Annotated in this window: 62 protein-coding genes (2 of these 62 cut by a window edge); 11 read left to right on the plus strand and 51 right to left on the minus strand. The window is 45.2% G+C overall.

Annotation, left to right across the window (positions count from 1 at the left end):
• The 10 genes from MHI12_RS22820 to MHI12_RS22865 all read right to left on the minus strand — a co-directional run.
• Window positions 1–738 carry the 5' portion of an endo-1,4-beta-xylanase gene (locus MHI12_RS22820; protein WP_405170425.1) on the minus strand. The gene continues 264 nt to the left of window position 1, outside the view, so the window shows 738 of its 1,002 coding nt (coding positions 1–738); the start codon lies at window positions 736–738; the stop codon falls past the left edge of the window.
• Window positions 739–977: 239 nt separating this feature from the next.
• A complete protein-coding gene (locus MHI12_RS22825; protein ID WP_405170426.1) occupies window positions 978–1,325 on the minus strand; it encodes a hypothetical protein in 348 nt (115 codons plus the stop codon).
• Between the two features lie 131 nt (window positions 1,326–1,456).
• Window positions 1,457–2,329, minus strand: a complete 873-nt coding sequence (locus MHI12_RS22830; RefSeq protein WP_405170427.1) for an aminoglycoside phosphotransferase family protein — start codon at window positions 2,327–2,329, stop codon at window positions 1,457–1,459.
• Between the two features lie 39 nt (window positions 2,330–2,368).
• Entirely contained in the window at window positions 2,369–2,848 is a 480-nt protein-coding gene (locus tag MHI12_RS22835) for a DinB family protein (protein ID WP_405170428.1), read from the minus strand.
• Window positions 2,849–2,878: 30 nt separating this feature from the next.
• Window positions 2,879–3,415, minus strand: coding sequence for a GNAT family N-acetyltransferase (locus MHI12_RS22840; RefSeq protein ID WP_405170429.1), 537 nt, complete (start codon window positions 3,413–3,415; stop codon window positions 2,879–2,881).
• Window positions 3,416–3,913: 498 nt separating this feature from the next.
• On the minus strand, window positions 3,914–4,348 hold the full coding sequence (locus tag MHI12_RS22845) for a hypothetical protein (protein WP_405170430.1): 435 nt from the start codon (window positions 4,346–4,348) through the stop codon (window positions 3,914–3,916).
• A gap of 47 nt (window positions 4,349–4,395) precedes the next feature.
• Window positions 4,396–4,917: a cysteine hydrolase family protein gene (locus MHI12_RS22850; RefSeq protein ID WP_405170431.1), complete on the minus strand. Its 522-nt coding sequence runs from the start codon at window positions 4,915–4,917 to the stop codon at window positions 4,396–4,398.
• 30 nt (window positions 4,918–4,947) lie between these two features.
• Entirely contained in the window at window positions 4,948–5,349 is a 402-nt protein-coding gene (locus MHI12_RS22855) for a hypothetical protein (RefSeq protein WP_405170432.1), read from the minus strand.
• A 62-nt stretch (window positions 5,350–5,411) separates the two neighbouring features.
• Entirely contained in the window at window positions 5,412–5,957 is a 546-nt protein-coding gene (locus MHI12_RS22860) for a GrpB family protein (RefSeq protein WP_341008507.1), read from the minus strand.
• A 206-nt stretch (window positions 5,958–6,163) separates the two neighbouring features.
• A complete protein-coding gene (locus MHI12_RS22865) occupies window positions 6,164–7,654 on the minus strand; it encodes a glycoside hydrolase family 43 protein (protein ID WP_405170433.1) in 1,491 nt (496 codons plus the stop codon).
• A 179-nt stretch (window positions 7,655–7,833) separates the two neighbouring features.
• Here MHI12_RS22865 and MHI12_RS22870 point away from each other — a divergent pair, with 179 nt between their 5' ends.
• The gene (locus MHI12_RS22870; RefSeq protein WP_405170434.1) at window positions 7,834–8,739 is read left to right on the plus strand and encodes an ArsR/SmtB family transcription factor; all 906 of its coding nucleotides are present in this window, start codon (window positions 7,834–7,836) and stop codon (window positions 8,737–8,739) included.
• Between the two features lie 66 nt (window positions 8,740–8,805).
• Here MHI12_RS22870 and MHI12_RS22875 read toward each other — a convergent pair whose 3' ends face one another.
• The 14 genes from MHI12_RS22875 to MHI12_RS22940 all read right to left on the minus strand — a co-directional run bounded on the left by MHI12_RS22875 (window position 8,806) and on the right by MHI12_RS22940 (window position 17,752).
• Window positions 8,806–9,333: a DinB family protein gene (locus MHI12_RS22875; protein ID WP_405170435.1), complete on the minus strand. Its 528-nt coding sequence runs from the start codon at window positions 9,331–9,333 to the stop codon at window positions 8,806–8,808.
• A 36-nt stretch (window positions 9,334–9,369) separates the two neighbouring features.
• Window positions 9,370–9,819 (minus strand): NUDIX pyrophosphatase, encoded by a 450-nt coding sequence (locus MHI12_RS22880; protein WP_405170436.1) that lies wholly within the window; start codon window positions 9,817–9,819, stop codon window positions 9,370–9,372.
• Between the two features lie 17 nt (window positions 9,820–9,836).
• Window positions 9,837–9,986 (minus strand): hypothetical protein, encoded by a 150-nt coding sequence (locus MHI12_RS22885; protein ID WP_164783341.1) that lies wholly within the window; start codon window positions 9,984–9,986, stop codon window positions 9,837–9,839.
• A gap of 30 nt (window positions 9,987–10,016) precedes the next feature.
• Entirely contained in the window at window positions 10,017–10,766 is a 750-nt protein-coding gene (locus MHI12_RS22890) for a metallophosphoesterase family protein (protein ID WP_405170437.1), read from the minus strand.
• The gene (locus MHI12_RS22895) at window positions 10,763–11,707 is read right to left on the minus strand and encodes a GNAT family N-acetyltransferase (RefSeq protein WP_405170438.1); all 945 of its coding nucleotides are present in this window, start codon (window positions 11,705–11,707) and stop codon (window positions 10,763–10,765) included. The genes MHI12_RS22890 and MHI12_RS22895 overlap by 4 nt, the downstream gene beginning before the upstream one ends.
• Window positions 11,708–11,819: 112 nt before the next feature.
• A complete protein-coding gene (locus MHI12_RS22900) occupies window positions 11,820–12,131 on the minus strand; it encodes a hypothetical protein (protein ID WP_340018197.1) in 312 nt (103 codons plus the stop codon).
• The gene (locus tag MHI12_RS22905; protein ID WP_405170439.1) at window positions 12,128–12,757 is read right to left on the minus strand and encodes a hypothetical protein; all 630 of its coding nucleotides are present in this window, start codon (window positions 12,755–12,757) and stop codon (window positions 12,128–12,130) included. The genes MHI12_RS22900 and MHI12_RS22905 overlap by 4 nt, the downstream gene beginning before the upstream one ends.
• Before the next feature lie 39 nt (window positions 12,758–12,796).
• On the minus strand, window positions 12,797–13,498 hold the full coding sequence (locus MHI12_RS22910) for a DUF1361 domain-containing protein (protein WP_340018199.1): 702 nt from the start codon (window positions 13,496–13,498) through the stop codon (window positions 12,797–12,799).
• Between the two features lie 41 nt (window positions 13,499–13,539).
• Window positions 13,540–13,968: a GNAT family N-acetyltransferase gene (locus MHI12_RS22915; protein ID WP_076319905.1), complete on the minus strand. Its 429-nt coding sequence runs from the start codon at window positions 13,966–13,968 to the stop codon at window positions 13,540–13,542.
• A gap of 16 nt (window positions 13,969–13,984) precedes the next feature.
• Complete coding sequence (locus MHI12_RS22920; RefSeq protein WP_340020537.1) at window positions 13,985–14,434, minus strand: GNAT family N-acetyltransferase; 450 nt, start codon at window positions 14,432–14,434, stop codon at window positions 13,985–13,987.
• A gap of 32 nt (window positions 14,435–14,466) precedes the next feature.
• On the minus strand, window positions 14,467–14,877 hold the full coding sequence (locus tag MHI12_RS22925; RefSeq protein ID WP_340018201.1) for a GNAT family N-acetyltransferase: 411 nt from the start codon (window positions 14,875–14,877) through the stop codon (window positions 14,467–14,469).
• A 128-nt stretch (window positions 14,878–15,005) separates the two neighbouring features.
• Window positions 15,006–16,232, minus strand: a complete 1,227-nt coding sequence (locus MHI12_RS22930; RefSeq protein ID WP_340020538.1) for an amidohydrolase — start codon at window positions 16,230–16,232, stop codon at window positions 15,006–15,008.
• A 218-nt stretch (window positions 16,233–16,450) separates the two neighbouring features.
• On the minus strand, window positions 16,451–17,005 hold the full coding sequence (locus MHI12_RS22935) for a methylated-DNA--[protein]-cysteine S-methyltransferase (RefSeq protein WP_340018202.1): 555 nt from the start codon (window positions 17,003–17,005) through the stop codon (window positions 16,451–16,453).
• 42 nt (window positions 17,006–17,047) lie between these two features.
• Window positions 17,048–17,752 (minus strand): DNA alkylation repair protein, encoded by a 705-nt coding sequence (locus MHI12_RS22940; RefSeq protein ID WP_340018203.1) that lies wholly within the window; start codon window positions 17,750–17,752, stop codon window positions 17,048–17,050.
• A gap of 190 nt (window positions 17,753–17,942) precedes the next feature.
• Here MHI12_RS22940 and mgtE point away from each other — a divergent pair, with 190 nt between their 5' ends.
• On the plus strand, window positions 17,943–19,313 hold the full coding sequence (gene mgtE, locus MHI12_RS22945) for a magnesium transporter (RefSeq protein WP_405170440.1): 1,371 nt from the start codon (window positions 17,943–17,945) through the stop codon (window positions 19,311–19,313).
• Window positions 19,314–19,382: 69 nt separating this feature from the next.
• On the opposite strand, the gene mmsB is transcribed toward mgtE, so the two are convergent.
• From mmsB to MHI12_RS22975, 6 genes are all read right to left on the minus strand, one after another.
• Complete coding sequence (gene mmsB / locus MHI12_RS22950) at window positions 19,383–20,546, minus strand: multiple monosaccharide ABC transporter permease (RefSeq protein ID WP_340018204.1); 1,164 nt, start codon at window positions 20,544–20,546, stop codon at window positions 19,383–19,385.
• Entirely contained in the window at window positions 20,515–22,080 is a 1,566-nt protein-coding gene (mmsA, locus tag MHI12_RS22955) for a multiple monosaccharide ABC transporter ATP-binding protein (RefSeq protein WP_340018205.1), read from the minus strand. The genes mmsB and mmsA overlap by 32 nt, the downstream gene beginning before the upstream one ends.
• A 21-nt stretch (window positions 22,081–22,101) precedes the next feature.
• Entirely contained in the window at window positions 22,102–23,187 is a 1,086-nt protein-coding gene (gene chvE, locus MHI12_RS22960; protein ID WP_340018206.1) for a multiple monosaccharide ABC transporter substrate-binding protein, read from the minus strand.
• A gap of 320 nt (window positions 23,188–23,507) precedes the next feature.
• Window positions 23,508–24,806, minus strand: a complete 1,299-nt coding sequence (locus MHI12_RS22965) for a response regulator (protein ID WP_405173039.1) — start codon at window positions 24,804–24,806, stop codon at window positions 23,508–23,510.
• A gap of 8 nt (window positions 24,807–24,814) precedes the next feature.
• Window positions 24,815–26,683, minus strand: a complete 1,869-nt coding sequence (locus MHI12_RS22970) for a sensor histidine kinase (protein WP_405173040.1) — start codon at window positions 26,681–26,683, stop codon at window positions 24,815–24,817.
• Window positions 26,684–26,774: 91 nt separating this feature from the next.
• Entirely contained in the window at window positions 26,775–27,782 is a 1,008-nt protein-coding gene (locus MHI12_RS22975; protein WP_340018207.1) for a substrate-binding domain-containing protein, read from the minus strand.
• A gap of 185 nt (window positions 27,783–27,967) precedes the next feature.
• On the opposite strand from MHI12_RS22975, the gene MHI12_RS22980 reads away from it, so the two are divergent.
• The gene (locus MHI12_RS22980) at window positions 27,968–28,549 is read left to right on the plus strand and encodes a LysE family translocator (RefSeq protein WP_036617102.1); all 582 of its coding nucleotides are present in this window, start codon (window positions 27,968–27,970) and stop codon (window positions 28,547–28,549) included.
• A 19-nt stretch (window positions 28,550–28,568) separates the two neighbouring features.
• A complete protein-coding gene (locus MHI12_RS22985) occupies window positions 28,569–29,354 on the plus strand; it encodes an AraC family transcriptional regulator (RefSeq protein WP_405170441.1) in 786 nt (261 codons plus the stop codon).
• A gap of 324 nt (window positions 29,355–29,678) precedes the next feature.
• On the opposite strand, the gene MHI12_RS22990 is transcribed toward MHI12_RS22985, so the two are convergent.
• Complete coding sequence (locus MHI12_RS22990) at window positions 29,679–30,257, minus strand: hypothetical protein (protein WP_405170442.1); 579 nt, start codon at window positions 30,255–30,257, stop codon at window positions 29,679–29,681.
• Between the two features lie 172 nt (window positions 30,258–30,429).
• Between MHI12_RS22990 and MHI12_RS22995 the strand changes: the two genes are divergently transcribed.
• A complete protein-coding gene (locus MHI12_RS22995) occupies window positions 30,430–31,095 on the plus strand; it encodes a phosphatase PAP2 family protein (protein ID WP_405173041.1) in 666 nt (221 codons plus the stop codon).
• A 166-nt stretch (window positions 31,096–31,261) separates the two neighbouring features.
• Here MHI12_RS22995 and MHI12_RS23000 read toward each other — a convergent pair whose 3' ends face one another.
• On the minus strand, window positions 31,262–32,695 hold the full coding sequence (locus tag MHI12_RS23000) for a glycoside hydrolase family 1 protein (protein ID WP_076252895.1): 1,434 nt from the start codon (window positions 32,693–32,695) through the stop codon (window positions 31,262–31,264).
• Window positions 32,696–32,783: 88 nt separating this feature from the next.
• On the opposite strand from MHI12_RS23000, the gene MHI12_RS23005 reads away from it, so the two are divergent.
• Window positions 32,784–33,722, plus strand: coding sequence for a helix-turn-helix transcriptional regulator (locus MHI12_RS23005; protein WP_405170443.1), 939 nt, complete (start codon window positions 32,784–32,786; stop codon window positions 33,720–33,722).
• 73 nt (window positions 33,723–33,795) lie between these two features.
• Entirely contained in the window at window positions 33,796–34,611 is an 816-nt protein-coding gene (locus tag MHI12_RS23010) for a class I SAM-dependent methyltransferase (RefSeq protein ID WP_405170444.1), read from the plus strand.
• A 99-nt stretch (window positions 34,612–34,710) separates the two neighbouring features.
• On the opposite strand, the gene MHI12_RS23015 is transcribed toward MHI12_RS23010, so the two are convergent.
• From MHI12_RS23015 to MHI12_RS23025, 3 genes are all read right to left on the minus strand, one after another.
• On the minus strand, window positions 34,711–35,505 hold the full coding sequence (locus MHI12_RS23015; protein WP_405173042.1) for a hypothetical protein: 795 nt from the start codon (window positions 35,503–35,505) through the stop codon (window positions 34,711–34,713).
• Window positions 35,506–35,604: 99 nt separating this feature from the next.
• Complete coding sequence (locus tag MHI12_RS23020; protein WP_405170445.1) at window positions 35,605–36,021, minus strand: hypothetical protein; 417 nt, start codon at window positions 36,019–36,021, stop codon at window positions 35,605–35,607.
• A gap of 283 nt (window positions 36,022–36,304) precedes the next feature.
• Window positions 36,305–37,585 (minus strand): XRE family transcriptional regulator, encoded by a 1,281-nt coding sequence (locus MHI12_RS23025; protein ID WP_405170446.1) that lies wholly within the window; start codon window positions 37,583–37,585, stop codon window positions 36,305–36,307.
• Window positions 37,586–37,788: 203 nt separating this feature from the next.
• Here MHI12_RS23025 and fabV point away from each other — a divergent pair, with 203 nt between their 5' ends.
• A complete protein-coding gene (gene fabV, locus MHI12_RS23030) occupies window positions 37,789–38,982 on the plus strand; it encodes an enoyl-ACP reductase FabV (RefSeq protein ID WP_341008551.1) in 1,194 nt (397 codons plus the stop codon).
• A gap of 196 nt (window positions 38,983–39,178) precedes the next feature.
• Here fabV and MHI12_RS23035 read toward each other — a convergent pair whose 3' ends face one another.
• From MHI12_RS23035 to MHI12_RS23045, 3 genes are all read right to left on the minus strand, one after another.
• Window positions 39,179–40,426: a DNA glycosylase AlkZ-like family protein gene (locus MHI12_RS23035; protein WP_405170447.1), complete on the minus strand. Its 1,248-nt coding sequence runs from the start codon at window positions 40,424–40,426 to the stop codon at window positions 39,179–39,181.
• Between the two features lie 49 nt (window positions 40,427–40,475).
• Window positions 40,476–40,703 carry a hypothetical protein gene (locus tag MHI12_RS23040; protein WP_340018217.1) on the minus strand — a complete coding sequence of 76 codons (228 nt, stop codon included), beginning with the start codon at window positions 40,701–40,703 and terminating at the stop codon, window positions 40,476–40,478.
• A gap of 163 nt (window positions 40,704–40,866) precedes the next feature.
• On the minus strand, window positions 40,867–41,985 hold the full coding sequence (locus tag MHI12_RS23045) for an NADH-dependent flavin oxidoreductase (RefSeq protein WP_340018219.1): 1,119 nt from the start codon (window positions 41,983–41,985) through the stop codon (window positions 40,867–40,869).
• 225 nt (window positions 41,986–42,210) lie between these two features.
• On the opposite strand from MHI12_RS23045, the gene MHI12_RS23050 reads away from it, so the two are divergent.
• Entirely contained in the window at window positions 42,211–42,678 is a 468-nt protein-coding gene (locus tag MHI12_RS23050) for a MerR family transcriptional regulator (protein ID WP_405170448.1), read from the plus strand.
• A 209-nt stretch (window positions 42,679–42,887) separates the two neighbouring features.
• On the opposite strand, the gene MHI12_RS23055 is transcribed toward MHI12_RS23050, so the two are convergent.
• Window positions 42,888–43,484, minus strand: a complete 597-nt coding sequence (locus tag MHI12_RS23055) for a restriction endonuclease (RefSeq protein ID WP_405170449.1) — start codon at window positions 43,482–43,484, stop codon at window positions 42,888–42,890.
• A gap of 262 nt (window positions 43,485–43,746) precedes the next feature.
• Here MHI12_RS23055 and MHI12_RS23060 point away from each other — a divergent pair, with 262 nt between their 5' ends.
• On the plus strand, window positions 43,747–45,018 hold the full coding sequence (locus MHI12_RS23060) for a hypothetical protein (RefSeq protein WP_405170450.1): 1,272 nt from the start codon (window positions 43,747–43,749) through the stop codon (window positions 45,016–45,018).
• Between the two features lie 77 nt (window positions 45,019–45,095).
• On the opposite strand, the gene msrA is transcribed toward MHI12_RS23060, so the two are convergent.
• From msrA to MHI12_RS23095, 7 genes are all read right to left on the minus strand, one after another.
• Window positions 45,096–45,611, minus strand: a complete 516-nt coding sequence (msrA, locus tag MHI12_RS23065; protein WP_405170451.1) for a peptide-methionine (S)-S-oxide reductase MsrA — start codon at window positions 45,609–45,611, stop codon at window positions 45,096–45,098.
• Between the two features lie 374 nt (window positions 45,612–45,985).
• Complete coding sequence (locus tag MHI12_RS23070) at window positions 45,986–46,243, minus strand: GlsB/YeaQ/YmgE family stress response membrane protein (protein ID WP_017686880.1); 258 nt, start codon at window positions 46,241–46,243, stop codon at window positions 45,986–45,988.
• Window positions 46,244–46,552: 309 nt separating this feature from the next.
• Entirely contained in the window at window positions 46,553–47,857 is a 1,305-nt protein-coding gene (locus MHI12_RS23075) for an AAA family ATPase (RefSeq protein WP_340018226.1), read from the minus strand.
• Window positions 47,857–49,320: an RtcB family protein gene (locus MHI12_RS23080; protein ID WP_341008559.1), complete on the minus strand. Its 1,464-nt coding sequence runs from the start codon at window positions 49,318–49,320 to the stop codon at window positions 47,857–47,859. Before MHI12_RS23080 ends, MHI12_RS23075 begins: the two co-directional genes overlap by 1 nt.
• Before the next feature lie 207 nt (window positions 49,321–49,527).
• A complete protein-coding gene (gene tnpA / locus MHI12_RS23085; protein WP_307536646.1) occupies window positions 49,528–50,001 on the minus strand; it encodes an IS200/IS605 family transposase in 474 nt (157 codons plus the stop codon).
• A gap of 578 nt (window positions 50,002–50,579) precedes the next feature.
• Window positions 50,580–51,398, minus strand: a complete 819-nt coding sequence (locus tag MHI12_RS23090) for a TerC family protein (RefSeq protein ID WP_036617064.1) — start codon at window positions 51,396–51,398, stop codon at window positions 50,580–50,582.
• A gap of 277 nt (window positions 51,399–51,675) precedes the next feature.
• Window positions 51,676–51,987, minus strand: coding sequence for a DUF3817 domain-containing protein (locus MHI12_RS23095; protein WP_036617062.1), 312 nt, complete (start codon window positions 51,985–51,987; stop codon window positions 51,676–51,678).
• 215 nt (window positions 51,988–52,202) lie between these two features.
• On the opposite strand from MHI12_RS23095, the gene MHI12_RS23100 reads away from it, so the two are divergent.
• On the plus strand, window positions 52,203–53,306 hold the full coding sequence (locus MHI12_RS23100) for a glycosyltransferase family 4 protein (RefSeq protein WP_405170452.1): 1,104 nt from the start codon (window positions 52,203–52,205) through the stop codon (window positions 53,304–53,306).
• A 20-nt stretch (window positions 53,307–53,326) separates the two neighbouring features.
• Here MHI12_RS23100 and MHI12_RS23105 read toward each other — a convergent pair whose 3' ends face one another.
• The 5 genes from MHI12_RS23105 to MHI12_RS23125 form a co-directional block, all read right to left on the minus strand.
• On the minus strand, window positions 53,327–53,689 hold the full coding sequence (locus MHI12_RS23105; RefSeq protein WP_341008561.1) for an HIRAN domain-containing protein: 363 nt from the start codon (window positions 53,687–53,689) through the stop codon (window positions 53,327–53,329).
• A 42-nt stretch (window positions 53,690–53,731) separates the two neighbouring features.
• Window positions 53,732–54,703, minus strand: a complete 972-nt coding sequence (locus MHI12_RS23110; protein ID WP_405170453.1) for a helix-turn-helix transcriptional regulator — start codon at window positions 54,701–54,703, stop codon at window positions 53,732–53,734.
• Window positions 54,704–54,978: 275 nt separating this feature from the next.
• Entirely contained in the window at window positions 54,979–55,548 is a 570-nt protein-coding gene (locus MHI12_RS23115) for a hypothetical protein (protein ID WP_341008563.1), read from the minus strand.
• Window positions 55,549–55,815: 267 nt separating this feature from the next.
• Window positions 55,816–57,294, minus strand: coding sequence for a M20 family metallopeptidase (locus tag MHI12_RS23120; protein WP_405170454.1), 1,479 nt, complete (start codon window positions 57,292–57,294; stop codon window positions 55,816–55,818).
• A 95-nt stretch (window positions 57,295–57,389) separates the two neighbouring features.
• Window positions 57,390–57,671, minus strand: the 3' end of a protein-coding gene (locus tag MHI12_RS23125; RefSeq protein WP_405170455.1) for an ABC transporter ATP-binding protein. Its footprint extends 702 nt past the window's final position; only the last 282 of its 984 coding nucleotides appear in the window; its start codon lies off the right edge, out of view; it ends in the stop codon at window positions 57,390–57,392.

The raw sequence follows: 57,671 nt of genomic DNA on the forward strand, positions 1-57,671 counted from the left end.
CACGGACATATCCAGCTCCGTAACATGCAACTGCACATCCAGTGAAGCATAACGCTCAATAGCCATTCGGATCTCCTCAATCGAAGGACCATGAATATTCCAATGCCCCTGCAAACCAATCCCGTGTACAGGCGCCCCCTTGTCCAGCAAAGACCGAACCAGATTGTAGATCTTCTCCCGTTTGACCGGATCCGTCTCATTGTAGTCATTATAGAAAAGAAGGGCATTTGGATCAGCTTCATGAGCCATACTGAACGCTTGCAGCAAATAATCTTCCCCCACCAGCTCTAACCACTTCGTGTCCCGCATGAACAGGTCGGTCTTATCTTCAACAGCTTCATTGACGACATCCCACGCATATATTTGCCCCTTATACCGACCTACTACCGTATCAATATGTTGCTTCAAGCGAGATAATAGCAGCTCTCTGGAAGCGGGAGCACCTGAGGTATCCTCGAAGACCCATTTCGATGTTTGATTATGCCAGACCAAGGTATGTCCGCGAACCCCAATCCCTTGGGCAACAGCAAAATCAACAATTTTATCCGCCGCCTCAAATGTATAACGATCCTCTTCCGGGTGAATTTCTTCAAATTTCATCTGGTTTTCAGCCGTGATACTATTGAAGTGTTTGGCGATGAAATCCGCTTCGGACTGCAACATTCTGGTATGTACAGCAGCACCTATTTTGAACGTATTAGCGTACGCAGCATGTAGTGATGGAATTTCGGTTGGCATTTACAATTCCTCCCTGCCCATTTTTACTCATCATATCGTTTGTTGAATACGCTTACAATGAACAAATTATACTTCTTCCCCCTCATATTTAACTATTTATGATCCTCGGCCCTGTTTGCACAACAAAAACACCTCCATGTTTGTTCCACTGCTCATCTAAACAGAACATTTCTCGGAAGGTGTTTTGTGATCGGGCTGTTCAGTTAAATTCAACTCATGTACAAAGAGGGTATGAAGCGTTACAGCTTGTCTACCTGTAACAAAGTCACCTGTTTCACAGTGCATGCCGGGTTAATTTGCTCCTCGGACAGAATGTTCAGCTTAATCAGGCTTTTCAGCTTATGGCTGTCTACCTTGGATAACAATCGCCAGATGTCCGGGTCTGGAAGAGAAGCATACAGTTTCTGATCATCGTATTCCTTCCGGTTCTGAAGCACTGTTTTCACGTTGTAACCACCAACCTGCGTCTGATACACCCCTTGTTCCGCACAATACGCAACAATCTCATCTCGTAGTACATACAACTGCTGCTCAATATCTTTTTGCTGCTGCTTCAGGTCAAAGTAGATTTGCACTTTCTGCTCCATATCGATCACGCTCCTCTACTATCATAGGTATGCGAGGATCGCTAGTTTAGGACTGGCTGTTTATTTTATTTGGAAAAAGTGGTCTTTCTATTACTTAATCGTATACTGTCGTCATTGTCCCCGTATTACGATTACAGCAGATTTTCATTCAAATATGGATTATGGACAGCCATGCTGTGAACCCGTTCCATTACATTTGGCCCCATGGGTACATTCCCAACGCGCTTTAACAGAATCCAGCGAAGACAAGCTACAGCTTCAAAAACCTGCTCCTCTTCCAGCGTGTACGTATAACTTGCAGAGCGTGCAAATTGAGCGTGATACATCTCGCCATAACTTTCCCCATTATAGATTGTGATCAGAAAAACAGACCATGCCATATCGTACCTTGGATCACCATACTGCCCATTAGTCCAATCGATGATGGTGTAATGGTCGTCCATCTCAAGAATGTTTCCCAGATTATAATCGCCATGAATCAAGCGGTCCTGTCTGATCTGGACCTGCTGGATCAAGTTTGCCAGAAGATCATTTATATCGTCATGTAACTCAATTTGAGGAAAAAAGTATTGAACAAAATCGTACCTGAATATGTATTCTTCATCTTCTCCAGTACCCACTTCATTCACCGGATAACGATGGACCTCCTTTAATCGCTCAGCCAAATGTGCCAGTTTGGTTTGTGTTAATTGGGTAATCCGCTCTCCATCATAACTCGTTAACAGCACTTGATTCTCTTGCTCGTCTAATCCCCAACCGTAGGGTTTGGAAACACAAATTCCACTTTGATAAAGCTTGGACAATAGTCGATATTGTTTGGCGATATCCGGTTTAGAATCCTTGTCCCAAACTTTCAATACGTACCGCTGATCTTCCATTTCGATTCTCATCACAGTTGCTTCCAGTCCGGGTGGCAAGGGAATGATCTGATACTCCTGTTCCATCACCTGCTGAATACGTTCATCCAGTTCTACCCAATTCACCTGGCTAAGTTGAATCGTCATCGTTCTCCTCCTTCTTTCATGATATGACCGCCTCTCCGATTATTCAGGTATAATCAGGCCTTTGCCAATGACATTGGCGGATACTGGCTGTTTGTCCAATTCTCTGGCCCATACCGACAGCTGTCCCATATGGTGAATCTCATGGGCGATCACATGTCGCATAACTTCTCCCCATGAATATGTACTGGCCTTGCCAGCTGAGCGATGATCAATAAAAGCTCTTTTTTCCATACTCGAATCCCATGCTGTAACCAATGCCTCCACATCAGGACGTAACTTGCGATCGAGTCGCCTTACTGCCTCAAGATTCTGGTAGTTTGCAAAATCTTCTGCATCATCCGGTTTGCCCTGAAGCAACTGAAGCCAGCTCCACTCTACATCAATGATATGAAATAACGTTTGTAATATGTTGCCTACTCCGCCCGTGCGAGGCCAAAGCAATTCTTCAAGCGGCACATCTTCACACCATACATACCATTGCTCACGCACCATCCAGTTATAACGAAAGAATGTTTCCATTGGTATATTCCCCTTTATCGACTATGTTTTTTAGAGAGATTTGATCAATTCTGTATTGGCAAAGGTATCATCCGAATGTTCAAGATCACCATAAATACTACTAATTTGATTAAATTCGGATTTGATCCAGAAGCGTAATGCAGGCCAATTTTTGAGTGACACGTTGATTCGAATTTCCTTGTAACCAAGTTCGGAACAATGCAGAGTTAGCGCCTGAATTAATTCTTGTCCATATCCCTGCTTCTGGATCTCGCTCTGGATATATAGAAATTCCAGATAGATCGAATCCTCGGAGGGATACCCATGGTATACACTTAACAAACCAATATAGCGGTCATCCTCATTCGTGCGAATGGATTGAATTCGATAATTCTCCAGCCTGCCTCCCGGCGGAAGGTGGCCTTCTTCAAAACATTCTTTCACATAATTCCGATCATGCTCTTGTCCATCCCATTGATGCAAGTACCGACTGGTCTCATATATGGACTCAAGTTCAGGAATATCGGATTCTTTCACATTCGAGACAATAAGTCGGTCTGACTTCCATTCTACTGGAAGTTGTTTCATCGTAATCACTCCACCTTTATATCTATATAAATTAAACTATTGAATATTTACACTTACCACTCCGATGACAGAACAACCTTCCGATCGCTGTTATCCCCAGATTTTTTTGATTCATTTTATAATGAAAAACTCCGGGGATAAAGACGGACACTTCGCTTCTTCAGGTCCTTTGTGTCCTCTCCGTTTCGTGTAAATATTCAGTTCAATTTATTTAGTTAATTTCTTTTTTATATATAAGATCACATGAATTCCTGCATAAATAAACAGGACATTGAACAAATATAGAAGTACATTTAAATAGATGCCAGATATAAACCAGATTGTTCCCTCAGAATTAGCATAATGATAATCCGTAAAGAATCGGAGCGGGAAACCATACTCTGTTCGGAGCGGTCCATCTTCAGTATGTAAAGTTCCAGGTATACATAGGATGGCTAATACAGCAAGCCAGGCTGATAGATTCATTATTCTTTTGTTAATCGTCAATACATCTCCCCCTTATTCAACACTAACGGTATCTTCACCAAAATATGTCCCTTCCAACTTTTGATCCATAAAGTCTCTTAAGTCCTTTTGATCAAGTATATATTTCGAATCTCTATTAAATCTGCTTTTTGTGGATACAATAATCTGTTTCCGATTGTATTGAATTGTAATTTCAGCGTTATGCTTTAATCTTAGGACAATTCCCGCACTAATGCTTCCTGTGACATCATCTACTGGTATTTTGGCTGATTTCGGGGCTGCATTCAGCCAGCCGACTATACGGCTAATGTCTTCTTTACTTAACGTAACATTGTCAATGCTAACGTGTGCTCCACCGTCGCCTGTCCTGGTGTACACAACTATGTTCATCTCTGTGCTTATCACTTGATTTCTTGAAATCGGCTTATTTGGATCAGGGTTACTCGTGATTAGAAAATACAGAAACATGATTGCCGCACCTATGAAAAACCAGAATCGCCTACGTTTTCCTAGCATTACAGCGCATTCTCCGTATCCACCACGTTGGCAAACAGTCTCAGTACCGTATTGTGATGTGCAATAATCTGCTCTGCTTGAAGCGTCTTTGAATTCCATGTGCTGTGCGCATCTTGAACCAGATTGACCGTGTAACCCAGACTGTACGCTCTGCGGCAAGTCGTGTCTACACATACCTCAGTCTGCATACCCGCGAGAATCAACTCCGTCACGCCATCTTCTTGCAATTTCAGATGCAGATCGGTTTTGTGAAACGAATCCGGTGTCTCTTTTTCGATAACGAAGTCACCAGCTATAGGTGCAATGGACGGATGGATGTCCCCCCCCGGTGTTCCTCGTTCCAGTGGACTGCCTGCCCCTTCGCAGTGTTGGATATATATGATGGAATGCCCTGCTTCACGGGCCCTGGCAATTAACACCTGGATCTTCTGAAGCAATCGTTCCCCCTGATATACGGGATCTGCTTCATCAAACATCGCTACCTGTACGTCAATGATTAGAAGTGCACAATGCGTTGTCATTTTGCTTTCCTCCTGACAAATCAATTTAATTCAACTCTTTCTTCTTCGTACCTTTAACAAAACTTCCAACCCCATATCAATCAGTACAAATAGGATAGCGGCAAGAACGCCAAATAAGGTCAGAACTAATGTCTCTTTGAAATCCAAGATTGCTTCTCCTGCGCCCATGACCATATAATAAATATACATGCCTAAAACTCCAGCACATGCATAGCCTAATATCCTCGTACTTAGATACAACACTTGATTAGGGAATTGTATTCGGCTGAGCAGATAGTCTAGCAATATCGATAAAGGTAGCCCGATCAACAGGATTAAGGGAGTCGCGTATACCAGATAAATAAGAATGTAAAAATCAAAACTGTACGATTCATTCATCGATATGAGACTTGCAGCCAAAGTAAAACAAATGATGGTTAGAAGCGTTGTCATTAGCTTTCTTCCCATGTTCATCTCATCACTCCAAGTAAGTTATCTCTATTCATTGGATGTGCTCATACATCAGATTTTGCCGGTTGCCATCCGATTTCTTGAGACCAACTATGTGCTCTCTGTAATATCCTCCACACCGTTGGCCCTTTTCCTTCAACATATTTGGGACGCTCATCTTTATACAGTGACATGAGTCTGTGCTTTTCTTCTGCATATCTCAAACAATCTTCTGGGTGCTCCCTTAAATAGTCTCTGAACAGCAAGGTCATCTGCTCGGAGAAACTGCCTGCCTGTCTAACGTGTATATGTATCCTTCTGTTTCCGGGTTCTTCACGAAAGTAACGTTTAGTCTTATCTGGATTTTCTGCTCTGAATACAAATCCGACTGTTTCGATCTCATGTTTGTAGTCCAACAGATTCTCATACTGGGAAACAGATATTTGTATATCTATGATGGGTTTGGCATCTATTCCAACAATTGAAGTGGACCCAACATGGTCAATCCGCACGGCCTTTTTTCCTAACGCTTCTCTTAATTTCGAACCGGTTTCGAGAAACAAATCACGCCATGCCGGGTCATACTTTGCGATTCTCCATTGATCCTCCATACAACTCCTCCTTGGTTATCCAATCAAGCTTTATAATTAAATAACACGTTCTTTTACCCTTTTGTTACATGTAGATTATTTAGTGATGCCATATAGATAACAGGAGCTTTTTCCAAGTTAAATCTCTATTGGCATTTATTAATATATCTATATTTTGACACAAATTAAAAAAAAGAGAAGGACCCTTAGGCCCTCCCCTTAACTTCTCAATGATAGTCACACTTGAAATTTGTAAACTCAGCCGAAGCATTTTGCCCACTCGCGTATAACCCAATAAGTACGCCTGTAAAACCTCCTGCCACCTCCGATGATAGGTATCTCGTCTGTGCCGTGCCCAGCAGAATCTCTTCACCATCTGCTTGGAACAGGAAACTGTAACGTTCCTGACTTGAGCGGATCACCAGCGTTGCATGCTGTTTATTTCCCAGATCTACCTCTTGTTCTATCGATTTGATAACACCGATATTCAGGCGCTCGATTACCTTATAACCGCCCTGCTGCCCACAAATAGCCACTTCATAATGATGATTCTCATCCATGTAGATCGTGATCCCGGCTTCTCCACTCGTCAGACTGACATCGACTGAAATTGTTGCATTAAAGTCTTTTTGACGTAGCCCGATGAACGTCGGGGATGCCGGAACGTCCAGTGTTACATCGGTTCCTGTTAGCGTAAGCTTATCTGATTCAAGCTGATAATGCTCTGTATTTGGATGACGAAGGTAACACCAGTCGAGGTTCCAGTCTGTATTTGCAAACGTATAATTCTTCTTATCCTGCTGGATCACCGTATCGGGAATACGATTAGTCTCAAAACTCGTCAGCGTTGTTCCTTCATGCCCGGCTGTAAACCATCCGCTTTCACCAAACGTAATTGGAGTCAGAAATACTTCACGGCCCAGATGATGGTACGTAGCCCATCTGCCGATCTGTCGGAATCCCAGGTGAAAGAGCCACCAGTTTCCCAAATCATCCTGAACCAGGTCACCATGACCCACACCTTGCAACTCATAACCTCCCAGATTGCGGTTGGTTAGAACCGGATTGTGCGCATAAGCTTCAAATGGACCTGAAGAAGAAGTTCCCCGAGCATACGTAACCATGTGACCATACTCCGTACCGCCCTCAGCTGCAAGCAGGTAATAATAACCGTTCATTTTATAGAGATGCGGACTTTCCAGATATCGTCCACCTGTTCCGTTCCATATCGACCGACTTGGGGTCAGTTTGCGCCCAGTTTCAATCTCAATTTCACACTGGACAATTCCGCCAACGCCTTCATCATCCACGCCATTACTCATAAACAAGGTTTTTCCATCTTCAAAATACAAATCCGGATCAATCCCGCCTTGATCCACCTCGATAGGCTCAGACCATTCTCCGTAGATATCGTCCGTCCAGACATAGAAATTCTGATGCGTTGTATCGTTGGTTGTGACCATATAAAAACGCCCGTCATTATGCCTGATCGTTGGTGCAAATACACCCCCGGAGCTGTTCACCGTCTCGAGCTGAATCTGGCTTTTACGAGTCAGGCAGTGACCAATCTGCTTCCAATTCAGCAAATCCTTGCTTTCAAAGAGCGGGACGCCCGGAAAATATTGAAAAGAACTACACACCATATAGTAGGTATCGTGCACCTTAATCACACTAGGGTCTGGATAAAAACCTTTTACAACAGGGTTATTGTATTTCATTACTCCACTCCATCTCTTATCATAAAATTCACAAATATAAGAATTCAACTTTGTAACAACTACAAAAATTAAACACCATTGGGTATAAACTTGCAATGAATCTGGATTGCATCTTGGAGTTAATTTTATTAAATTAATATATATGTGATTTTAGAAGATGAGGGTAGGGAGTTGTACAGATGATCAAAGCAAATGGGGAGCCCCAGTTCCTTCCTTTATATGAGGCGCTGGCAAGCGAAGTCAGATGGAGAATCATGGATATGATTGCAGATCACGAAATGAATGTGAAGGATATTGCCGCAGTATTAGAGCTTAGCCCCTCCATTGTCACGATGCATATTCGCAAACTGGAGGATGCGGGTCTAATTGGCAGCAGACGAGTTCGGATCAACGGAGGGACGCACAAATTATGTTACCTCAAGCAAAATCATATTGAGATCGAGCTGCCATCCCCAAGCCAAACTTCACGAACCAGAGAACAGACGATAGCCGTTGGACACTACACTGCTTTTGATATTCACCCTACCTGTGGGCTAGGAACACTTGAAAAAGAAATCGGCGTATGGGATGATCCACGTTACTTCCTTGATCCTGAGCGTGTACACGCTGCTATCTTGTGGTTTGGGAAGGGCTATGTTGAATATAAAACACCTAACTTTGTACTACCGGATCAGACAACTGATGCTATTGAAATTTCGATGGAACTGGCGTCTGAAGCTCCGGGATTGCGAGATCATTGGCCTTCCGATATTCGTTTCACCTTCAACGGCGTTTCTCTTGGAACGTGGACAAGCCCTGCCGACTTTGGCAGAGCAGCACGCGGCAAATATACGCCAGAATGGTGGCATCGCAATGTGAATCAGTATGGATTATTGAAGACCATCCGTATTGATGGTTCCGGTACGTATATGGATGGTGAGCGGATGTCGGATATTACTCTTGCGGATATTAAGCTTAGCGAACCGTTCTGGACGCTTCGTTTTACGGTTGACGAAGAAAGCCCCAACGTAGGTGGATTAACAATCTATGGTGCCGGTTTTGGTAACCATGATCAGGATATTGTTATTCGTGTACTTCAGATCTGAAGTAACCGCTGAGGGGAGGTGGTGATATCATCAGATCTGGCATTAGAAAAATTACCTGTCTATGTGTTAGCAATCATTCTTTGTTCGGAACCACTTTCTTAGCTGATTAATATGAGCTTGATGATAACGGTTATGGTCAGCCATATGCCATAATCCCCAACGTACCGTAGCTTGCTTTTCGTTCTGATGTCCAAAAGTAACTAATCGATCTAGGTCAGCATCTGCTACTTGTGTGCATGTTTCATTCAGAAGGGTTAATACACCCTCATATTGAGAGATAAGTGTGTCACGTGACACATCTTGAACCAGCGGAAGTCTATTATTTTCATTAATCATGGGACCATATTGCTCTATTAATGACTGCGGAAGGACAGATCCCTTTATTCTATAAACCCAATTCATATCAACAAACGTAATATGTCGTATTAATTGAGCTGTACTATTAAACTGGTTCTGTTCCCCTTTGTAATCTACCTCTTCTTGCGACATCCCCTCAGTAATCGATTTAAGTCGCTGACTATTCTCTGTTACTGCGGAAAATAACATTCCAACAATAGGCTCCATATTGGCTTCACCTTGTAAATCGTAAATCAAAGTCATCCACCTCGCTTGAGTACATGTCTATTTCAATTACTCTCTGATCAGTCTTTGATTCAATTCCCAGATTGCTACTCTATTACTATCCCATTTAAGTATTTCACGAGCTTCTTCATAAGCCACCCATTTATATTCTGAGTGCTCATTGGATAAAGACAGATCCATTTCATCTAGTTCTACTCCAAAGCAATACTCAGGAATAACAAATGTATCAGATCCCCACATAAAATAACCAACCACATCTACCACGGAGTGAGTCGATCTTGAATTAAGACTCCTGTATTTACTATTTAAGGGGATTCCCGCCTCTTCAAATGCTTCTCTCATAGCTGCTTCTAATGGTTTTTCTTCATCTTCCCCTCCCCCAGCTATGCCCTGCCAGTAACCTTCTCTTGATCTTCGAAAGATAGCGTATGCATAATCATTTGGATCTTTCAACCTGATATAAGGAAAAACTAATATTTGAAATGGTGCTCGAGACACAAGTACATCCCTCCTCTTTAGCCTCGTTCTTTTAACAGTTCCTTAATCTCCCTTAACTCTGATAATATTTCTTTGGTGTGCTGGCTATTTTTTGAGTTATCTATTCCAACTTTCACAACATAAATACCGAGGAACAGATACACCACCAACATAATGATCATTCCCATGTACATCTCTCCTTTCCAAAGTAGCAATTGCTACGAACGTTTACTATCGTCTATATCCTCTCTCTCCAACTGATTGCCATGGAATGCCTTCAAAAGAAAAGCCCGATCCGGAACGTTCAACCGTTCATACGATTTCAGATACTGCCTGTTGTCATATGGTACTCCAATGAATTTCACGTCCACTTTGCCCTCTAGGAGATCCACGATGCCGTATCTGGCAATGGCAAGATCGTTACAGCCTAAAGCTCCCGGATTCATATATACTCTTTGATCTGTCCTATAATAATGAAGAATATGATGATGACCAAAACAAACCAAATCATGGGCCGTCCCCTGATACTTCGCGTCTAATTTGGTTCCGGATGTTTCTTTGTCGATGACATCCAACTTGTCGTTGCTCATATGATAGTGAGTCAAAAGAAACCGATGTCCTTCTACCTCTTTTTCAACGAATTTCGGCAGAGCTTGTATTTTCTTGATCGATTCTGCACTTAGATGTTGACCAATCCATTCGTGGTGCTCGGCTATGCCTTTATGCCCTTCTAATGGCCCCTTATTTTGGAGCAAACTCAATACGGCCTCTTCGTGATTCCCTGAAATCGCTATCATATTTTCACGATTGTACAGCATCTCAATCACTTCATTGGAGTAAGGGCCAATGCCAATCATATCCCCCAAACAAAATGTATGCTCAACTCCCCCTCTGGAATCGATATCAGCCAATACCGCTTGCAGCGCAGGAAAATTCCCATGAATATCGGTTAAGATGGCAACCTTCATTGTGATTCCTCCTCAGGAATATACATTGTCTGAATCTCCTGCACACCCGGAATAAAGCCCAGATTCAGATACACGGACTCCGCATCATTTCCTTGCATCACATACAATCGTAGAACGGGATACTTACCTTTAAGTTCATTTAATGCTCTCTGTAACATCAGTGTAGCAAGCCCTCTTCCTCTATATGCCGGACGAACACCTATGCTATACACAGCAGCCTGATTATCTTGCAAGCACAAGCGACAATTTGCAATAAGCTGTCCCGTTTCCTTGTCGTATACTAGGGTGGAAGCTTGAGTTAGAATCTCATTGGTATAATTAGGATCATCACTTGGTATAAAATCTGCAAGCGTGGTATGTTTTCTTCGTGTAGCTTCAAGACTTCCTGCAAAACTCTCCAGGTCACATTGAGCAATTTCATCTTCATTCACATATTTTTTGGTGCCGGTTTCACTTTCAATAATCTCTGGACTCTTCACGGTTACCCTGCTGTCCCATTCGATCTCAAAATGATCTGTAGGTCGTTGCATCCAGCGACACCTGAACTCCACTGGCCAGAATCCAGCTCTTGCATATAGATCGACTTGGTCTGGAAGAATCTCAAAGGTCAGAATACGTTTGGTGCGATCCGACCACTGTAATAATTTATGCTTCAGGAGCTTCAATACCTCAAAGCACTGCTGGAATGGCGGGATAAAAAACAAATGATACATCTGGTTAGGCTCCATTCTCACGCCACCTATTTTGCTTTCCCCTTTGTAAATCCAGTACGCACTGATCTTGGAAGAACTGAACTCTTCTTCCCTGAAAAATCCGACATAACGCATATCATAATAAACCGTGCAATATAATCCCCAATCGGCAAAGTCAGCTTTGCGAATCGAATATTCATCCGACAGATCATATTGAAGAATATCTGTAGACCATTCCGTTAAACTCATACGTCATTCCTCCTCAATTCTAATTACATGTACAGCAATTAAAGAACCTTTCTATACGCCACCCCGTGAACATGAATTAACACATGTTGTGCCTCCATACGTTCGAAGAAATCTAACATGTCCTTAAACGGATTCTCGAAATACGAAGACTACCAAGGAAAACCTCTAATGTCTGCCCTGTTTCTGTATTCTTGAACATACAATGCTCGCCGTGAACATCAAAATACCAGTTTCCCGTTAATTCTTCTTCTCCATGGATTACATCCGCATTGGACAGCAAATGGTACGCCCCTTCGAGAATTGCCGTCCGATCAGGCTGATCGGTTTCCAATATCAATTGGTCGATTAATTGCCCCGCGATTCTCTGGTACATATCCATCACAGCCAACAATTCTTCCGTAATTTCCTGTGTTATTGATTTCATACCTTCATATCCTTATCCGGGTATCCAATTTCTGCAATTTCACCTTCGATATCACTTAATTTCAGTTCATCATTTAATTGCTGTAGTAAGACCTCATCGATCGGCTTCATATCAAATACCTGTTCAACCAGTTTGATATCCAACGCTATCTCGTAGTAATCCTGTGCCCAAGCATGATAATATTTCGCGCCGCCTACCAAAATCTCTAACAGTTCGTATTCATGATCCCCAAGCTCCGTGCCCGCAGACCACCCTTCCTGATCCGCCACACTACAGATACAGAACGTCGTCTGATCCATTACAAATGCCGGCTCTACCACAAAAGTATTAAATGCTTCTGGAACGCTTTTTACCACCTCACTCCTATCAACCTTATGCTGAAGTGTATACTCTTTATCAAAGCCTTTAATAATCAGCCCATTCGGACTGAATATTGCAAAATAATGATCTCCTTGCCCATCTCTCATCGATGCCATTTGCTCATTCGTGTCCCACTGGGAATTATACGAGTAATACCTGTACTCCCATTCCGGCATCAAAATGGCATCCAGCATAGCTGCTGCCTTTAGAATCTGTTTGCATTCACTAATGTGAGGAAGTTTATCGATAAAATTAAGATTACCCATCGTGTGATATTGCCTCCTTCACCCTTTCAAATGGAATAATTAGTTACCCGACCTTGCGGTTAGCAAAGATACGATAACGTAGCCAAAAAGTTGAACCGTAAATACAATGGCAACAAACTCAACCATTATGCTGTTCGCTGCATTAAAATCATTCACAAGATCCACGAAGATCTTCCCAGGTCGGGATAATACATCCCACGAATTCCACCGATTAAATCTCCCAATGTAAACCCCTATACTGCTCAATAGCAAAATAACACCGACAACCATCATGCTAATGTACTTATTTATTAATTTGCTTAACATGCCATGGATTTGAATGATTGAACAAGTCGAGAGCAGCAATCCGATGATCGCTACGGCAAACGTCAGGGTGAGTCCATACCAAAAATCAATATTAACCCAAAATCTAACTTCCCCTTGAGCATCAAAATATCTGAATGAATGCAGAATCTCCGTAAAAAGGTAGGCCGCATTGGGCAGAAAAAAGAGCCAGACTCCACACATCAGCCCCATACATATCATGCTCGTTGTGGTTAATTTCTTATTGAATATGTATCTAATGCAGGATGAGATGATAAATGGTACCCATGCCAGGAACATATCCCAACTTAAAAATCGATACATATTTGTATCTGATTGGGCACGTAAATACATCACAATACCTAGACAACATAAAGTAGCCACGAGCAAGGTAACGATGAGTCGGAGATCTTGAACTGGATGTTTGTTATCTTTCATTTCTTTGCTTCTACTTCCTTTTCCTTGATGAATGTTATAAGTTATAAATACTTTTTAAATGCCTTGCTGGATTCTCCGTTGTACCCCAATTTCGTATAAAAGTGATGTGCTTCGTTTCTGGAGGATCCGCTGGTTAGAAACACCTTCATACAATTTTTCTGCACACATACATGCTCTATATGTTTCATCAATTCAGACCCATATCCCTTGCTCTGCACATGTTCCGTAATGATAACCCGTTCAACTACGCCAAATGGTCTATTTTCCACCAAAGCATCCAGACAAATATGTAAATGAGCCGTGCCAATTACCTGATCACCCATTTCATACACAAACAAGAAACTGTTTGGATTATTCCGAACCTCTTCAATCCGTTCTGCCAGTACCTTCGTGTTTAAGTTGTTTGGCAATAATTCTGTATACAGCCTTTCAATAACCGCTGCATCTCTAGCTTCTGCCTCTCTTATCATCAAGCTTCCCCCCCTGTTACCTCACTTGATAACTTAAAATGATATCACCGTTGTCCTCGAATTCACCCGTGTCCTGAAATCCGCAACGTTTGTACAGCGCATTTGCCGCAATGTTATGTGGAACATGGGATACCCTGATCTGCTGGCAGTCACTTCTCTCTTGCAACATACAAACCACTTCTTGAATGGCAAGTTTGCCGTAACCCTTCCCCTGGTACTTCTCGTCAATCATGAAGCGCAGAATCCAGTAATACCCGTCATTGTATATCTCGTTATCAAATAAAATAAAACCAACCATCTGATCCTCTGCCAAAATGCCGTATGGTTTGGACGTAATCTCCTTCGTCGCATGAATCAATGAATCCGCATTGCTAGCTACCAAATCCAGCTGATCTTCCCGTGGTTTAAGGTGGATGCACTCAAGTTCATTTTCTTTGGTTATAGGTTGTAACGTCACTTGCTCCATACCCACAATCCTCTCTCCTTGCAGCTTACTTACTAAATTTTCTTGATTAATATAATCTCCAAAGGTTGTGTATCCAGCAACAGAGCCCCTGCATCAACATACCCCAGCTTTCGATAGAAATGTTGGGCATGTTCGTCTGATTGCGTTGAAGTCATCACCATATCGAAGCCTTGTTGCTTCATTAAATTTTCCCAGTGATGCACCACTTTTTTGCCATATCCGCCGTTTCGATAGGGTTCATCAATCCAGATCATATTCATGAAGGGAAGATTGTCCCAAAAGTAACCGTACCTCATCCATCCAACTCTTGATCCCTCGTCCTCGTCCCATAGGATGAATATTTCTTTCTCACTAATCTTCGTTTTCACAAGTGGCTGATGGATATGTCGATCTCTTTCAATGATGTAGTCGTAGTCAGCTTCCGTTGCGTATTCAATCTTCATTTGTAATACTCCCTTCATTAACTACGTCCATCATAACCCAAAATGTGGTATATGCGAACAGTTCTTTCCTCTTTTTCTCCCATGCCAAAAAACCACGGTTTCCCGTGGCTGCACCCGCTCTATTTTCCTCAATCTGTTGTCGATCCGCTGACCAATTGCCCCTTGTACCATACGGCCTGCCGCCCAGATCGCCGCGCAACGGCTTCCGCCGAACAACTCGCATGCACCAATACAAAACTCGCGGTGTCGCCTACCTTCGGCCAGACTTGTTCCCCTTGTGAATCCAGCGGTGTAATCCCGCCTGTTACCCATGCCAAAGATTGAGACAAGGACAGTTCGTCACTATATCCGTACAGTTCTGCGAATCGTCCCGCTTTCTCAAGCATATCCCCATTGCCAAAAGGAGACCAATGATCCGTCAGGCTGTCTGTGGCCAGCTTCACGTTCACACCCATACGGTGGAGCATGGGAAGAGGCATCATCGTTCTGCCAATAGGCACCGTGGAAGCAATGCTCATCCCAAGCGAGACCATTCGCTGCGCCATGTCTTCTGCTTCCTGCTGCTCTGCGCGGGCGAACCAGAACGCATGACTTACCGTAACTTTACCCTGAAGCCCTGCTGCTTCTGTCAGATTTGCGAGTTCCAGCAGCGTTTGTTTGCCAGCCTGCCCGCCATCATGCAGATGTATATCAATGCCCGCCTGGTGCTGAACAGCCAGTTCAACCATGGCGTTCAGTGATTTCTCGATCTGTTCGTCCACCGTATGAGGATCAAGTCCGCCCACATGCGTTGCACCTTCCTTCATCGCTTGGCCCATAAGCTCCACTGAATGGGAGCGAAGCAGTCCATGCTGCGGGAAAGCCACGATCTCCGAAGAGATTTTACCCGAAAATGATTCCAGAGCCTGCCGCGTCGCTTCCAGTCTTTTCAAACCACTGACGGGTTCAATATTGCAATGACTACGTACATGAGTGGAGCCGTACCCCTGAATCAAGGTCAGAATACTCTCCGCTTGACGCTGGGCATCTGGTAGCAGCTTGGGCAACAAAACCTTTTCTTCTTCAATACGTTCGAAAATACTGGAGATACGCTTAACAGCTGTCCACGGCCCATCGTAGTAGGTTTTATCCAGATGAATATGTGCCTCCTCGAACGAAGGCAACAGCAGAAGTCCCTTGCTATCTACTTGTGGTAGATCGCTAGACAGAGGGTTGTTTCCTTCCACAATCTCCGCGATCACTCCATCTTTAATCCGCAGATGAGCGGGGCTTGTCCGTGTCCCCGTCACCTGTTCCCCCTCCCGAACATACCCCCGCTCCACAATCACGTTTGTTAACCAATAAGCCTGTTTCATCATGTCATCCCTCTTTTCTTACCCGGCATTACGTCTTCCGGATTCCGATTGATCTATGATCCATGGTACCATACGGTTTCACAGGGCAAAAATACGTAAAACGTTGGTGTTCCATATGCGGAACGTTTGTATTACGCTACCTTAATACATACAAAAAAACAGACACAATACGTGCCTGCCCTGTGCAATCATCTTAATCTTCTATGTTCCCTCTTCCATTAGAAATTAAACCGCTCATGCCCTCCATCGGTCACGCCTTCAATCTGTTCGATATCCAGCAGTCTGCGCTTCATCTCCAGGCCTCCACGGAACCCAGTCAGCTTGCGATTAGCCCCAATAATGCGGTGGCATGGTAGCAGAACCGGAATTGGATTGGCCCCATTTGCAGCACCAACTGCTCGCACAGCCGATGGTCTTCCAATCGCAGCGGCAATGTCACCATAGGTCCGAATTTCACCGTAAGGCACACGCCCTAGCTCTCTCCATACCTCCTGTTGAAAGTTCGTTCCCATCAAGTCCAGTGGGATTGCATCAGTATAAGCCATCGGTTCTCCTGCAAAATAGGACTGCAGCCAGTCCATCATGCCTGTTTGTTTCAGAGCATGCTCGTTCTCTTCCAGTTCCACGCCAGGTGCAACTTTCTGTATCCAGCCGTTCCAATCTTCCAGTGTTTCGTTGGGCATAACCACTCGGCACAATCCCTGTTCCGTAGCGAGCAGAACCCATGGACGACCGTCCAACTGCATCGTGGTGTACATCAACTTTTTTCTCATTCGTTTATCGCCCTCTCCCCGGTGGAATGCTTAATGCTAGGACTAGGTGGTAACCTGCTTCTTCACCTTACGTTTCATACTACGGATCATCTGCTTGCTCTCCGGATCCACGCGATAAGATTCCGTGATTTTCTGAAGTGCCTTATTATACGTAAAATCGTCCAAGGTATTATGCTTTAGATAACGCATGGTCACCTCAGGTTGTTTCACATAAGCCATTGAGATGGCCCAAGCCACTGCCATTTTCACATAATACGCCTCGTACCTAATCTGATCCAATGCAGATAGAACCTGATCGATATATCGCTCATTCAGATAAAAATTCAACAGCATTACCACACCAAACCGGATTTCATATTCCTGATCTGATCTCAGATACGGCTGCAAGAACGCCCACATAGGCTCCGAATGGACCTTCGTATATTTCAGTCCCGCACAGAAGCTGTCACACACCGACCAGTTGTCAATCTTCGGTACAAATGTTTCAATAGCCTTTAACAGTTCGTCCAGATCAGCCTGTACATGTCCAATGACCATCGCTTGCAACATCACTTCTTCAAAATATTCATCCTCTGCCGTTTCCAGATACGTGCGCCAGTCCCCGGCGGCAAGGTGCTTGGCAATTTTTCGTAAGGCTGGCAACCTTACACCTAGTACATTCGTGATGTTGGGAATAAGTGCAGCCGAGAATTTCTGATACTCCGGTTCAACCATGCTGAGCAATTGTGTTCTGATATCTGCTTCCACTAGCGCATGTCCTCCTCGTTTGTTGCTGTACAACAAGTATATCCTTGCAGCGGCTGTTTGTAAGCCCATATCGAATGTTTGAGCAAGATTACAATATCATTTTGGGTAATCTCATTTTTCTCCATTTGTTTAACCGCCAACCCATTTCGTTTAAAAATATGAAGCTGACCGAATAGAAAGGAGTGTCGATATGAACGGACCTCATACCAAAAAAGATTTCTCCGTGGAGGAGATCACCGAACAACTCGTGCAACATGTACAATCTCGGAACCTTCCCGATTTCTATAAATTGGTGAAAGAACTGCATCCCTACGACCTCTCACTTGTATATAAAAAGTTCCCTGAAGAAGAAACCAATCGGTTTCTGCTCCTGTTCAAACCCGATGCTCTGGCGGATCTCGCCGAGACCTTAAAGCTGCACGAACAGATTCAACTGTTTGAACGACTTGGGCCGGAACGAACACTTGAAGTCATGCAGCAGATGGACAAAAGTGATCTGATTCGGTTCATGCACGATTTGCCTGCCAAACGCAGAGAAGAATTGCTCTCCAATATGAATCTGGATCACTCTGCCATTATCCGATCCGTGCTTAATTACCCGCCGGAAACGGCAGGACGCATCATGACAGATCAATATCGGACCCTGCTCGCTCATGAGACAGCCAAGGAAGCCTTACGACAATCGCAAGGTACCATGCATATCTCAGCCTCCAGTTATCTCTATGTAACCGATAATGAAGGCAAACTGGTCGGTGTCGTGAGTTATCGATCCCTTGCCTTGGCTGACGATAAGACCCAGGTTGAAGAACTGATGACCCGGCGGGTGATCCATGCAACGGTAGATATGGACCAGGAAGAAGCAGCACAGCTTCTGCAGCGTTATGAGTTTATTGCACTTCCGGTGGTGGATGAAAATCACAGGTTATGCGGTATTATTCAGATGGATGATGTCATCGATATTATTATGGATGAAGCCAGTGAAGATTTGGCCAAGATGGGGGGCGGCAGCAAGGATATCGACTTTGATACCAAACCACTTGTTGCCGTCAGACGCAGACTTCCCTGGCTCATTCTATTGCTGCTGATTGGTCTAATCTCAGGAAGTATTGTGGATTTCTTTGAGGATACACTCAATCAGGTTGTGGCATTGGCATTTTTCATGCCGATGATTGCAGGTATGACCGGTAACACAGGAACGCAGTCTCTGGCTGTTGTGGTACGCGGACTGATCGGACGCAAACTCGACAAAGCCACCGTACTCGCACTGATTGTTCGAGAGATCAAGGTAGGAATAATGATTGGCTTGGTATGTGGATTGCTGATCACTGTCATCGCTTATTTCTGGCAAGGGGACTGGTTACTCGGCGCCATTATTGGGGTATCTCTGTTCCTCACTCTGGTCATTGGTACACTGACCGGTACATGCATCCCGCTTTTACTTAGTCGTTTCAAAGTCGACCCGGCTGTTGCCTCTGGCCCGTTAATCACCACATTGAATGATATCTTGTCCCTGTTTATCTATTTTGGAATCGCCACACGTTTCCTCGATGCCTTGATGTAAATAAGTTGGGCATACAGCAAAACAGACCTGATCCTGAGATCAAGGTCTGTTTTTTCATTTTACCAAGTGTTACGCTGATCTTTTATTTTTATTATAGATATCAAACGCTACAGCGAGCAGCAGTACCAATCCCTTAATTCCCTGTTGCCAGTCAATACCGAGACCAATCAGGGACATCCCGTTATTCAACACACCCATAACCAAACCACCGATGATGGCACCAAATACCGTACCTATGCCCCCTGAAGCGGAAGCACCACCGATGAAGCAGGCCGCGATGGCATCCAGCTCGAAGTTGGTACCCGCTCTTGGCGTAGCTGCATTCAGACGTGCGGCGAAGATCAACCCGGATACCGCAGCAAGTGTACCCATGTTCACGAAAACCCAGAAGGTTACCTTTTTTGTTTTGACCCCAGACAGACCTGCGGCCTTCTCATTACCTCCAAGCGCATACACATGCCGTCCCATGACAGTACGATTCATTACGAAGGAGTACACAACGATCAGGACAAACAGCAGAACCAGGATATTCGGAATACCTGCATAACTTGCGAGTACAAACGTAAACAGATTTGTCACAACAGCCACCACAATCAACTTGAGCAAAAACAGTCCCTGTGACACGACCTCAAATCCATATTTTCGCTGGGAACGGCGTTCCCGCAGTTCATTGACAATGTACCAGATGGTGAGCACAAGACCCACAATGATAGATACCAGACCGAAACCTGAGAATTGAATGTCCGCCAGGAAGCCAGAGCTTATTTTCTGGAATCCACCCGGGAAAGGAGAAATTGATTGCCCCTCCAGGACAATCATCGTTAAGCCGCGGAACAGCAGCATACCTGCCAGCGTCACGATAAATGCCGGAATTCGTACATAGGCGATCCAGAAGCCTTGCCATGCACCGATCAAAGCCCCAACCAGCAAGGAAGCGATGACCGCAAGCCAAGCTGGAAGCTGCCAATCAACCATCATAATCGCAGCAACGGCACCAACAAAGGCTGCAATGGAACCAACAGACAGGTCAATATGCCCTGTAATGATGACCAGCACCATTCCGATCGCCAGCACCAAAATGTAACTGTTCTGCAAAATCAAATTTGTAATATTAATCGGCTTGAGCAACAGCCCGCCTGTAAGTACCTCGAATAAAAGCATAATCACTACCAAGGCAATAATCATGCCGTATTGACGGATATTATTTTTGAACAGCTTTGTTATCGTTTCCATGCTTGCCGCCTCCAGACTTGGTCATATATCTCATCAACGTTTCCTGCGATGCTTGCTCCCGGCTGACTTCACCGGTGATTCGCCCGGCATTCATCACATAGATCCGGTCACACAGGCCAAGAACCTCCGGAAGCTCGGATGAGATTACCAGTACACCCTTGCCTTCAGCAGCAAGCCGATGAATAATCGTATAGATTTCGAATTTCGCTCCCACATCAATACCGCGGGTAGGTTCATCCAGGATAAGAATATCCGGTCCGGCAAAAATCCATTTGCTGAGCACCACTTTTTGCTGGTTGCCTCCACTCAGATTACCGGTCTTCTGCAAAATACTTGGTGCTTTGATGTTCATGCTTTTCTTCATCTTTTCCGCCACCAGTACTTCTTCACGCTCATTCACTACCGCGTTTCGCGTCAGCTTGCTCAGACCCGTTAAGGAAATATTACGCTTGATGTCATCCATCAGAATGAGTCCGTATTCCTTGCGGTCTTCTGTCACATAAGCAAACCCATTCTGAATGGCCTCGGTGACGGTATTGTTGTGGATCGGTTTACCATTCTTGATGAGTTGCCCCGAAATATTTCGGCCATAGGATTTGCCAAAGATACTCATCGCAAGCTCGGTACGCCCAGCGCCCATCAGCCCGGCAATGCCTACAATCTCCCCACGTCTGATATTCATATGGATCTGATCCAGTACTTTCCGCTCGGCATGATGTTCGTGATATACCGTCCAGTCCTTCACCTCAAGGATAACTTCACCTATGGTGGCATGACGCTCCGGATAACGACTGGTGAGATCACGTCCTACCATTCCGCTAATAATCCGATCCTCCGACACTTTTTCCTTCTTCATATCCAACGTCTCAATTGTCTTGCCATCTCGTAAAATGGTCACCGAATCGGATACCTTGGATACCTCATTCAGCTTGTGTGAGATCAGAATACAGGCGATGCCCTGTTTCTTGAATTCCAGCATCAATTGCAGCAGATTTTCACTGTCGTCCTCGTTCAGCGCAGCGGTTGGCTCATCCAGAATAAGCAGCCGCACCTTTTTGGAGAGCGCTTTCGCAATTTCGACCAGTTGCTGCTTGCCTACCCCGATGCTGGATACCAGCGTGTTTGGATTTTCGCTCAGTCCCACCTTCGAGAGCAGTTCCCGTGTACCTACAAAAGTTTCCTTCCAGTTAACAATTCCTCTGCTGGCACGCTCATTGCCCAGATATATATTTTCCGCGATTGAAAGGTAGGGAATCAGGGCCAACTCCTGATGGATAATGACGATCCCCAGATCCTCGCTCTGCTTAATATCCTTGAATTCACAATTTTTGCCCTGAAATAAAATGTCGCCTTCATACGTGCCATGTGGATATACACCACTCAGTACCTTCATCAACGTAGATTTACCTGCGCCATTTTCACCACATATGGAATGAATTTCGCCTTCACGGACTTTCAGATTGACATCTTCCAGCGCTTTGACGCCAGGAAAGGTTTTGGTGATGTTTTTCATTTCCAGAATGATTCCGGCCATGGGATGTGCTCCTTTCATTTATTATTTCAGTCCGATTTCTTCCTTTGTGTAATACTGTGTACCAACGATATCCTGCTCCACATTTGTACGGTCCACCGAGATGGGATCCAAGAGATACGCCGGAACAACCTCAATTCCGTTGTTATATGATGTTTTATCATTAACTTCCGCCTGTTTTCCTTGCAAAATACTATTGGCCATCTCTACCGTCTTCTCCGCTAGCTTCCGTGTATCCTTGAACACCGTCTGCGTCTGTTCCCCGGCCACAATGGACTTGATTGAGGCAAGTTCTGCATCCTGTCCTGTAATAACGGGCAGCGGCTTGTTCGAAGTACCGTAACCAATCCCTTTCAAGGATGAGATGATACCAATACTGATTCCATCATAAGGAGATAATACTGCATCCAGATGATCACCCGAGTAATAGGCACTCAGCAGGTTATCCATCCGTGACTGGGCCAGTGCTCCGTCCCAGCGCAAGGTTGCAATCTGGGACATCGTCATCTGCTTGCTGCGTACCACCAGTTTGCCGGAATCGATGTACGGCTTCAGCACAGACATCGCACCGTCGAAGAAGAAATAGGCGTTATTATCATCAGGAGAGCCACCAAACAGCTCAATGTTATACGGTCCTTTTCCATCCTTGAGTCCAAGTTTTTGTTCGATGTAGGAGGCTTGAAGCACACCCACCTTAAAATTGTCGAACGTGGCGTAATAGGTTAGATATGGCGTATTGCGAATGAGCCGATCATACGAGATCACTTGTATCCCTTCGTCATGCGCTTTCTTGATCACATCCGTCAGCGTGTTGCCATCCACGGACGCAATCACCATCACATCCACACCTTTGGTGATCATGTTTTCAATCTGTGAAATCTGATTCTCGACCACATCTTCAGCGTACTGAAGATCGGTTTTGTACCCCTGCTCCTGAAACAGACGGACCATGTTCTCCCCGTCTCCCACCCATCGTTCTGATGATTTGGTTGGCATCGATATACCGACATATCCCTTTTCTTTGCTGCCTGGGCCACTCTCTGCCAGATTGCAGGCCGAGAGCATCAAGGTCATCACCAGAAGCCAGATGAGCATTGCTCCTTTTTTCATATGAAGTTCCCCTTTCCTCACGTCATACGGTTCTGAATGAGTTATAAGATAACGCTTACAATACATGTAGTGCATCCTGTTGCTTGCTGTTCCTGTCTGAGACTAATGGTAGCATTCGAGATGCCGCAAGGTCTTTGCACGTTTTGAACCTTTTTTATAAAAATTTAACTTTTGATGGAAACGCTTAAAGTACAAGTGTGATCCATGAGATACCATTCCAGAGTCAAAAAAAAAAGGACATGCTCCACTTCGCTTCACACGAAGTAGAACACATCCATCTCATTTATCACACGTCTGAATGAACCACTGTAATACGATATTTAATTCGCAGAAGGATGATAAGCCGTCCCCCCGTTCTTTCGATACTGCACTGGCGAAATGCCCATTGTTTTCTTAAATGCAGTGCTGAAATAATGCTGGGTATCATAACCTACACGCTCAGCTATGGTGTGGATCGGCAGTGTTGTTGAGTCTAATAACTGTATAGCCTTGCGAATGCGAGCATGCGTGACAAGCGTGACAAAGGAATCATTCAGCTCTTTCTTCAGCACACGGCTAAGATATACGGCAGATACTTGTAGACGGGAAGCGAGCGATTCCAGGGTCAGTTCCCGCTCGGCATATTCTTCGTGAATAAGTTGTCTTGCCCGGCGAACCAGAGGCGACAACTGCACTTCCCCGTATACCCGTTCCCGGCAATGACGGTACGTATCTGGCGTTTCTTCCAGTGTCCCTGCATGTGTCTCCATATGAGCATGAATGGCAATATTCAGGCAAGAACTGATCTGCTGTTCCAGAAGGGACTCTATTTCTTCAGGGACTTCCTGCCACAGACATATGCCGATCAACCCGCTTACGTCCCGAAACAGGACATGTGGCACGTCCCCCAGCAGTTCACTAATTATATTTTCCACTGCATACAGAAACAACTGACGATCATTTTCTCTCAGTATCGTCTGACGAGCTTCAGCGGCAGGCCAGCGTACGACCCCAATCTGCACAGGTGGGACGGGGGGCAGCCGCAAAAACAAAAGCTGCTCCGTCAGATCCCTACTTTCAGCCTGCCCCTCCAGCCACTCCAGCATAAATCGCTGGCGAAGCAACGGGATATTACGTTCAATCTGATGAGCTGCCTGTTGTACATATGCCGTCCTCTGGTGCTCTTCAGTAAGTCGCTGATGCAATCGCTCAAGTGCAGCATATAATTGTTCTGCTTGCACAGGTTTTAAGATGTAATCCTCTACGCCAAGACGAACCGCCTCCTGCGCATATGCAAATTCATCATGTCCCGAGATGATCAGGTAACGACAGCCCGGGCACTTCTGCTGAAGGGCACGGATTAGTTCGATTCCGTTCAGGAATGGCATATTCATATCAACAAGAACAATATCCACACCCAAATCAGCCGCCCGTTCCAGCGCTTCCTCGCCATCTTCCGCTTCACCAACAACCTCCATCCCGAGAGTTGTCCAGTCAATGGCATCCCGAATCCCCTCACGAATGATCGGTTCATCATCCGCGATGAGCACGCGGTATTTCTTCGCCACATGGCTATCCGGCGTAATCTCCATTACTGTGGTCGATGCGGATGTCTCATCTGTTTCAATGGAAGTTGTCACGGCCGATTTCATGAATTTTCCCATTCATTCTCCTGCCTCTCTTCGTTATTGATTTGCTGGATTGGTGGGAGCTCTCGCATCAACGGATGAATAATGGTCACACGAGTTCCTTCCCCTTCCTGGCTCTCCAGCACAATACCGTACTCATGGCCAAAGGACAGCCGGAGACGGGCCTGCACGTTCAACATTCCATAACTTTTGCCTGTTATCTCAGGCGAAGACGCTTCCAAACTTGCCAAAGGTGCTTCGAGCAGTTGCTGCATCTCGGCAAGCCGTTCGTTGGACATTCCTGCTCCATTATCCTGAACGGTCAGCAGCAGTCTGTTATGCTCCAATCTGGCCTCCACCCGAATGTGTCCCGGCCCACGCCTGCCCTTGATTCCATGATAGATTGCATTCTCTATTAGGGGCTGAAGCAGCAGCTTTAACACAAAAAGATCCCGCAGTTCCTCTGGAATATTCAATGTATATTGAAGACGATCGCGGTATCGTGTCTGCTGAATTTGCATATAGCTGGTCATATGCTCAATCTCGGAGTGCAGCGGAATGTAATCCTGTCCTTTACTAAGCCCTATGCGAAATAATCGAGATAACGCACCAACCATGCCGGACACATCTTCTGCCCCCTCTTTGCGTGCCATCCAATGAATCGTATCCAAGGTATTGTACAAAAAGTGTGGTTTGATATGCTCCTGCAAACTTCGCATTTCAGCGTCGCGCTTCTGCCGCTCCCGCAATTCATTTAGTGATATCAGTTGTCGAATCTGTGCCAGCATTCGGTTGTAACTGTTGCCAAGCATGCCAATCTCGTCAGCGCGATCGCTCCAGCGGCCTGGTCTGAGATTGCCGGTCTCCGCCCTGCGCATGTAGGACATGAGCCGGAAAATCGGCTGAGCGATGGAACGGGAGAACCATAAAGAGGCGCTCAGGCCAAACAAACACACCACAAATACAAAGCTAACCACGTAAAACTGGATTTGGCGTACTTCGGATATCGAATCTCTTGTGGGAAATACCCCTACCGTTCTCCAACCCGTAAAGGTAGACGACTGATACATGAATAATAACGTTCCACCTTCTGTATCGGCGGTAAATGTTCCACTCTCACCGGAGGGGAACCAGGCTGTGGGAATGTGTTCTATTAGCGGATGCTCCGGCTTGTATACACTTTGACCCTCTGCATCCGTCACCATCACATAACCGGATTTCCCCAAGGTTACATTACGGGCAGCCTGAGAGACGGACCTTAGTTTAAGATCAATCATAATAACGCCTCGCACACGCCCTGACGCTTCGTCCGTTATGGAACGTGCAACCGATACAATCTCATCATCCTTGTACCGTACATGTGTCGTGAGATTACGCTCTTTCGGCTGACCCAATACCATGAAGATGCCCGGATTGGCCGAAGCTTTTTGGTACCAATTTTCCTGGATCAGGCTCTGTTCCGCCCGGGGATACATCTCGTTGCTAATATAGTCACCACTTTCATTGACGAGAACAATCCCGGCGATTTCAGGATACAACGTTGTGAACCCCTGCAAGGTTTGTTTGATGCCATATAACCGATTTTGCTCCGTTGCGGCATTGGTGTCCATGTTCATCGGTTCGATGCCTGCATCATCATTCGGTGGCATTTTGTCGTTCATAAAAGCATCAATATCCGGGTCAAATGCAATCAGATAGGTCATGTTTTGCAAATTCTCCATCTTGCTGTTAAGAGCTTCATTCACTTTGCCAATCAGTTGCATGGTATGCCCTTCAACCTGTCGCTCAACTACCCGTTCCACCGTCCAGTTCACAAGCAACCCAAGCCCTACGGAAGGTACAATGGCGAATAACAGAAAAAGCAGCATCAGCTGGTAGCGAAGGGGCATATTACGCAAGCGTAAACGCCGAATCCCGTTCCTGAAAGTGGAGAGAATTGCTCTCCTGCTCCAAGGCCTTGGACTCTTGAAATCTCCCTTGTTATTTGGCATAGTAATCATCCACATCTGAGCGCGTCACCACAGAGATCCCTGTGTCCACCATCACGGGAAGCGGTGCATTTTCACCGGATGAAGATGGGGCCGGAACCGTTAACTGGTGATGCAGATGGAACAAATATTGGAGTGACCAATATCCCATATTCCAGGTTCCCTGTGCAATCGTAGCCGAGATCGTACCGTTTTTGATCATATCCAATGTGGCCTTATTTGTATCAAACGAAATAATCTGCAAAGGGTGTCTGTCACCGGCAGTTTGAACGGCTTCCCCCGCTCCTGCCCCTCCGGTGGCTTCAGTCACAAAAATACCCGCCAGCTCGGGATGTTCCTTCATCATTCTCTGTGTTTCGTCTCTGGATACCATCGCATCACCGTGTCCGTCTGCAACTTCAACGATCTGCATGGAAGGGTATCTCTCCTTGATCGTATCGCGGAAACCCTTCGTCCTCTCTTCATGATTTTGTTGCCCAGGTAAAGTTAATACCGCGACCTCTCCCTCACGACCCAGCAATTCAGCCATTTTATCGGCAGCCATTACACCCGACTTGTAATTATCTGTCCCAAGAAAAGAATAGGCCTGGCTATCAGGTGCATCCGCGTCAAATAATACAACAGGGATATCTGCGTCGATTGCCTTGTTAATCGCTGGAACTAACGATTGCGGATCGATTGCAGATATGGCAATGCCTGCGGGTTTACGAGCGATAGCCTGCTCGATCACCATGGTCTGCTCCTTCGCATCATACCGGGTAGCACCGCGATATTCTACGGTCACGCCAAGCGCATCCGCGGCATCCTCGAAACCTTTGAGCGGGCTTTTCCAATATTCCAGCCCGGACTGGAATGTAATCATGATATACGTCTCTCCGATATCGCCGTGCAGCCCCCGGTCTTCCCACGAACTGTTTACCTGACTGGTGTATTCGAATCTCAACACATACAATGCAAAGGCTGAGATTAGTAAAATGTATACCAGCAGCATTTTTTTCATTCCGTTCACTTCCTCAAGTGGTCTGATCACCATGTACATCGTCTAAATTGTAAACGCAATCATTCAAAAAGAAAACCACCCCTTATCTTTTAACAATAAGCTCCTGCTGCAATAATGTACTATATGGTTTCTCCCTCTGGACGTATGATCATGGAACTAGACTACAACCAGAGGAGAGCATCATCATGAATCTTGCATCTTTTTTAATCTACTGCATCGTCGTTACGTTTACCCCAGGCCCCAGTAACATCGTAATTCTTTCTTCTACACAGATCGTTGGCGCACGAAAAACAATGCGCTATGTCTGGGGAGCTACGTTGGCATTTGGTCTGCTGCTTACCGCTTCAGCTTTTCTTAATCAGCTTCTTGCCGGAGTGTTACCCGGAATTCTGAAGGTGATGCAGATTGTCGGCGGCCTGTACATGGTGTATCTGGCGTACCAGATCTACAAGATGGGTACCACCGAGGATGCACCGAAACAAGTTACCGGATTTTGGAACGGTTTCATCATGCAATTTGTGAACCCAAAGGTGGTCTTGTTTACTTTCACTGTCATTCCAAGTTATGTATTGCCTTTTTATCAAAGTTCATTTTCATCGTTTCTGTTCGTGGTGCTAATTACCTTCATTGGATTTCTGGCCTATTCCAGTTGGGTTGTTTTTGGCACGGTTTTCAGAACGTTGCTGAATCGCCACCAAAAATTACTGAGTATTCTCATGGCACTTTTTTTGTTATACTCAGCCATTATAGTATCCGGATTAATCTAAAGCTTGGGAGGTGTGCTGCATGGAACGGTTTAACTATAAAAAGTCGCAAGACGTGCTGGCACTATCCGCCAGCTTTACTGATTTTGCATACAAAAAACATTGCCACGAAGAGTATGCGGTCGGCGTAACCCTGCGTGGCATTCAACAATACAACCTGGACGGACAATATCAGGCGTCTCACCAAAATGGTGTCATGTTGTTTAACCGTGAACAGTCCCATGATGGAAGCTCCTATGATAAGGCTGGCATTGACTATGTGATGCTGTATTTGAAGCCGGAATTGGTAGAGGAGATTATAGGCAAAAAGGAATTGCGTTTTGGAAGTCCCATCGTCTATGATCCCGAGCTTGCACGTAAGATCCTGATGCTGAACGACGCCGTTCAACTCAGACAGGACGAAGCCGAGTGCAGCGAACGGGTCTTCGATCTGGTTCACCTTCTGGCTCAGAAGGAAATGGACACCAAGCTCTGGTTACCTCAGGACAACCTGGTCCGCAAAGCCAAGGAAATCATGTTTTGCAGCACCGAAGATGTGCTCAAGCTGGACAACCTAAGTTCCGAATTTGGCATGTCCAAGTTTCAATTTATCCGTGAATTCAAGGCACATGCAGGCATATCCCCCTACCAGTTTTTCTTAAACTGCAAGGTGGAGCGTGCCCGTCAATCCATCGAAATACACAAGGACGTATATACTGCTGTTGCCGATTGCGGATTTGTTGATCTGACCCATCTGAATCGACATTTCAAACGGGTATTTGGTGTCACAGCTTATGAATACATGTTGCAGCTGAACTATAAAAATTGAATGACAGAATAACCTTCTGCTCGCTGTTATCCCCAGATTTTTTTGATCCCTTTTTATAAAGGGAAAATCCGGGGATAAAGGCGAATGCTACGCTTCTTCAGGTTCTTTCTGTCCTCTCCGTTTTGTGTAAATGTTTAATTTAATTTATATAGTTCCACCGGATCGATAATTTCGACTCCAAATGGATAAAATTTTGACCCCACTCCTGAAAATCCCCGTATAGAACGTCAATGTTTCTTAACGTTCTGTACGGGGATTAGCTTCTTTTTCCATCATACAAACCTTATGTTATACAATCCAACTTTCAATTTACATTAGACCTGATCAGATTCTTTTCTTTCGTTTCCATATCCACACGATTGCCAACGCTGCCAATAAAATGACTCCACCATATAAGATGAGATAGAAAGGCCCACTTCGCCCACCACCATCATTGGCTACTCCAAAATCTTCTTTACTTACAACCTTGCCCGCACCCAGCAATTTCAATTCTTCTCCGGCTTGTTCAATTGGAACATTGCGACTGCACAGATTCGTATGAAGCTTATGATCCACTTCATATTGATAAGCATAGATCAGGTAGGATTGATTCTTTTCAAATTGAATGCCACAGGAGTCAGACCCACCGTCACTCACGAGGATTTTCATCTTTTTGGCATTAACCCCCTTCCATGCAGTATCTACATCAAAGGTATACTCTCTTAATAAGCCATCATGCTTCGACTGTTGAGAACGTCCCTTCTTCACCACTTCTCCCGTAAATACCGCTGCGTAGGTCTTCATTCTCTCTTGAACATCACTCTCGACACAACTGCAAGCATACACTTTCTCTCCGGGAAATAGAGCTAACCCAGACGTAATCAACAGTAAGATCAACATGTACATCACCAAACGTCGTTTCATTCCGACCGCTCCCCTCCTACATTCTCTGCTTGAATAAGCGTTGTTAAGGTTACATATTTTTATTGCTGCTATATTTATTGTAAAATTATAGCACAATACAAATATCGTTATGTCCGACATACGCAAGGACACAACATACGAAATCAACCATCACGGAGGAACTCAACATTTGATGCACAACTGGAAAAAGAATATCTCCTTCCCGCTGCTCGTTGCAGCGTTATGCATGATCGCTTTTATAAGCATCGCCCTGTCCATCAGCGACAACCAGATTCATCGATTTGATGATACGCTGATTGGGTGGATTCAGGGATTGGAATCTCCTGGTATGACACAATTCATGCACCTTTTTACCTGGATCGGCAGCGAAATGCCAGTGGTCTTCATTACCATCATCGCCATGATTGTGTTATACATTTTCCTGCGACACAAACGCGAACTGCTCTTCCTGGCTTGTGTGATCGCAGGTTCAACCCTGTTAAATGCATTGCTCAAGCTGGTATTCCAGCGTGCCAGACCTACCATTAACCGGATCATTGAAGTGAGCGGCTATAGCTTCCCCAGTGGGCATTCCATGGCAGCATTTAGCCTGTACGGTGGACTGGCCTTTCTAATCTGGAAACATGTACCCACCGTCACCGGACGTATGCTGATGATTGTTGCCAGCGCCGTATTTATACTGACCATTGGTATAAGTCGTATCTACTTGGGAGTGCATTATCCAAGTGATATCGTAGGCGGATACTTCTTGAGTGGTTGCTGGCTCTCCACATGCATATGGTTTTATCGGCGGCATTTGGAGCGCATGTCCCATCTGCAAAGCAGGAGGCTGGCCTAGGCGGCCCGCTATGGAACTACACAAAGAAATACCCGGCTTTCCTTAACTGAAGGATAGCCGGGTATTTTTTTATATTCATATATAGTAGTCCTGAACTCGTTCAGGACTACATGGACCGCTTGTCCCATTTAAGGGAACAGGCGGGTCTGGTTATTTTTAAGCCAATTTATAACTCTTCACCATTGGATTCAATGACTTTTTTGTACCAGTGGAAACTCTTCTTCGGTGTTCTGCTCAAGTCTCCGTTACCGTCGTTGTCCTTGTTGACATGAATGAAGCCATAACGCTTCTTCATCTCTCCAGTGGATGCACTAACCAGGTCGATACATCCCCACATGGTGTAGGCAATCAGATCTACGCCGTCAGCTACCGCTTCTTTCATTTGTTCAATGTGACCTTTCAGATAATCAATGCGATAGTCATCCTGAATGGAGCCGTCTTCCTCTACCACATCGACAGCGCCCAGACCGTTCTCAACCACCATCAATGGAATCTGATAACGATCATACAGATGATTCAGCGTGTAACGCAGTCCTTTTGGATCGATCTGCCAGCCCCAGTCGGAAGCTTCGAGATATGGATTTTTGATACCACCCAGCAGATTACCTTCTGCTCTCTCGAGGGACTCATCCGCACTTTCAACCAAAGACATATAATAACTGAAGGAATAGAAGTCTACGCAGCCTTCACGCAAAGTCTGCTCGTCTCCCGGTTGCATCTCGATCTGGATACCTTCTTCGGCGAAGAAACGTTTGGCGAATCCAGGATACGCTCCACGAACCTGAACATCACCACAGATCATGTTGGAGATTTGGTCTTTCTTCTGTGCAAGCAACATGTCGTCCGGGTTACATGTGTTTGGATAGGTTGTCATGAAAGCGACCATACAACCAATCTGGAAATCAGGGTTAATCTCATGTCCCAGCTTCACCGCTTTGGCACTGGCAATGAATTGATGATGTAATGCTTGGAAACGAGTCTGTGGATCATCCACTCCGTCGACAAGTGTTTCTTTGCCTTCAAACAGAATACCTGCAGCCATATAAGCACCCATCGGCATCGTCAGACAGTTGATTTCGTTGAACGTAAGCCAGTATTTCACTTGATCTTTGTAGCGGTTGAAGAGAGTTGTACAATAACGGATATAACAGTCGATAACTTCACGGGAAGCCCAGCCGTTATACTTCTGTGTCAGACCGAATGGCGTTTCATAATGGGAGATCGTTACGAGCGGCTCAATATTGTATTTTTTCAACTCGGCAAAAACATTGTCGTAGAACTGCAATCCCTCTTCGTTCGGCTCCAGATCGTAACCGTTCGGATAGATCCGGGACCAGTTGATGGACATGCGGAACATTTTGAAGCCCATCTCTGCCATCATGGCAATATCTTCTTTGTAATGTCCGTAAAAATCAACCGCTTCATGGCTCGGATAATACGTGCCCTCTTCCAGTACAGGCGTAATCCGGCGTGGAATCGTGTGGGTTCCCCCTGTCATCATGTCAGACGTGCTTGGCCCCTTGCCACCTTGATTCCATCCACCCTCGAATTGATTGGCAGCCGTTGCGCCACCCCAGTAAAATCCTTCTTTCATTGTCATGACCAGTTCCTCCTTCATATCTCAACAAGACTATGTAACCAGTGTACCATCCATACCCTGACACCTATTGTCATGGTATAATCAGAGCATGGAAAATAACCGACTATTTCGAATGTTGCTTTTGTTATTGGAGAAAAAGAAAGCCACTGCACCAGATCTCGCCCGTATGTTCGAGATTTCTGTACGTACGGTGTACCGCGATATCGACCGGCTGAGCGCTGCGGGCATTCCCGTCTATACGACGACCGGCAAGCATGGCGGTATCCATCTGATGGACAACTATGTCATGGACAAGTCCCTGTTGTCGGAAGAAGACCAGAACGAAATTTTGATGGGACTCTATAGCGTCAGTGCGATTCCCCATCTTAACAGTGCCCATATGCTGCAACGGTTAACCGCTCTGTTTGATCACAAGCTGGATTGGATCGAATTCAATTTCTCACCATGGGGCAGCATCCCCCTGCAAGAGAGAGAACTGTTCAATCAGGTGAAACAGGCTATATTAACGAATCAACTAATTACGTTTCACTACATTAATTCGGATGGTGAGAAGAGCATTCCAACCGTGGAGCCACAGAAACTTATATTCAAAAACAGTACGTGGTACTTCAAAGGATATATCCATAATGATCCTGATCGGAGAGAATTCGAGACATTTAAGATGAAACGGATTACCCAGCTGACTTTTCTGGCGAGAAAACACGATCACCCTACTGCCGGATCAAACGACCCTGAATCAGAGGCAGCTCCTGTCCTGACTCCTCTTACACTCTCGTTCTCCAGCAACATTGCATACCGAGTGTATGATTTTTTCGAACCCTCCCTCATTAAAAAAGAGCCTGATGGCAGGCTCCGTGTTTCTCTCAAACTGAATGTAGGGGAATGGCTCTACTCCTTCCTGCTGTCATTTGGTTCCGAGCTGACCGTAATCGAGCCTGTTCATGTTGGACAGGAATTGCTCAGACGTCATATCAAAGCCGTTGAACATTTGCAGAACGTCATGAACAAACTTCCCAACAATGAATGATATAATATAGACCTATACAACTTTTGATCACAGCTGACTCTCCGTCATCCATCTGACCGAAGGAGGTTTAACCATGCAAGATATTAGACGCAACAATGTGGAACGTTTCAAAGGTTTTGGTACGTTATACGATCAGAACCGACCAGCTGCTCCCACAGAAGTGGTGGATATTCTAACGACATATCTTGGCAGCACACCGCGTATGGTCGCAGATATTGGCTGTGGCACCGGCTTATCCTCCTGGATCTGGCTTAATGAAGCTGAACGTATCATCGGCTTTGAACCCAGCGATGACATGAGGTCTGTAGCAGAATCCAAGTGGGAAGCTGCCGGGAAGCCGGATAACCTGCGATTTGTATCCGGCTTGTCTCACGACCTCGGACTACCAGATGGCAGTGTGGATGTGCTGACCTGCTCGCAATCGTTTCACTGGATGGAGCCGCAACCCACACTACGCGAGTTTGCACGTGTACTTCGTACAGGGGGCATATTTGCAGCCTACGATTGCGACTGGCCGCCAATGTTAGACTGGCAGTTAGAACAAGCCTATCTGCAGCTGAATAAGGAAGCAGATCAACGAGCAGCCCGTCTGGCTCCCCAAGATAGTCAGGCACACAAATGGAGCAAGGATGGGCATTTGCAGCAGATTCAGCAGTCCGGGCTGTTCCGATATGTCCGGGAAATCGTATTTCATCACCACGAGACATTCACTGCCGATCGATATGTCAATCTCGCCCTGAGCCAAGGCGGCCTGCAAACGGCGTTGAAGCTCGGAGCGGATGATCTATTAACAGCTGCTGACGAGTTCAGAGCGCTGGCTAATCGTGTATTTGACGGAGAATCCAGAGAAGTACTCTTTTCTTATCGCATGCGCCTTGGTATTGTTTGAAAATCGTCCGTTGCTTGTATCTCTCATACATACCAAAATGAAAAAGTAGGTCCTACACGTCATAAACATGATCTGTAGGACCTCCTTTTGTCTACATCCTCAAGAAGAGAATAAGTCACTTAATTGTCGCTCCTGTACATTCAATGCCAACACCAATTTTGTTGGGTCTTGTCTTGAATAGATGACATTAATGATATGACCTTGCTGCACCTGGGGCAGCGCAGATGACAAAATTTCTTTTTGCGTTGTCACATTGAAGGTTTCACCGTTCGTTTTCGTTATGCTGAGTTTGAGCTGAAGCTTGATCTTATTACTGCCTCCACTCCCAAGTGGAGTGACATCAAGGATCTTGGCCATCGCTTTTTCCCCTGTTCTTGCAATATCCATCATTTCAGGTGATACCCCTTGCTGTACCATCTTTTCATCCAACAATTGCTGCATATCCTCCTGTGATAATTGCCCCTTCAGATCAAGTCCTACCTTGCGCTCATCCTTTACGGAGACCACTAACGGAATGAAACTGCCCGGCTGAAACTGTGCCATGGAGGTCAGCGGAATGACGGCTTTCATCTCGGTATCGTATTTCTCGCGCCCCTTACGCGACACCGTCAGACCCAATCGAACCTCAGGCTGTTCATTTATATACGTCCCCGTCTGTTGTATAGTCTTAATGACCCCAACTGCTGGTAAACCTGTCTTCACTCGACCTACGCCAAAAATATTGCTCAAAATCGCAGGAACAAAGATCAGTGCAAACCCGGCAAAGATCGCCGGAGTATACCACCATGCCTGCATAATCATAAACGGATCATCCCACAGCTGCTGTGCCAGAAATGGGGAGAACCCCACTCCGAGCACCGTTAATACACCAATGAATCTCAGGAAACCTACCATATGATCCACCCTCTCTTAATCCTTCTCTTAATATCTCTAATTACCGTTGTTATAAGCATTATATAAATAGATTATGACTGTCTTATAACCAAATACCTTCTAGAGGGACAATAGCCCCATGTAGATCAGCTCGGACGGATTCGCTGGATTCTGACCTAATCCCACCCGATCGCCTACTCGTGGAATCTGCATTTTGGACACCAGTGTCTCTAATGTTCGCTGATACTGGTTGCCATTCGTTTCTGTCACATCCAATACAAGCACAACAATCGGATCAAAGTTGATCAGTTTCCCCGTATCGGTGATTGTCACCACCGTTGCTGTTGCCGTTAATGGAAGCGAACCACTCGCCGCCAACTGTGCCTGCTTTGCGGAATCCAGACTTTGGTTGATGGCCTCCCGATGTTCCTTTGATACAAAACCTTTCATCATCATGCCAGTGAGTCCTTTATTCATCATTTTATCCGCTTTGGCAATCGCATCTTCCTGTTTATTCTTTTTACCGAACCATCCCATATCAAGCACCTCATTTGTTTTATTTTTATTTATGATTATAGTTAAATTATAAACACCGTGACTTGTCCTTGAATACCCTTCTGGCGGCATACAAAAAAAACGAAAAATCCGGCAATTGAATTACGGGATTATCGTTTCTTTGGTAAGGAATGATGCTAATTCCGCAAAAAAAGATCTGCTAATCCGATCTTCATTTCACGATTGGCGGCCATATTTTGTGCCAAGAGTTTTGGTAATGCACCAAATCATGCCATAGTGAGGCTCTTCTAAGCCGATTTCCACTCTATTTTTTGCGTAACAAATATACCAGCTTCCGATAATACATCGCCGCTTCTTTGTATTTACGCTGATCCTCAGACACCACGGCCATCCCCTCATATAACGGTTCAAGCCGCATGACATGCTGCGCGGATTCAAAATAAGGCAGACACGCAAGTGCCCGCTCCATGAAAACCTCCCGATCTCCATGCGCAAGAGCCAGATGGCTCTGGTAGAAGGTTGCGCTCATCTGCTGGTCCTGTGTTGTTGCACATTTCAAGAGTTGATCTACACTCTGCGCGAGCACGCCCCAGTTCTTCCGTGCCAGAGCCACTTCGCATCGATACACACTGACGAGCGGCTGCATGGCCTGCTGTGTTTCTTCTGTTTCCTGCTGCAATAACGATTCAAATCGTTCAATCTCCGTCTGTGCCTGATCCAGTTCACCTGTCATTGTTAACATGACAATGCGATTGTTGGCAATCGCCGTTACCAGATCTCCCTGGTTGCCAGCATACACGAGGTTTGCCTCCGCCATGGTTAATGCCGAGAGTGCCTCCTGAACCAGCCCCATTGCGAAGCAATACCCACTATATGCTACATATAACCCGGACAACCGATGGAACATCCGCTGATCATAGACATGACGCATCGTAAGCTCGAATACCTGTTTTGCCTCTTCATACTGTTTGACCTGGATGTAGGCTTCCATCTTGATATTTTGCACAGACAGCCAGAATTCACTGCCGGGAAGCGCCAGCTCACTGAGCCTGGTTGCATGAGTTAATACATCCACAAAGGCCATTTTGGAGCGATAATATTGTATTTTATAGAATAAAAGTGCCTTGACTAACGGACGCGGCAGATCAATATCGTCTGGACGACCGTATTTCTCCAGGTAAAAATTGAGGTAAGACGTATGTATATATTCATGAGCCGTTGCATCGTTTAATTGCTGATAATAGACCGCCTTCATCAAGGCCGTTGTCAACTCTACTGTCAACGTGTCATCCCGATCTGCCAGTGCATGCACCATATCTTCGGATATCGCCGACGCTGGAACTGACATTTGTTCGAAAATAACCTCTGCCCGTTCGAGTGTCTCCTCGTCCTGAGCCGCAGCCTTTAGAATATAGGAAGGGGATACCCCAAGACGCCCGGCGATGGCTTCTGCCAAGTCCTCAGGGAGAGGATAACGATCCGCCAGGATATTGGCAAAGTGGGCCTGCGTGACCAGACCTTCCACAAGGTCTTTACGGGAGATTTGTTTTCTTTTGCTTAGCAGTTCAATGCGTTCCTTCAGCATGGTATCCCTGTCCTTTCTATCCTAACTAGCGAGTACATTCTATTCACATCATCGCAAAATTAAAGATATAACGCCACCCTTCCGGCGAAATCAAACGAAACGGTTTCCGTTTCCGAGGTAATTGTTTTACAATAAGAAAGTATGTGTAAGAGCATTTTATCGAAATGCTGAAACATGAGCTGAATATGAAAGGATGCAAATAAATGATTATTAAACCAAGAACACGTGGTTTTATTTGTACCACTTCCCATCCTGTAGGCTGCGCTGCGCAAGTGCAGGAACAGATTGATTATGTGAAATCCCAGCCTCAGCTGAAAGGACCGCGTAATGTGCTCGTGATCGGTGCTTCCACTGGATACGGTCTGGCGTCACGCGTAGTCTCTGCTTTTGGAGCTGGAGCGAATACAGTCGGCATTTATCGTCCAAGCAGTTCCACAGAGAAACGTACAGCTTCTGCAGGCTGGTACAACTCCGCTGCATTCGAAAAAGCCGCGGAGGAAGCAGGCCTGAAATCGTACAGCGTTACAGGTGATGCATTCGCAAACGAAACACGAGACAAAGCCGTTGAACTGATTCGCAGTGAACTCGGTCAAGTCGATCTGGTCGTATATAGCGTCGCCTCGGCACGCCGTACCGATCCGAACACGGGTGAAGTATTTAACTCTGTGCTGAAGCCTATCGGACAATCCTACACGAACAAAACGGTAAACTTCCACACAGGAGAAATTAGCTCCGTTACCCTTGAACCGGCAAACGAAGAGGAAATTCGTCAGACGGTAACTGTTATGGGTGGAGACGATTGGGAACTATGGATGGATGCCCTGCAACAAGGCGGCGTGCTTGCTGACGATGCAACAACTATCGCTTTCTCTTATATCGGTCCTGAACTTACGCATGCCATTTATCGTGATGGTTCCATCGGTCAAGCCAAGAATCATCTGGAAGCGACTGCACACAAGCTGAATGATCGTTTGAGTGCCAAAGGTGGACGTGCGTACTTAACTGTAGCCAAGGCGCTGGTGACTCAATCCAGTTCTGCGATTCCAGTCGTGCCGCTGTACATCTCAGCATTGTACAAAGTCATGAAAGAAAAAGGCTTGCATGAAGGATGCATCGAGCAATTGCAACGTCTGTTCGCTGATCGCTTGTATGCGGGGGGAGAAGTTCCAACCGACGCTGAAGGTCGCATTCGCATTGACGATTGGGAGATGAGAGCTGACGTTCAGGAAGAAGTGGCGAAGCTCTGGAATGAGTTGACCACAGAGAACATCTACGATCTGTCCGATCTGGAAGGTTACCGTCGCGAATTCTTCCAGCTGTTTGGTTTTGAAACCGATGGTGTGGATTATGAAGCAGATGTTGATCCCAACGTTGAAATGCCTCATCTGGTGAACTAAAGAAGTTTTTGTGTGAACGTGAGCTTAGGTTTTTGTTTTCGTTAGCACTTCTGATGTAATGCTAGAGATATGATATTAAAATCAAATGAAGAAGGAGGGGCCCCTCTGGCTCCTCCTTTTTTATCCTTTTTAGATCCTCCCCCCTCTTAACAATTCCAATTCCCCGTATCCATACATTCTTTCGTGTATCCTCTAATCAAATCAATTTAAGCTGCTTTTTCAGCTCTTTCGGTACGGTCTTCTCGATAGTAATGGAACGTGCTCCATGCATGGACGCAAAGAATTGAAGCCCCTCCCGAAAATCCGTAATCCATTCCTCCACAGGTGGAGCAGTCTCTTCCATTGATAACAAACGAACGGTAAGTACTCCCGTTTTGCGATCAAGTCGTGGATCCATACGTCCAATCAACCGATCACCGTGAAGAATAGGCATGGCATAATAACCGTAAGTTCTTTTCACCTCTGGCGTATAAATCTCCCATTTATAATGAAAATCAAATAAATCAACAATACGTTCTCTTCTCCATAACAGGTTGTCCAGCGGCGGCAGGAAACGTACCGGGCCAGACGGATCATAGTGCGGCTCTTCCCTTTCCATGTGTAGCAGCAAATCCTCATCTTCAGCACGAATATAATAAGGCGTGGCCACGTCCTCCACCTTAAGTGGGATCATTCGCCCATCTGACACACGGGCAGCAATATCGGCGCGTCGTTCAGCCGCTGTAGATTTTAACCAACCCAGACGGGGATCACGGGCATCTACGACACGATACGCATGAATGTATTTATCCAGCAGAGCCTGTCTCTGGGCCAACAAATCGATGTCTTCTTTCATCGTAAGTCCCTGTTGTTGCAATCCGGATTCGGTAATATGAAAATAACGTTCATTCCCCTGCCGCGCCACCACACGAATCACAGCGGAGTCCAACAGTAGATTCAGAGCAAGTGTGGTATCCTTGGTCTTTGGCACATCTGCACTGTCCCAATAACCACTTACCCGTTCAACAGCACGAAAGGCTCTGGAAGGTAAAGGTCCTTCTTCCTTCAAACGTTGTAACACATGCTGCACTGTCTTCTCCAGACCTTGTAAGGACGGAGCCAGACGCTCCCTTAATCGGGCACGCACAGGTTCAAAGAGAGTATAGTCTTCCATTGGAATGACACAGGCAGCATTTGCAAAATATTCAAACACCTTGTGATCACTCAGCAGTGTATTTAAGCTGTCAGCATTATAACCAGGGTCACGAGCCCCCAGCACCAAATGCTGGTTTCCAGTTACAGCAGCCACAGGATCGATCTGCACGCAACCAAGGGAGCGGATCAGACTCATAACCTGTTCGGGTTCCGAAGGTAAGGAAACTGCGGGCCAACGTCCCAGTAAATCTTGCGTTTGTAGCAAAAAACGCCGAACGATTTTTTTATTCATGTGCAGCGTTGTTGTCATATGTATAGGTTCTTCCCTTCATTTAGTATACAAAATTCTATCGTCTTACTTATCCAGCAATCGGCACCTCATAGAAAAAATAAAAAGAAGCACCACCATCCTGGATGATCTGCTTCTTGTGTTTGACCTTTTGCAATTTTTCCTGCTTCGTAGGCATGAGCCGCACATGCTGGGATAACGCACCATAATCTCCGTTAACTCTTCGGCTCTGTTCCGAGCACCATTGACCTGACCGCTCTGCTTTGCGTAATGCTTTTTGTGTTTGTGTACGTGCCATAATGGATCACACACTCCTTTGGTTGATATACACTCAATATATCATGTGCAGCTACGCAAGTGAAGGTGAAGCTTTTTTGTTGAAGCGGATAAATTAGTACAAAAGTTCTTGAAATCAAAAAAGGCCGCTATTATTAGCGGCCTTTTTTGATCTTTCATCTTCTTTATTGTTCAACTTTAAACCATGGACCTGCATTTTGTATGACACCCCATAGTTTCGCTGGCAATACAAGATCTCTAACGTTAGATGATTTAATCACGTTTTGAATTTCCGCCTCCCTTCCTTGTTGAACTTTTTCAATCCACTCTGGATCAGAGATTAATACACGCCCAATTACCGCTAACGAAAGTCCTTTCTCCATGCTTTGAGAGACATCTTCTGGGCTTTCCAAGGAACCCGCTGCAATTACAAAAATCCGATTGTTGGCATGTTCAACAATCAGCTCAAGATAAGTTTTTTTGTTATCTTGGTTATATTTTGGTTTTGACGTAAGGGCTTGTACCAAGGAACCATGAACATAATCAACATTTTCTTCAATCAGTTTATCAATCAGTGCGTAAGTATCTTTCATTCTAAGGGCATCTTGTTGATGTTCCTCTGGGGAAATGCGGTAACCTAAAATAAATGGTTTAGTCGAATATCTCTCAATAGCTTTTTTCACCTCTCGAATAACAGCTATTGGAAAACTCAGACGTTTTTCCAGTGATCCCCCCCATTGGTCTTGACGTTTGTTGAAGAATGGAGATAAAAAGCTTTGAAGTAAAAAACCGTGGGCTCCATGGAGTTCAACACCGTCAAAACCAGCTTCAATTGCACGTCTTGTAGTTTCACCGAACGCATGAATAATTTCCAGAATTTCTTCATGAGTAAGCTCTCTAGGGGATACTGCTTCAGTCAGAGCAACACCGCTCGGACTTACCACGTCACCATTAGGAACTAATTCAGCAATCGCTTTATCTCCAGCATGGAACAATTGAAGAATTGCTGGAGCTCCTCCACTCTTAGCAGCATCTGCCAATTTTTTTAGACTAGGGATAAATGAATCATTATATGCGGCGAATTCATGTGTAAATCCAATCCCATTGGGTAGGACATGAGTACAGCCCGTGATAACTAAACCTACACCATTCACTCTTTTTTTATAATATGCAACTTCCTCATCGGAAATCGTGTAATCATCATTACTTGACCATGTCGTCATCGGAGACATAACCACTCTATTCTTTAAGGTAATCCCTTTATTGAATGTAAAAGGTTCAAACAAGTTATTAAATTTACTCATTGTACGTTCTCCTTTGTATTTTGATTTCTAAGTGCTTATTTATGGAACAGATGAAGGTAACCTACGCTCATTCATCCCAACCACAAGTTCTACTCAAGAATATCAGGTTAACCTAAGGGGAAGTGAAGCAGGAATTTGACACGTAATTTTGGACGATTTACTTTTAATAATTTTCTGTTGTGATAAAATAATAGTTACAGTAACTGTAACTATGGAGGCGATCAGATGTTTTTTTCAATGAAATATGTGGTGGAGAATTATAATATAACTGCAAAGACACTTCGATTTTATGAAGAGCAAGGGATATTACCGAATATTTCACGCGACGAAAAAGGAAATAGAGTATATACCGAACAACAAATCGATTGGATTTCTTTTATTCTTTGTCTCAAAGAAACAGGAATGCCACTTTCTAAAATTAAAGACTACAAGGAATCTTATGAGATGGGGAACTCCACCTATTTAGAAAGAGAGGAAATGTTAAAGAAACATAAAATTGAATTACAACAGAAAATCGAAGAAAGTTTGAAACATATGGAAGAAATAAATTATAAATTAGCTATGTATGAACTTCAAAAAGATGAGGTTAGGAAAAATCCTAACCACAATTTTAAATGTCACGGCCTTGAGGTGAACATTGTCGATACCCGGGGAGGTGAATCAAATATTCGGAATGCTACAACCAACAGATGAACAAACGGAGCTCAAAATATCTATCCAGAAAAATAACCAATTGCCTATATTACCTAGCGATTGGTTATAATTGTTTTAAAATCTGCATCTGTCCCAGCCATCCGTTTTTTTTGAGGGAACCTCCACGGTTATAACGTTAATCCTGACTACATTACTACTTTCGATTATTTTAAATAAATCTACGTTAAAGCACAGTAACACAATGCTATCTAGCGGGATTGCCGCTTTCGCCGGGACTGCCACGTCTCGATTGGTTCGTGGTCATCTTCTTCGATCAGTTCCAATGCTTCTTCCACTCTTCTGGCTTTGAATAACAGAATTAATTCCATCAGGTCTTCCCGGTCCAGCAGCTTCACTCCATTAACCGCTGCAAGCGTCCGGCAGGCTTCGGTGTAACGAGCGGACGTTAATACAATCGACCGGTCGGCTTCATAATAACGCATCGATGTATATATCTCCTGCACAGCACTCAACCCTACGGGATGGTTCGCACCATATCGCTTCGCTTGTATCACACTTCGTCTGCCAAGTTTATCAACAAACACCAGATCTGCCCCAAAATCCCGGCTGCTTGTTGTCTTATGCACCTCATCGTACCCGAGCTCTTCGAATAAATGATAGAGATATAATTCAAATTCCGAACCATCCTCCATCTTGTCGATGTCCTTTATTGTGATCTTACGAGGATTGGCTTCACTTCGGATCCGCTGCCCGCGCCCGATAACCCGCCGAATAATCCAGGCCAGCAGCAACAATATGATGATACATCCAATGACCCATAGGGTCACATTTTCACTCCAGTTCATAGCTATTCTCCTTGTTTCATTTCCTATGTTCTATCCAACGTCTTACGCTACTATGGCTTGTCACCGCACTAAATATATCAGACTTCCACCTTCATCGAAAGAAGATGAATTCCCTGTAACCCTTATACTTCACCAAACAAAGTAAGTTCGATGAACCAATGATAAAAGGTTACAGTGCGTTCGGTTGAATTCAGCTTGACTTTAATGGTAAAATTCAACAATCGGTTCTATTTTGAACCGAAGAAGAAAGGTGGTTTATCACTTGCATACATTGACCAAACACAAGTCCAAAACATGGGCTGCCCTCATTCTCAGCGGCATGCTCCTCTTCACCATGAATACAACAGGTTACGCCGCTGCTTCAACCGAATCCATGCCCAAACCGGCGTGGACGTCATCTTCCCTGATGTTATCTGAGGCCAATACAGAGAAAGATGTCCTGATCAAGGGAATTCATGCCGTGCCATCCAAAAATCTTGTATATGTACATGCCTCCCAGCCCGTGACCAAAACAAGCAGCAAAACAACACTCGACTGGCAACTGGACTCTCTCCAAGCATTCGATGTTACAACTGGACAATTGAAGTGGAATACGATATTCCATGAGAAAAGTGGTCCTTATACCACCTACTCTGATTCGGTATATGCCAGCAACGGTACAGCTTATGTGTATATGGAATATTCGGACAAAACCAAAAAATTGTACTCATTTAATACATCCGGTAAAACCAACTGGGTCAAAACGGTGAATTCACCTGCAAGCATATCTCTATTGGATAACGATACGCTGATGGTTGCTTCAAGTCAGGGCGTGCAATCAAATGGTTCCGTTCGCTCAGCCATCTCGTTATATGACAAAAAGGGCAAGCTGATTACCGAAAAAACCATCAACGGCAACGTGCTTAAGTCTGACCATGGTCGAATTGTAGTGGATGCCAGTAAACAAACCAAGGTAGGCAACTTCTGGCAGCAAGCTGCGAATCCCAAAGTAGAGATCTATGATCGTACGTTGAATCGTCTGTCCTTCTACCAATTCCCTGCCAATGCAAATACATTAGGAGATGGCGGCGGTGAATCGCTGGCCATTCTCGACGATGGTTCCATCATTATGCGCGCCAATTTTGAGAACACCGGGAACCGACTGATGGGCTTTGGCACCGATGGCAAGCTTGCTTGGGGACGTGCCATTGCTGGTGATGCCTACATTCAGACGGCTGGCAACGGTTATACAGTCTTTACAGGGCAGAAGCTGGAACTGTACACGATGAAAGGCAAAGTGACTGAGCGTACATTCAAGGACGCACAGCCTGCATTGATGCATGTCGACCAGACACAGGATGGTCAGTATCAGCTTGATTTTGCCAAAACAGGATACATTCTTGATCCACAGACGCTGGAAGACGTGCATATCTACACGACCAGTGCCTCGGTTCCTTCATTAGAAGGTGTCTCTACTTATGTGGATGATGTCATCTATTCCTTGAACGATGAGACATTGTCCAAATATGTACTGAAGTCCAATTCTGCAAAATAAATACTCGATCTAATAATAAGCCGGGAGAGTTCCATAAGGAGCTCTCCCGGCTTATTCATTGGCAGGATAGAATCATCCTATTTCCAATTCTCGTCTATAAATTCGTCCCGTCCGGATAACGCACGGTCTTCCTCATAATGTTTCTCGTTTTTCTTGTGGTAATCCTGATGATAATCTTCAGCCGGATAGAATATAGCTGCCTCACGTATTTCCGTAACAATCGGTTGACTGAATCGTCCGCTGGCTGCCAGTTCCTGTTTGGACTGTTCAGCAAGCTCACGTTGACGTTCATTATGCACAAAGATCGCCGTACGATACTGTGTCCCCCGATCCTGGAACTGGCCTCCGTCATCCGTCGGATCAATCTGTGGCCAGTACAGCTCCAGTAGTCGTTCATAAGGGAATACATCTGGATCAAATGTAATTTCAACCACTTCGACATGACCGGTCTCCCCGGTTTTGACCTGCTCATATGTTGGATTGTCGACGTGACCGCCAGCATAACCTGATATAATACCATGAATGCCCGGTTGTTCTTCAAACGGTGTAACCATGCACCAGAAACATCCGCCGGCGAAAGTAGCTTTTTCCATTCCGTTCATCCCCTCTTATCTAAACTCCCTTTTACACTTACCACTCCGATGACAGCACAACCTTCCGATCGCTGTTATCCCCAGATTTTTTATATTTGGCTTTACAAGGAGAAAATCTGGTGATAAAGGCGAGTGTATGCTTTCGAAGCAGCTTTCTTGCAGAAAGCTTTTAGCTCCGCTTCTTCAGGTTATTTCTGTCCTCTACGTTCTCGTGTAAATGTTTAGTCCAATTTATATAGATAGCTTAACGCATATCTTCATATATTCTAAAACAACAAGAGGTTGATTGAAAGCCATGGTTATGGCTCTCAATCAACCTCTTCATTGGTAAAACATTTAGCTGACAACTAATTCAAGAAATTATCTTGATTAAGTTACCCGCGACTACGTCCCATCGAACGGAAGATTAAGCTTACGATGGCTACAAGAACGATCGCACCAATCAATGCAGGTACAATGTAGAATCCGCCCATCTCAGGACCCATATCGCCCAAGATTACTCCACCTAACCATCCACCGATAAAACCAGCAATGATGTTACCGATAACACCACCTGGAATGTCACGACCAACGATCAAACCTGCCAACCATCCAATGATACCACCGATAATTAATGACCATAACCAACCCATATCATTCACCTCTAATTAAAGTTTTTGTTGTTGTCTGTCTACTATTAACCGCTACAGAAGCATTTAAACAATTGGCATAAAAATTTTTGCATATTACCTTTTGTCCCCATGCATCTTTCTCTGCAAAACAAGCCTTAGTCAGGTATGGAAACAGATCGCGTTACTTTCCGGCATCTCACCAGCTCAGGGCTGCGTTATGTACCTCCCGAAAGTCATTGTATGTTAGAGCAGACAAGGTTAGTATCACCAATTGAGGTAGGATTATTTATAAATTTGCGTCATATTATAGGATGGATGGGTTAGGTCTGATCAATAAAAGCCTGCACGGCCCTTACCTGGCTGCGCCAGCCAAGTATGTTTGTGGCTCTTGTCCAGCTCGCCACGCATCGACTGAATGACTTTTACAATGTCTGTCTGTCCATTCTGATGCCATTCCAGCGCAGCGCTCACATACAACTCACCTAGTTGTGCAAGAGAAAACGTGTCGGTCAAACGAGCTGCTTCTATCGTGCCTTCTTCACCCGCGAATACGGTGAAGCCTCGTTGGCGCAAGTATTGCAAGCGCAGCGCTTCATCTGGCAACGGAATTTCATAAGCCCGGTCAAACCGTCCAGCACGGTTCATGAGGCCAGGATCTATTTTCTCCGGATAATTCGTTGTCCCGATCAAGAAAATGCCTTCCTTCGACGTAGCTCCATCCAATGTATTCAGGAAAAAGGAACGGACTTCATCCGGCATCGAATCGATGTCCTCAATGATCAGTACCATCGGTGCGAGCCGCTTGGCAGCCTCGAACACTTCACGCACCGATTCACTGTTGGTATACTCCGTAATCTGCCAATACGCAGCAGGGCCCGGGATACTTCCGGCAATGGATTTCACCAACGTGGTCTTACCATTCCCCGGATGCCCATACAATAAAATGCCCCGTTTGTACGGGATATCATAATCTCTGTAAAAAGAACGATCCGCTTCGAAAAACTGATCCAGCGAGCGGAAGATATCCTGCTTGATCTGTGCCGAAAGAACAACATCCTCTCTTCCCACGGAGCGAGTGATGGATTCCACATGACGATCGCTGCCATTGCGGGCATCGGTGTAGACCGTTACTTTTTTCATATTTTGCTGACGTTCCCGTTCCCGGACACTTCCCAGAAATTGCTTCATCTCCTCATCACCGACGGCAAAGACAAAGTCTTCACTGTAGATCCCGTTCTCTCGGAAAAACGGAACCCGCACAAGTGCTACGCCCCATTTCGGATAAGCAAATACGTTATTGCGAATGGAGTAATGCACACCATAAGTAGGCACATCTCCATCATCGTCGTAATGCAAGGTCTGAAGCTCCAGATCTTCGAATATACGGGCTACCAATTCCACTTCGTCACTGCCATTTTGCAGGTCTTCCCGGAGTAACTCCCAGTATTCATTGTTCGGGTCGGAACTGGCATAAAGCTTGTACTCAACTCCATAGCGCTGATGAAGTGCCTCACTGATTCCACGAATCAGCCTTGAATAGATAGCGTACCCTTCCACTCGAATCCGAGTATCATGTTGTTCGTCATAGGTATAGATCGCTTGAGTTGGATCTGTTTTTTGTTCGTTTATTGTCATTATTTCGCTCCCTTTACCGCTACAAGCGGTTTACATTTGGCTACAACTTGAGCCAGGCCTGCGCCGGTAACACTGTCTATAATTTCATCTACATTTTTATAAGCCTGAGGTGATTCATCAATAATGGATTCAAGTGAGCGTTGATTTACCACGACCTCATCTTCTGTACCCACACCCAGTGCCGTAGCAAAATCTTCCACGCTAATCAATCGTTTTGTTGCCGTCCGTGAACGGATTCGACCCGCACCATGACATATTGAATAATAATTATCAGCACCCTGCGGCTGACCTACCATGATATATGAAGCAGTTCCCATGGAACCGGGAATAAGCGCCGGATGCCCTGTTGCCAGATAAGGCTTTGGATTGTCCGGATGACCTGCCGGCAACGCACGTGTCGCCCCTTTGCGATGCACAAAAACGGAACCTTGGTCTGCGTGAGATTCTTCCCAGGCATAGTTATGCATCAGATCGTATAAGGTACGAAATTCACATTTGGAGCCAAACACATCCCGGAATGCTTCGCGAATAGCATACGCAATCAGGTGCCGATTGACAACAGCGTAATTCAATGCAGAATACATCATGTTCACATAATGACGACCTTCCGCATGCTCAAGTGGAGCAAATACCAGTCTGGGATCGGATGTACCCAGGTTAAGCCGCTGCATGACTTTGGCAATCGCTGACGTACTTGTCTGGCTTACATAACCACCCCATGCACGAGAGCCGGAATGAATCATGACCACGACCTGTCCATCGTATAACCCCCAAGCTTCGGCGATTTCACGATTCTCTTCAGCGATCTCAATCGCCTGGATCTCGGCAAAATGATTCCCTCCACCCAGTGTCCCAAGCTGACGATGCGAACGATGCCATGTCATATCAGGAACGTGATTTAACACATCCTCATCGTAACTGAATTTACTGCTTTCCACATGTGTCATCGAGGTTGATTTTTTCGGTGTATAGCTGTCCGGAATATACTTTTTGGGTAAACCATGCAGTCCTTTACGAACGATATGCTCCAGTCTGATATCCGAGTAATGACCTCGCTGGTTCGCCTCCATCGGCAATACTTTCTCAATGGCCTTGACGAGTTTGCGGCGAAGCTTGATGTCTTTCAATTCGTCCTTATGCAAGTTTGTCATATGCACTCGCATGCCACAGCCGATGTCACTGCCCACGATGGAGGGAGATACGTAGCCGCTCTGCGCATCCCACACGGCTGTCGTTCCAATGCAGGTACCTACACCGACATGCACGTCCGGTGTGTAACTCATATAAGAAATTCCCGGAATTTGCAGATTATTGTTTGCCATCTCGAATACCTTGTAATCGAGCGAGGAGAAGAGCTGTTGCGCCGCATATACGGTTAGGTCGCCTGCAGGCAATTTTACTTCATGCCGGTAGCCACCTGCGATTTCATTTGGATTAGTAAATAAATTAAATTCTGTATTCATAAAAGTGTATTATTCCTTCCTGTACATTCAGCAAATTCGGTTTGCTGATTCATCTGTAAAATAAAATCAGGACCACCCGTCCAACGGGTGGTTTGCTCTGGGGGTATAACCCCCTGTTGCCAAACTGCGCCTAAAGACGCTAGCCTGACAGCAGGGCTGTTCAGGCTCAGTGTTGTTTGTCACTTTCACTCACCAGTTAAACTGGTTTTACTTCTTTTTGCTCCGATTACTGCTGAATGGATCTTCGTATTCTTTTACACTCAGCTTATCTAACGCTTGATCATGTGCTTCTTGTTCACGAATATATTTTCTTACCGTTGCTTCATTTAGACCCACTGTACTCACATAGTACCCTTCTGCCCAAAACTTTCGATTGCCGTATTTATACTTGAGCTGGGCATGCTTCTCGAATATCATTAGCGAACTTTTTCCCTTTAGATATCCCATGAACGTGGAGACAGCTATTTTCGGTGGAATCGCTACCAACATATGAACATGATCGGGCATCATATGACCTTCTATAATTTCTACTCCCTTGTACTTACATAGACGTCTAAAAATTTCGATTAAGTCTTTTCTCACTTGATTATAGATTTCTTTCCGTCTATACTTCGGGGTGAATACAATGTGGTATTTGCACATCCACTTTGTGTGAGCTAGGCTATAGCTCTTGTTTGCCATCTAAGACCATTCCTTTCTTTGAGCCTGAACATCTCAATTTTATCGGAATGGTCTTAGTGGTCAAACCCTCGATTCCTCCACCCGCATAGCGGGTGGTTTTTTGTTTCGCGCGTTACACGCACTCAACTGGCTAAAGCCATAACTAAAAAAAGCCATAGGCTAATCGCCCATGACTTCTACTGAATGACAATAACGGAGAACAGAGCAGCATAAACATGCTGTGTGTCTGTCATCCATCGCTAAAATATAAGCGAAGAACGCATATCGATTATAAAAACCGCTAAACGATATGCCTATACCCTATGTCGACCGTATGAGGCCAATGAAACGATGAGCCGGATATGCTATTGTGTCTACGTTGCGCCCTGTTTGAATCAAATCATAACCAAGCATCATGTCTCTCGGCCTCCCTTCGTTAATGTTAGTCTTATATTAAGGGGAATAGAATTCATGTGTCAACCCTTTTCTTGGAAATTGGTCCATGGTGTAGATTGCATATGTAAACAAAAACAGGAGATTGTCCTAGGACAATCTCCTGTTTTCCAAATAATAATGATGTTGTTAGCGTAACATGATTATTACAGTCCTGCTTGTTTTTCCAACTCTTCAACCGGATTTTCGTCTTCTTTTTCAGGAACTTTGGAAGACAGGAACCAACCACATACCGCAATGGTGATCAGTACAATATAGAATCCGAATTTCCAAATTTTATTTTCCGGGAAATGCTCATCCAGAACACCCAATGAAGGGTGTGCGAGTGTAATAACTGCCAGCTTAACCCCTACCCAACCTACGATTACAAATGCCGCAACTTCAAGTCCTGGACGGGAATGAAGCAATTTCACAAAGTATGAGGCTGCAAAACGCATGATCACAAGCCCGATGAATCCACCGAGGAAGATAACGATAAACTGTCCACCGTCGAGTCCGCCAATTGGAGGCAATCCACTTGGTGGCAACGCCACGGCCAAAGCAACAGCAGCCAGAATGGAATCAACTGCAAATGCGATATCCGCTACTTCGACCTTGAAAACGGTCATCCAGAAACCGGATTGTTTTTTCGGTTTCTTAGGCGTTGAATCAGCTGCTTCATCTGTCTTATTGCGACTACCCAGTATCTTTTTAACGATATGGTTAATCGAAATGTACAGGAGATACAGGGCACCGATCGCTTGCACCTGCCATACATCGACGAGGAAAGAGATCAGGAACAACGAACCTAAACGGAAAACAAATGCACCCATCAGACCATAGAACAACGCTTTTTTGCGCTTATCTTCAGGCAAGTGTTTAACCATGATTGCGAGTACCAATGCATTATCTGCTGCGAGTAATCCTTCAAGGACCACTAAGACAGCAAGCACCCACCCATATTCTAATAATAATGAAACATCCAAAATTGACTCCTCCTTAATATTCTTATGATGTACAAAAAAAAGGACCTTTACCATCACTGGTAAGGTCCTTTTATATCCACAAAAAGAGACCTTTACCGAGCATGAAAACTTGGTAAAGGTCTCGCTAACAACAAAATTGCTGCCAATAAAGCCGGGGATATGATCCCGAATTGACGACTTTACTGTAAAAGCTACTCCCCTTTAACAGGAATATGTAGTTTTAGTTGGAACGGGTTGTTTAACCTGTACTCATCATATTTCATAACGTTAAATAAAGTCAAGCTTTATTTAGCTGACGATACAACTTACGGAATACGACAACATCGTAGATCATATTCCCCAGTGGAATGAAAGAAACAAAGAACAGAGCAATTGGACGGCGCAGACGCCATTTCTGTGAGGTGTACATAGTCACCATAAATAACAAATACATTAAAAACAAAAAACCGTACAGATTCCCAAACCATGTGACAGCCTGCGGCATAACCCCGGCATCTCTCAACGGAAAAGCAACAAACAGTAACAACACGTACGAAATGCCCTGCAACCACAACATTAGCCGGAAGCGCCCCAGCGTAGAATGTAACATTATTTTCCTCCTGCTTTTATACATGTAACGAATTCAATTGTTCCCGTACAGTATATCACAAAAGCTGAATATCTCGCTTAATGCCATGTAGCAGATTATTCCTGCACGCTTATATGGTTGGCTCACCTACCATTTCGCAGGAGCCAAATGCTTCAACTTCTCATAAGATATATGACGAAGATTGTTACAGATGTCGGACAAGAAGGAGCCGGATCATGAAAATAGCTATGGTTGCACCCGAGAAATTGCCTTTGCCCGGTAATGGTTCCGTGGAAATCTGTATCCTGGGCATCGCTCGTGAACTAGCCCATCGCCATCAGGTGACCATTGTAAGTCGTCAAATGGAAGGCCTCGCCGCCACAGAACAGATCGACGGGATCACCATTCAACGTGTCCCTGCGTCGAGTCCTGTCATGTACACCAAAGCAGTCATACGTTTGTTATCCAAACAACCCTTTGATGTAATTCAAGTGGATAACAGGCCAAGCAGTATGGCGACCATCAAACGAGCTTTTCCACGCACACCTGTTGTACTCTATCTTCACTCGTTAACGTTTGCCCAGCCCGGACCTTCCAAACTCACATTAATGAAAAAAGCCGATTGGATTGCCGTCAATAGTCAATCCCTGAGACAAAGGTTAGGCCGCAGATTTCCGTTGGTAAAACACCGGATGAGTGTTGTCCCCTTGGGTGCAGATTTAAGCCGCTTCAGGCCTGTTGAATCCAGCGAAGAACAGATTCATCTGCGTACAAAATTTGGAGTAACTAAACCATTCTCCATTCTGTATGTCGGCAGGCTTATCCCTGGAAAAGGTGTAGATGTATTAATTCGTGCAACTGCCCTCCTTCAGCAACAGATGCCTGTTCAACTGGTTGTTGCAGGCAAAGGACCTCCGTATTACATGCGTAAACTTCGCGAACTTGCCCAAAAACAAAAAGTCCATGTTTCCTTCCGTGGTCAGATAAACCATGAGCATATTGATCAGTTGTATCGGGCAGTCGATTGTCTGGTCTGTCCGTCTCAAGAACATGAAGCTTTTGGCCTGGTTAATGTTGAGGCGATGGCTTCAGGATTACCCGTCATTGCTTCGGATAACGGAGGTATTCGTGAGATTATTGAATCAGGTATCAATGGATACCTTGTCACCGCTTATAAGCGTCCCCAACGTTTCGCCTCTTACCTGTACAAACTTGCAAGCAATCACACTTTTGCCGAGAAGTTAGGGAAGGCTGGCCGAGACAGCGCAAGGGCATATTTCAGTTGGGCAAGAACAGCCATGCATCTGGAAGCGACCTATACCAGGCTCATCCGTAAATGAGCCTTCTTCTGCTAAGATGATCAAGCTTTTTCACGAAATTGCCATCCCTTAATCAAAGAATCCATCTGCGGAACAGGAACATGACTCATCTCAATTAACTCCATAATAACCATATCTCTCATCATGAATCGTACTTTGGCACACGTTAGTTGATGAAATACATCATAGAATGCCGTCCCGGTCCAACATCCATGAGGTACGACCAGTGGATCATTAACGATATAACCTACGGCTCCAATCGGGGGAATAACAACCTTAATTGCTTGATGATCCAAACGATTATCTGGATCTTTGACGAGATACACGGTATCCCCCACATGTAAAGCCTGTACTCCATGGTAGTGGTCCATCCCATACATAGCTGCGAATAATTTGGTGCTCATATTACCTGCTCCTTTTCCTGTATTTCTCCATGATTAAAATTTTCACAATGATACATCGGTTTCATAATGTTCCAACCACTCGACAAGTTGCCTGCGTATCTCTCTACGAAACTCACGAGGTTCAAGTACCTCTGCCTCGGGCCCAAATTGGTACAACCATTTCAAAAATTCTCTGCTGCTATTCAGTGTCACTTCAAATAACAATCCCCCATCCGACATATTCGTCATTCGCGGGCGAACAAACATTTCTTCTTCTTTTATGTAGGGGGCCACTTTCTCAGAGAATCTTACCTTGAAATGGATATTTTCGTCGCCACGGTCAATAGACCATGTGTTCTTCATGTACTGCGTTATGTTGAAATCACCCTTGTCGAAACCGGTATTTGTTCGTGTCACATCCAAAAAACGGCTGATCCGAAACAATCGAACTTTTTGCAGCAAATGGCAGTATCCAATCAAATAAAAACGTTGATCACGTGGAATGAGATAATAGGGATCGATATCCCGGACTGTGATCTCATTTCTTGTCAGCGTATGATATTGAGTACGAATGGTTTGCTGGCTTAGAATAGCTTCGATGATGGGAATCAGCAAATTAGGATCTTTTCCTTCCTCACGATAAGCTGGCGTGCCCATCCGAATAATTCCCGCAATATTCTCTACAATGTCACTGTTTCTTGATTTTAATTTGGTATGAGCCGACATGACCTTGTCAAAAGCTGAATCGAACTCAGCAGGTAACTTGGAGGTATCAACTACGGACGGAAGCATGGAGAAGACCATTGCTTCTTGTTCAGTAAAATCTAATGGATACATCGCAAACTCACCAATAAATCGGTAACCCTTGCCGTATCCTTCATTCATAATCGGGGCGACCCTATCCAAAATCCGGAGATCACGATAAATCGTGCGTACAGTCGTACCGCATTTCAGCGCCAACTCCTTGGCCGAAATTCCAGGATTTGCTTGTATAGCCTGAAGTATACGCAGCAGACGAATTAATTTCTCTGTCATGTAGTTTCTCCCCTTCGATATTTTATCGGCAAGGAAAACTAGTTCCTTTAGTACAGAACTAAATCTTTAGTCCCAATATTATTTTCGCAATTTCACCATTTTTGTATAGTCCAATTGCACTCTTACCCCCTTTTAATATACATTCTCTTACTTGCTTGCGTAAAACATTAACCTAAATGGCCTTAAACCTAAGCCTGAAAGCCTATACAATTTTCTAAAAATAATACAAAAAAAGCCCTGATCTCTACAAAGAGACAAGGCTTTTCTCGGAATTACTAGTTATGCAACTGTAATAATTGATTCATCACATTCGCCATATGCTCACAGAGTTCAGCAATGTCCCCCATCTGGTCTTCATTCACACTGCGGTCAAAATAAACGTGAGCCGTGACGTTATACATGATTGGCTGTTCATCAAAGATATATCGGATGTTCTGGCACATCCTCTGCTCAGGCCAGCTCTTCTGTAAGATCGGACGAATAACCGGGCACTGCTTCTCAGGGTCCTTCACAACCATACTAAAACGTAGTTCCAAGCGGCAACCCGGATTTGCACCAGGCGTCTCCAGGATCTCCGCTGCAAGCTCCTCAAGGGAACTGCTTAATACAACTTCCCCTGTTACTTCCGGGCGATCCCTAAGACAGAACTGTAATGTGAACTCTCTGGACATCACTGCCATCTCCAGCCGATCTTTACGCCCTGTAATCTGAATACGTTCGTCCAGGTTATCCATATCATAGAGATAATTCTCAAACCCGACTTTCAGATTGTCATACACCGTTGGGTCAAACATTGAAATAAACCCACTTTCTTTTCCTTTGACTTCATCTGCACTGGTTCTCATCACTTGATCAAGCCTATGTTCAGGTTTATTGTAGTATATTCTCACTTTCCATGCACTTTTTCCGCAGCGTCCAGCAGCTCCAACCGTTGTTACCCCTCTGGTGGATTATTCGCTCTCTCCAGAGTTGCGTCGGATGGCAGTACGTTTAGCTTCGGTTTAACCGACGGCTGGCCAGCCGCTGACTTGCTCCTTTGGTGCCCTAAGCTTTATTTTGCTTCAATGGTCTTTCTCTGCCATTGTCATTCTCTATATTCTTTTGGGTGGGAATTACACATTAATCGTTGTTTGTTCAGTTGCTGCTCCGCCAGTACTTTGAGAAAATGAAAGATTCGGAGGCATCACCTCATCGGGGAACGGACTAACGTATGACTCTCCGTCCAGCCTTTCCTTCAGTTCAGCCTTTGCCATCTCGATGAGCACAGGATCGAGCAGCGCTGCAATGGCAGTGCACGCCATCGCCTTCCCCGCGAGCAGCATGCCTTTGTGGGCATAGCCGCTTTTGCCCTGCGCAACGGTCTGCCAGGCATGGATTGGCGTCGCGTAAGCCCAGGTCGCCGTGCCGCATTGCGCAGTTGGCACATTCCAACTGACGTCTCCAACGTCCGTCGACGCCGGCATAACGCGCATTGTCTCCATAAGTGGAGCAACGAAGCTCGCAAGAGGGCGAGCCGAAAGCATGTCATGAACCCCCTTGCCATTTTGCCGCGATGCACTCGTCTTATCCTCATCCGGGATCACAGCAAAGATCTCTTGGGCAAAGGCCAATTCATCCTCCGTATACACGGGAAGCTCCAGCCCACTAAGGAACTCGTGCATTTTGCCTTCCAGGGTCGCATTCGGAATGAGATTGGACGCTCCACCTTCATAGTGGTATGACATCTTGGTTCCCGTCATCAGAGCCGCTCCACGAGCAACATCGAGAACCCGTTCGAACAGGTCAGCCACCTGGGAGGACTTCGGCGCCCTAACCAAATAATTCACTTCTGCTTCCGCCTGAACAACATTGGGTGCGAAGCCGCCTGTATTCGTCACGGCATAGTGGATTCGGGCATCCGAAATCATATGCTCACGCAAGTAGTTCACTCCCACGTTCATCAGTTCGACCGCGTCCAGCGCGCTTCGTCCGAGATGGGGCGTGGCTGCCGCGTGGGCACTGCGGCCTGCGAATTTGAAGTGCACATGTAGATTGGCAAGAGAGGACATATGCATGACAACGTTCATCGTGGCAGGATGCCAGCAAAAAGCGACGTCGACATCCTGAAACAAGCCTGATCTGGCCATGTAGGCTTTACCGGATCCACTCTCTTCAGCCGGACAGCCATAGTAGCGAACCGTGCCGGAGATTTGATGCTCCTGCAAATAATTCTTGACCGCAAAGGCAGCCGCAAGAGATCCTGCTCCGAGCAAATTATGCCCGCATCCATGTCCATTTGTCCCTGGCACAACAGGATTGAATACCGCTGCCCCCGCTTGCTGGCTAAGGCTGGCCAAGGCGTCAAACTCACCAAGAATTGCAATGATCGGGGAACCGTTCCCGAAACTGCCTATAAAGCCAGTGGCGAGTCCGGCAACGCCTCTCTCAACGGAAAACCCTTCACGTTCCAGTGCCTTGCAGAGCAAATCTGCTGACTCAAACTCTTCGAATCGCGTCTCAGCGAAACCCCAGATCGAGTCACTTACATCAATAAATAAATCTCTCTTCCCTTCGATATACGCAGTAACCTCTTCAATGATCTTCTCATTCATGTTAAACACCTCTCTCCTTCATTTTGGCTAATCTTCATTATTCACAGGCAAAGGATGCAACAGATGCAGTAAATACTTCGAGTACCGGCTATCGGTCAATCAAATGCGAAGCAGGCAACGGCATGATCGTGACCTTTGAGCTCCGGCTCAAATTCGCGACAGATTGCTTTGGCGATCGGACAGCGCGTATGGAAACGACAGCCACCTGGCGGGCGAACCGGATTTGGCACATCCCCTTGGATGATAATCCGCTTCTGCGAACGAAGCCTGGGATCTGTTACCGGATTTGCACTTAGCAAGGCGTTCGTATAGGGATGCTTCGGCACCCTGAACAGTTTCTCCCGGCTCGCAATCTCCACGATCTTTCCCAGATACAT

Origin of the sequence: Paenibacillus sp. FSL H8-0280, assembly GCF_045040665.1 — a bacterium.
GTDB classification, from domain to species: Bacteria; Bacillota; Bacilli; order Paenibacillales; family Paenibacillaceae; genus Paenibacillus; species Paenibacillus xylanexedens_A.

Excerpts from the sequence above, each read along its gene's own strand:
- MHI12_RS23000 (WP_076252895.1), bottom strand. The coding sequence starts at position 32,695 with ATGACAATGAAAGAAGGATTTTACTGGGGTGGCGCAACGGCTGCCAAT.
- MHI12_RS23010 (WP_405170444.1), top strand. The coding sequence starts at position 33,796 with ATGCAAGATATTAGACGCAACAATGTGGAACGTTTCAAAGGTTTTGGT.
- MHI12_RS22910 (WP_340018199.1), bottom strand. The coding sequence starts at position 13,498 with ATGAAAGATAACAAACATCCAGTTCAAGATCTCCGACTCATCGTTACC.
- MHI12_RS23025 (WP_405170446.1), bottom strand. The coding sequence starts at position 37,585 with ATGCTGAAGGAACGCATTGAACTGCTAAGCAAAAGAAAACAAATCTCC.
- MHI12_RS23105 (WP_341008561.1), bottom strand. The coding sequence starts at position 53,689 with ATGAGCACCAAATTATTCGCAGCTATGTATGGGATGGACCACTACCAT.
- MHI12_RS23095 (WP_036617062.1), bottom strand. The coding sequence starts at position 51,987 with ATGTTACATTCTACGCTGGGGCGCTTCCGGCTAATGTTGTGGTTGCAG.
- MHI12_RS22850 (WP_405170431.1), bottom strand. The coding sequence starts at position 4,917 with ATGACAACGCATTGTGCACTTCTAATCATTGACGTACAGGTAGCGATG.
- MHI12_RS22915 (WP_076319905.1), bottom strand. The coding sequence starts at position 13,968 with ATGATAAGAGAGGCAGAAGCTAGAGATGCAGCGGTTATTGAAAGGCTG.
- MHI12_RS22895 (WP_405170438.1), bottom strand. The coding sequence starts at position 11,707 with ATGAGTTTAACGGAATGGTCTACAGATATTCTTCAATATGATCTGTCG.
- MHI12_RS23045 (WP_340018219.1), bottom strand. The coding sequence starts at position 41,985 with ATGAGTAAATTTAATAACTTGTTTGAACCTTTTACATTCAATAAAGGG.
- MHI12_RS23040 (WP_340018217.1), bottom strand. The coding sequence starts at position 40,703 with ATGGCACGTACACAAACACAAAAAGCATTACGCAAAGCAGAGCGGTCA.
- mmsA (WP_340018205.1), bottom strand. The coding sequence starts at position 22,080 with ATGGCCGGAATCATTCTGGAAATGAAAAACATCACCAAAACCTTTCCT.
- MHI12_RS23100 (WP_405170452.1), top strand. The coding sequence starts at position 52,203 with ATGAAAATAGCTATGGTTGCACCCGAGAAATTGCCTTTGCCCGGTAAT.
- MHI12_RS22860 (WP_341008507.1), bottom strand. The coding sequence starts at position 5,957 with ATGGAGGATCAATGGAGAATCGCAAAGTATGACCCGGCATGGCGTGAT.
- mmsB (WP_340018204.1), bottom strand. The coding sequence starts at position 20,546 with ATGGAAACGATAACAAAGCTGTTCAAAAATAATATCCGTCAATACGGC.
- MHI12_RS22925 (WP_340018201.1), bottom strand. The coding sequence starts at position 14,877 with ATGAAGATTGAATACGCAACGGAAGCTGACTACGACTACATCATTGAA.
- MHI12_RS22970 (WP_405173040.1), bottom strand. The coding sequence starts at position 26,683 with ATGCCCCTTCGCTACCAGCTGATGCTGCTTTTTCTGTTATTCGCCATT.
- MHI12_RS22935 (WP_340018202.1), bottom strand. The coding sequence starts at position 17,005 with ATGAGAAAAAAGTTGATGTACACCACGATGCAGTTGGACGGTCGTCCA.
- MHI12_RS22930 (WP_340020538.1), bottom strand. The coding sequence starts at position 16,232 with ATGAAACAGGCTTATTGGTTAACAAACGTGATTGTGGAGCGGGGGTAT.
- MHI12_RS22855 (WP_405170432.1), bottom strand. The coding sequence starts at position 5,349 with ATGACAACGCTTCTAACCATCATTTGTTTTACTTTGGCTGCAAGTCTC.
- MHI12_RS22890 (WP_405170437.1), bottom strand. The coding sequence starts at position 10,766 with ATGAAGGTTGCCATCTTAACCGATATTCATGGGAATTTTCCTGCGCTG.
- MHI12_RS22900 (WP_340018197.1), bottom strand. The coding sequence starts at position 12,131 with ATGAAATCAATAACACAGGAAATTACGGAAGAATTGTTGGCTGTGATG.
- MHI12_RS22920 (WP_340020537.1), bottom strand. The coding sequence starts at position 14,434 with ATGGAGCAAGTGACGTTACAACCTATAACCAAAGAAAATGAACTTGAG.
- MHI12_RS22985 (WP_405170441.1), top strand. The coding sequence starts at position 28,569 with ATGGAACGGTTTAACTATAAAAAGTCGCAAGACGTGCTGGCACTATCC.
- MHI12_RS23015 (WP_405173042.1), bottom strand. The coding sequence starts at position 35,505 with ATGGTAGGTTTCCTGAGATTCATTGGTGTATTAACGGTGCTCGGAGTG.
- MHI12_RS22995 (WP_405173041.1), top strand. The coding sequence starts at position 30,430 with ATGCACAACTGGAAAAAGAATATCTCCTTCCCGCTGCTCGTTGCAGCG.
- MHI12_RS23035 (WP_405170447.1), bottom strand. The coding sequence starts at position 40,426 with ATGACAACAACGCTGCACATGAATAAAAAAATCGTTCGGCGTTTTTTG.
- MHI12_RS23080 (WP_341008559.1), bottom strand. The coding sequence starts at position 49,320 with ATGAATACAGAATTTAATTTATTTACTAATCCAAATGAAATCGCAGGT.
- MHI12_RS23070 (WP_017686880.1), bottom strand. The coding sequence starts at position 46,243 with ATGGGTTGGTTATGGTCATTAATTATCGGTGGTATCATTGGATGGTTG.
- MHI12_RS23055 (WP_405170449.1), bottom strand. The coding sequence starts at position 43,484 with ATGAACTGGAGTGAAAATGTGACCCTATGGGTCATTGGATGTATCATC.
- MHI12_RS22830 (WP_405170427.1), bottom strand. The coding sequence starts at position 2,329 with ATGACGATTCAACTTAGCCAGGTGAATTGGGTAGAACTGGATGAACGT.
- MHI12_RS22835 (WP_405170428.1), bottom strand. The coding sequence starts at position 2,848 with ATGGAAACATTCTTTCGTTATAACTGGATGGTGCGTGAGCAATGGTAT.
- MHI12_RS22980 (WP_036617102.1), top strand. The coding sequence starts at position 27,968 with ATGAATCTTGCATCTTTTTTAATCTACTGCATCGTCGTTACGTTTACC.
- fabV (WP_341008551.1), top strand. The coding sequence starts at position 37,789 with ATGATTATTAAACCAAGAACACGTGGTTTTATTTGTACCACTTCCCAT.
- MHI12_RS23110 (WP_405170453.1), bottom strand. The coding sequence starts at position 54,703 with ATGACAGAGAAATTAATTCGTCTGCTGCGTATACTTCAGGCTATACAA.
- MHI12_RS22885 (WP_164783341.1), bottom strand. The coding sequence starts at position 9,986 with ATGGGAATGATCATTATGTTGGTGGTGTATCTGTTCCTCGGTATTTAT.
- MHI12_RS23020 (WP_405170445.1), bottom strand. The coding sequence starts at position 36,021 with ATGGGATGGTTCGGTAAAAAGAATAAACAGGAAGATGCGATTGCCAAA.
- MHI12_RS23005 (WP_405170443.1), top strand. The coding sequence starts at position 32,784 with ATGGAAAATAACCGACTATTTCGAATGTTGCTTTTGTTATTGGAGAAA.
- MHI12_RS23120 (WP_405170454.1), bottom strand. The coding sequence starts at position 57,294 with ATGAATGAGAAGATCATTGAAGAGGTTACTGCGTATATCGAAGGGAAG.
- MHI12_RS22825 (WP_405170426.1), bottom strand. The coding sequence starts at position 1,325 with ATGGAGCAGAAAGTGCAAATCTACTTTGACCTGAAGCAGCAGCAAAAA.
- tnpA (WP_307536646.1), bottom strand. The coding sequence starts at position 50,001 with ATGGCAAACAAGAGCTATAGCCTAGCTCACACAAAGTGGATGTGCAAA.
- msrA (WP_405170451.1), bottom strand. The coding sequence starts at position 45,611 with ATGGAAAAAGCTACTTTCGCCGGCGGATGTTTCTGGTGCATGGTTACA.
- MHI12_RS23050 (WP_405170448.1), top strand. The coding sequence starts at position 42,211 with ATGTTTTTTTCAATGAAATATGTGGTGGAGAATTATAATATAACTGCA.
- MHI12_RS22990 (WP_405170442.1), bottom strand. The coding sequence starts at position 30,257 with ATGAAACGACGTTTGGTGATGTACATGTTGATCTTACTGTTGATTACG.
- MHI12_RS22870 (WP_405170434.1), top strand. The coding sequence starts at position 7,834 with ATGATCAAAGCAAATGGGGAGCCCCAGTTCCTTCCTTTATATGAGGCG.
- MHI12_RS23075 (WP_340018226.1), bottom strand. The coding sequence starts at position 47,857 with ATGACAATAAACGAACAAAAAACAGATCCAACTCAAGCGATCTATACC.
- MHI12_RS22975 (WP_340018207.1), bottom strand. The coding sequence starts at position 27,782 with ATGAAAAAAATGCTGCTGGTATACATTTTACTAATCTCAGCCTTTGCA.
- MHI12_RS22865 (WP_405170433.1), bottom strand. The coding sequence starts at position 7,654 with ATGAAATACAATAACCCTGTTGTAAAAGGTTTTTATCCAGACCCTAGT.
- MHI12_RS22840 (WP_405170429.1), bottom strand. The coding sequence starts at position 3,415 with ATGAAACAACTTCCAGTAGAATGGAAGTCAGACCGACTTATTGTCTCG.
- MHI12_RS22845 (WP_405170430.1), bottom strand. The coding sequence starts at position 4,348 with ATGTTTCTGTATTTTCTAATCACGAGTAACCCTGATCCAAATAAGCCG.
- mgtE (WP_405170440.1), top strand. The coding sequence starts at position 17,943 with ATGAACGGACCTCATACCAAAAAAGATTTCTCCGTGGAGGAGATCACC.
- MHI12_RS23115 (WP_341008563.1), bottom strand. The coding sequence starts at position 55,548 with ATGAGAACCAGTGCAGATGAAGTCAAAGGAAAAGAAAGTGGGTTTATT.
- MHI12_RS22905 (WP_405170439.1), bottom strand. The coding sequence starts at position 12,757 with ATGGGTAATCTTAATTTTATCGATAAACTTCCTCACATTAGTGAATGC.
- chvE (WP_340018206.1), bottom strand. The coding sequence starts at position 23,187 with ATGAAAAAAGGAGCAATGCTCATCTGGCTTCTGGTGATGACCTTGATG.